The following is a 56841-nucleotide window of genomic DNA, read 5'->3' on the forward strand; positions in this document are numbered from 1 at the left end:
CCTTCTATATAATAGAAAGAATAAATTGACGTACTGGTTGGTTCGTTCAGTTTTCAAAGATCAACATCTGTCTTTACGACAGTACATAAATTCTATCATAAGCCTTTAATGAATGTCAATACTATAAAAGGTTAATGCTATATTCATTCAAAACAATATAGAATTGGCTTCAAAAAAGCGACCTTTACAATATAACTAAGATCCCAATGAAAGTCAATAGAAGAATTTCAAGACTGTTATATAATCCAGCTCTATTTACCTTCAACCTAGTCTCACCTAATAAAGCCTACTGTTAACTTCATTAAGGGTCTCTATATTTCATTAAAAACCGCTACTTCAAAAAGCAACTTTGAATATAATAACTAGAATTTTAATAAATGTCAACGTGTATATTTCTTCAATAACCAAAATCGCTTAATGCTGGTTATTGATTCACATTATAAATCTTTCATATAGTAGATAAGTTCCTCGCATTTCTTTCGTGAAATTCGTGAGGCTAGCCTCACTCCTCGTTTGTCATCCGTGATTAAAAGAATTATCTTTACATTCGTAACGTCTATTATAAGTTCGACGCAAATAGATTAACGAAATAATCTCTAGAGGAAATGAAGAGCAGTACTGCACCTAATACAATTATCACTCTTACCTTTCATTGTTTCCTATTCTTAAAATACAAGTTCGCCTTTCCAATCTAACATACCGCCTTCAAGGTTGTTTAGTTTATGAAAACCTTTTGCACTCAAGTATTCTGAAGCGTTCATACTTCTTTTTCCTGAGCGACAAACCATTACATATTCCTTTGAAGAATCAAGGTGGTCAACTTCTTCTGGTATCTGTCCTAAAGGAATATGCTTAGCAGTTGGTATCATCCCTTGAGCAACTTCTTCATTTTCTCTAACATCTATAACAACAAGATCACGATTTTCATCTAATGCTTTTTCTAATTCACCGACTGTCATTACATTAATTTGATTCATTTATATCCTCCTTGATTCTGTCTCTATTTTAATTCTAGTAAAATTCATCAGCTAGTCAAGAAAATACTTTTACTAATTTCAAAGTTAAGGCTATTCCCCTTATCAAGAGAATAGCCTTTCAAAATTTCAAAAACGTATCTTTTAATTCGCTACTATGTTGACAAGTTTTCCTGGTACTGCAATAACTTTACGAACCGTCTTTCCTTCTAACCACTCTTTAATGTTCGAATGTTCAAGAGCCGCTTTCTCTAAATCTTCTTTTGATACATCCGGACTTACCATCATTTTCGCACGAACTTTCCCCATTACTTGAATAACAATTTCCACTTCATCTTCTACAAGTTTGGACTGATCAAAAACAGGCCAATCCTCGTAACTAATACCATCTTCATGCCCTAACTTTTCCCAAAGTTCTTCTGTTAAATGGGGGGCTATCGGTGATAACAGTTTCACGAATCCTTCTACAAAATCTTTCGGTAATTCATTGACTTTATAGCCTTCATTAATAAATACCATCATTTGTGAGATTCCAGTGTTAAATCGTAGTTCTTCAAAGTTTTCAGTCACTTTTTGCACAGTTTCGTGATAGGTTTTTTCTAATGTGGTATCCGAACTATTTTCTACTATGGCCTCAGAAAGACTACCTTCAACTACGAACAATCTCCATACGCGATCAAGGAATCGTCTAGCACCATCCAAGCCATTCGTTGACCAGGCAATAGATGCATCAAGAGGTCCCATGAACATTTCATACAATCTTAGAGTGTCGGCGCCATGAGTGTGTACAATATCATCAGGATTTACTACGTTCCCTTTTGATTTACTCATTTTCTCGTTACCCTCTCCTAAAATCATTCCTTGGTTAAATAATTTTTGGAATGGCTCTTTTGTAGGTACAACCTCGGCATCATATAGCACTTTGTGCCAGAAACGAGCATATAACAAATGAAGCACAGCATGTTCCGCTCCACCAATATACACATCTATAGGCAACCACTTTTTTAATTTTTCATAGTCGGCAAAAGTATTATCATTATTAGCATCAATGTACCGCAGGAAATACCAGCAGCTACCAGCCCATTGAGGCATTGTGTTGGTTTCACGTCGGCCCTTCATTCCTGTTTCAGGATCAACGACGTTTACCCAATCATCTATGTTCGCTAATGGTGACTCACCCGTTCCTGACGGTTTGATTTCTGTAGTCTTAGGAAGTTCAACTGGCAACTCATTTTCAGGAACAGCTGTAATTGAACCATCTTCCCAATGAATGATAGGAATTGGCTCTCCCCAGTAACGTTGACGACTAAATAACCAGTCACGCAAACGATACGTAGTTTTCTTTTCCCCTTTATTATTTTCTTCGAGCCACTGTATTGATTTTTCAATGGCTTCATCTTTATCTAAACCATCTAACATACCTGAATTAATGTGCTTTCCATCACCAGTATAAGCTTCTTCTTTCACATTGCCACCTTCAACTACAGCAATGATCGGTAAATTATATTTAACGGCAAATTCATAATCTCGTTCATCGTGAGCTGGTACAGCCATAATAGCACCACTGCCATAACTCATTAATACATAGTCAGCGACCCAAATAGGCAGTTTATTGCCATCAATCGGATTTATTGCATAGGCACCTGTGAATACACCCGTTTTATTTTTGGCTAGATCTGTGCGTTCAAGTTCGCTCTTGTTTTGCGCGGTTTGAATATATTCTTCAACCGCTTCTTTGTTTTCAAGCGTCACAATCTGATTAACTAAAGGGTGTTCTGGAGACAGAACCGCATACGTGGCACCATATAACGTATCAGGACGAGTAGTAAATACATCAAAAGAACCTTCATGATTAGCAATGTCAAAAATAACTTCAGCACCCTCAGATTTACCAATCCAATTCCGTTGCATATCTTTAATACTCTCAGGCCAATCAAGTTCTTCTAAATCGTCTAACAACCGATCAGCGTATTCAGTAATCTTAAGCATCCACTGTTTCATCGGACGTCTTTCTACAGGATGTCCCCCTCGTTCACTTTTACCATCAATGACTTCTTCATTGGCCAACACGGTACCTAAGGCAGGGCACCAATTTACTGCCACTTCGTCAATGTAAGCAAGACCTTTTTCATAAAGTTTGAGGAATATCCACTGCGTCCACTTGTAATAGTCTGGATCCGTGGTATTAATTTCGCGATCCCAGTCATAAGAAAAGCCTAGTTCCTGAATTTGTCGCTTAAAAGTACTGATGTTTTGTTTAGTAAATTCTTCTGGATCATTCCCTGTATCAAGCGCATATTGTTCAGCAGGCAAGCCAAATGCATCCCAACCCATTGGGTGTAGCACTTCATATCCCTGCATCCTTTTCATTCGGGTTAGAATATCCGTCGCCGTATATCCTTCAGGATGACCCACGTGCAAACCTGCACCAGAAGGATAAGGAAACATATCAAGTGCGTAAAATTTCTTCTTATCAGAATCTGTATTTGTTTTGAAAATTTTATTGTCTAACCAGTAAGACTGCCATTTTTTTTCAATGGTTTTGTGATCAAATGCCAATATACTCTCCTCCTAAAATCATGAAATAAAAAAAGCCACTCATCCCTAATGTTAGGGACGAGAGACTACTCCCGCGGTACCACCCAAATTAACGTTTTCACGCTCGCTTGTAATCGATATCGGTGATAGGACCGGAAGAAGTTATATCTCGTGTTCACTTCTTCGACATCAAAGGTGAGTTCATAAAAACTCAAGAGTAACTTCCACCAACCGTTACTTCTCTATATCTTGAGACTTTACTACTATTCCTTATCTTCGTCATTACATATCTATTTGTATCTTATTGAAAGCGTAAAGCTTTGTCAAGAAATCTATCCGGAATGTTCGCCACCTCATCAGAAAAGCATCCTATAACCGAATTACTCGAACACTTTTATCGGCAGAAGCAACAACTAACTGCTCCCCATTTGGAGAATAATCTACAGAGTAGTTCCCCTTGGAAGGAAGTTTAATCTCTTCAACGGATAAATCTTGAAGCTGTATTCTTTTTAAGAGAAACGGCATAGCAATAGCCACTTCTTTTTCATTCTGAGAAATTGCTAGAGAATAATAACCTGGATCACCTACTTTATACTTTTCTAATACTTGATGTGTTTTCATGTCCCACAAAATTAAACTTCCATCATATCCAATGGAAACCCCATGAAGGTCTTGATCAAAAAATTCAAACCCCATAGTCGCTTGCTCATGGCCCTCCATTTCCTCTAATATCTCGCCTGAAGGGATCATACAACGTCGCAATCTTGTGCCTACTCCTCCTATAATGGCATGGGAATTAGTTTGAGAAGTTGTTAACACCCCACTGTTTTGCTGGTCACTCTTCACTTTATGGACTAAATCCCCATCCGGCCATTCTCTAACTCTAAGCATAGTTGTTTTATTACTTGTTAATAGATATTGATAATCATAGCTAAAATGCATATGACTGACTCCAGATTTTAAATCTTGCCATGTTGCCTTTGGTTTTGTAGAAGATAATTCATGATGGGTAATAGTTCCGTCACCTGAGGCTGATATAAATTCTTGTCCTTCTTTTAACCATTGAATACTATTTACCGTTTGATTGTGTCCTTCGTAAAGTTGAACACGTTCTAAAGAAACTCGATCCCATAAATAAAGTTCTCCATTAAAACCCGCAGTTAAAATATAATCTCCATGAGGGCTGAATTTCACTTTGTTCACATGGGAAGAATGGCCTTCCAGTCGAATGATTTCCATTTAATTACCTACTTTCTAATTAGCATTTTTTGAAGGAAGTAGTTTCGTGGTAAAATACCTATGCATATACATTTTCTTAAAAGGAGCCACTAAAACATGAAGTTAAAAAGGGTACTGCAATATGCTCACGAATTAATGAGAGAAACATTAAAAGACGGCGACATTGCCATAGATGCAACGTGCGGCAACGGTCACGACACTCTCTTCTTAAGCCAACTTATTGGTAAGACAGGACACGTCTATGCATATGACATTCAAGAACAGGCAATTAAAAACACTAGCGAACGCTTAAACGAAAATAACCTTCACACAAGAGCAACGCTGTTTCAAGAAAGTCATGATATGATCGAAGCCACAATCCCAAGAGAGCATCTAGAAAAATTGCAAGGCGCTATTTTTAACCTAGGGTATTTACCCGGAAGTGATAAGTCTATAGTTACGACGCCAGAACAAACAACAGAATCCGTTCAAACTATATTAAACTTCCTGCAACCATCTGGGCTTGTTGTCTTAGTTGTCTATTACGGACACCCTGGCGGTGAAAAGGAGAAACACGCCCTCCTTCAGTACGTAGAAAGGTTGGACCAAAAATCATTTAATGTACTGCAATATGGGTTTATCAATCAAAAAAACTCTCCACCATTTATTGTAGCTATTGAAAAAAAGAAAGCCCATTAAGATTGATTAGCACGAATGCGATTATATACTTTAGTATTAAGATAAAAGAAAGTGGCTTTTTTCCCACTTGCACGCAACAAAGATTTAACAAAGCTTTTAGCATGATCCAATGCTTTAACTTTGTGATCTGCTAAGTACATACCAACCAACCCTTCGTGAACCATCTGATGAAATGCTCTATTTGGCAAATTCTTTATAGAACGATTTGTTTCATTTACAAAATATACAAATCGTTCCCTCATACGATCCTCGTGCTCGTAATAAGAACAGAAATTAAGGTCGCCTTCTTCCTCGTCCTCTTCCTGATCGATATAATAATCTAATAAAATGTGTAATCCTTGCATATACGGAAAGTAACTTTGATCAATTTGTTCAGCTAATTGATCCGTCATATTACCACTCAACGTGTATGATACTAAGCAATATATCCCTAAAGTAGATCCCGTAGAGGCGGAGAATTCATACCATTCCAATTGAGGGCATTTTGATTGATGATTCTGATGCCAGTGCTTTAAACGCGGAATCCTTTCTTCTTCACGTACATGTTTATGTACTTGTAAATCACTGTACAATTGACCTAATGTCGTCGTATAAGACTGAGAAATTTGATAATTCGATGACTGTCCAAGAACATCCTGACATGTAAGCACTAATGATCGAAGGTATCCTCCATCATCTTTATCTTTTCTGAAATAATAATAATCCTTCACTTGGTTTGTAGGTGTTAAGGCATCTACCATAGCCTCGTGCAGCATCTTAAAATCTTTTGGATCCATCGAAGTACTTCGATCACACAAATTGTCTAAGTAATCGCTAATAGTTTGGTACGCTACAATAAAACGAATCGCTTCCTCCCATTGGTCTTTAGCTAATAACGAGTAGATCCCCCCACCTTCACAATGGAATGTTTTTGCCTGAATACTAGCTAGTGCCTGAGTTCTTAACTCTTGATTAGGAATAGCTTTCGCCTTTTCCCTCCAAAGATTTAATTCAATATGAACACGAGGGAATATTTTTTTGTAAACCCTTATCATTAATGGTAGTGCTCGTGTAGGAATTTTCACTGCCACGTTAACCTCTCCTTTACCATTCAGCCGTTAAGTTGCTGATTTAGAAACTTCATCATATATAGATAAGCTTGTTCCCATTCTAATTCATTTAAAATTTCATGGTAATAGCCTGGCCACTCCTTATAAATTTTCTCAATAGATTCAATTTGGTGAAACCATTCATTCGTTTTGCCCCGATCCACCATCAAATCTTCTCCTGCTTGCATGACCAATAAAGGCACATTTGGAAATTCTTCCACTTCTTTAAAAGCTATTTTTATTGCCTTTTGAAACTCAATGTACCATCTCACCGAAACCTTCTCCAACATTAAAGAGTCCTCTTTGTCTCTCTTAATGACTTCTGGATTAGTTGTAACCATCTCTGGTTTTAAAGGAGAATCAACTTGGAAAGTTGGCCAAAAGACATTTAGAAACATAGAAATAATTTCTAACGGTTTAGTTGCTCCATTCAAAATACCGAGCGCTGGCGATGATAAAATCACACCAGATACATGAGGTTTGAACTTTTGAAGGGTACGGATAACGACCAAACCACCCATACTGTGACCAAGTAAGAACATCGGTTTGTTAGGATCTGCCTGATCCATCCACTTCATTAATTTATGTAAATAATCATCAAACGAGCGAATATGGCCTTTTCTGCCTGCTGTTACTCCTTGTCCAGGAAGGTCTTCACTAATGACGTCATACCCATCATGCCGTAACCTTTCTAATAGATGACTATAACGACCAGAATGTTCAAATGCTCCATGAACGAGGACAATCGTAGCTTTTGCCACTACATCTCCCACCTATCATTTGCTATACTATACTTAATATTATTATAAGGGGGATCTAAATGATTTGCGAATATAACGGAAAAACTCCAAATATACATAACACTGCATTTATCGCGAATGATACGGTAATCACTGGGGATGTTTCGATTGGATCCGATTCTAGTGTTTGGTTCAAAACTGTTATCCGCGGAGACGTAGCTCCTGTATATATTGGAAATGAAGTGAATATCCAAGATTTAAGCATGCTTCATCAAAGCCCAAATATCCCTTTGATTATTGAAGACGGTGTTACTGTCGGGCATCAGGTTACTCTCCACTCAGCAAAAATTAAGAAAAATGCTTTAATAGGAATGGGGTCTATCATTTTAGATGGGGCAGAAATTGGCGAACAAGCCTTTATTGGCGCAGGAAGCTTAGTTCCACCTGGAAAGTCTATCCCTCCTCGTACGCTTGCCTTAGGTCGACCAGCAAAAGTCGTGAGGGAATTAACCGAAGAAGATTATAAAGAACTTGATCGCATTCGTACTAGTTATGTAGAAAAAGGAAAAGCATATAAAATACAACAGTATGATAAATAAAAAAGCCGTTATCCTAAATGGTAAATAGTTCGGTTTTTGGAGTACAAAAACATATTTAGAGGGAAAAATAGCAACAGAGTTATCGAACCAATTAACATACTAAATAACATTACAATTGGTAAAGAAAAACGCTTGGACATTTTAATATCCAAGCGTTTTTCTTTATATTTTCTTCTTCAACTAAAGTCCATACGCCGCTGACCAAGGCGCCTCCGCTTTTAAAAGTGGAGTCTCGCGATTTCCCGGCCCTCCCTTGCCATTGTGAGGCAGACGGAAACCTCAGTAATGGGTTCTTCAAATTGTAGGCTATTCATAGAAGAGATTTTGCAACTGCACACTTGTTCCATATGGTGTAGCGAACACAGAAGACGACTCAGGCAGTAGGGCCGTTCATTAAAAGCAAAGGATAGGTGGCGAGGAAACGGGGAGATTCCCAAGCCCCCCATTCGATGTGTGAGAAACGAACCCCTTTCCCAGAAGGACTATCTTCCACTATCCGTGTTCTATTGCAATGAACCTCTCTTTATCAAGGATTTTAATAGGACCGCCCGCTATCAAGATTTGCATGCAAACTTAGGAATGGCTGCCTTTTCTTGAAGGGGCATCGAGACACTTATATGGTAAAGGGGCGGAGGGAAACGGTGAGACTCCTATGGGATGTGCGGGACAGCTGAGAACCCACAGGACGAAGTCCGAGGAGGCTCAGCGCCCACCCCATGGAAAGCGAACCGTTTCCCGCAGCCCCTACGTTCACACAAACATCTCAAATTCAAGCACAATCTCTGATTTTGTATACCAATTTATATGTTAAATACCGATCATCGTTGATATAACAAGGAATAATAAGAGACCAAATCATATGCGATTTGGTCTCTTCATTCGTATGTTATTTCATGTTTTGTACTCGAAAACTGAACCCGTTACCTAAATGGATAACGACTTTTTTATGAGGATAAATTTTTCTTTAATAACTCAGCTTTATCTGTTTTTTCCCATGGAAACTCAACATCTGTACGTCCAAAATGCCCAAAGGCTGCCGTTTGTCGGTAGATCGGGCGTCGCAAATCTAGCATTTTTATAATTCCAGCAGGTCTGAGATCAAATAACTCTCGAACAACCTCTACTAATTTCTCTTCAGAATATTTACCTGTCCCGCTCGTATCAATGGATATGGATACAGGCTGAGCTACACCTATCGCATAAGCAAGTTGAACTTCGCAAGATTCTGCTAATCCTGCTGCTACAATGTTTTTCGCAACATAACGTGCCGCATATGCTGCTGAACGATCCACTTTTGTCGCATCTTTTCCACTAAATGCACCACCACCATGGCGAGCATAACCACCGTATGTATCAACGATGATCTTTCTTCCTGTTAAACCAGCATCGCCTTGAGGTCCACCAATAACAAATCGACCTGTAGGATTGATAAAATATTTAGTCTTATCATCTATAAGGTGAGTGGGAATCACATGGTGAATGACATGTTCCTTCAAGTCCTTTTTAATCTGTTCTAACGTGATTTCCTCAGCATGTTGAGTGGAGATAACTACCGTGTCAACTCGGACAGGTTTATTGTTCTCATCATATTCTATCGTAACTTGTGTTTTACCGTCAGGACGAAGGTAAGCTAAAGTTCCACTATTTCTTACATCAGAAAGTCGTTTAGCTATTTTATGAGCCAAAGATATTGGTAAAGGCATAAGTTCTTCTGTTTCATTATTAGCAAACCCAAACATTAAGCCTTGATCTCCTGCTCCAATAGCTTCTAATTCTTCGTCACTCATCTGACCTTCTCTGGACTCTAATGAAACATTGACCCCTCCGGCAATATCCGCTGACTGTTCATCAATGGCTGTTAATACTGCACATGTGTCTGCATCAAATCCATATTTCGCTCTTGTATAACCAATATCCTTAATTGTTTGACGAACGATAGCTGGAATATCAACATAAGTATTTGTACTAATTTCACCTGAAACAAGAACAAGTCCCGTTGTTACTGTCGTTTCACACGCAACTCGTGCATTTGGATCGTGCTTTAAAATTTCATCTAATATTGCATCAGAAATCTGATCACAGATTTTGTCTGGATGACCTTCTGTAACTGATTCTGACGTGAATAACCGGCGATTGGCAGGCATTCTTCAAAACTCCCCCTTCTAATAGTACAAAGATTAGACGGAACTCTTTACCAGTATCTTTATTGAAGTCATGATACGCCAAACTTCATATTATGTTCACATATCCATTATCTAAATCTTACTTGAAAGGATTTTTTTCATTAAAAAAAGAAAAAACCCTTCCTACTCAAGAGGAAAGGCGTTGTTTTCCTTTCGCTCTTATCGTCCAAGATTACGACCTTCATGTAACCTTGCTTCAGGTTAGCACCATATCATCTTCATGACGGGTTGCTGGGTTTCAATGGGCCTGTCCCTCCACCGACTCTAGATAAGAGAGTATCCGTTCGGACTAATAGTATCGAAATCCTGTAACCATGTCAATTAGTTTCGCGTCTTCAGGAAATGGAACATGATCCGTTTCTACAACGTTTTTCAAACAAACGATATCGATGATTAGCAATCCAGCGATAAATAGGATCCCCAACTTTATTCGTGCCAGGTATGGACATAATAAGTCCAAGGAAAAATGTGATAGGTGTTCTTAAAAACAAGTACGTCATCGCTTCGTATCCACGTCTAACTACTTGTTTTGAATTAATAACATGAATTTCTTTATGCAGTTCTTCTTTATCTATCGATATTTCCTGATCAAATCGTTGAAGAGATTGCCACTTAATCATCTGAAACCAGTCGAGAAATTTAAAGATATTTTTACTTTGTTGACACAAATAACAATGCTCATCATAAAGAACTTCAATCTTGCTCACTATTTCACATCCTTTCGTTAACATTATAGTACAATTAGTAATAAAATGAAATGAAAGCACTTCCAATTAATAGTATGGACTATTCATAATAATGTGTTATACTTTACTTCAAAGTATAACATTTTCAAATTTTTGAGTAAGGGTGGGTAGACTCCTATGAGCACAATTAATCAAATGTCTAATTTAAATCAACTAAAAAGCCAAGCAAACGTTCAACATCAATTATCAGTTCCACAATTAGTTGAAAAGATTCTTTCTCGGAATGAAGGAACTTTAACAAATAGTGGTGCGATTCAAGCAACAACAGGAGAGTATACTGGACGTTCACCTCAGGATAAATTCATCGTATTGGATGAGCAATCCTCTCAATATGTGAATTGGGGAAAAACAAATCAATCTATTGATGATGATGCGTTTGTGAAGTTATACCATAAAGTATTAGATTACTTGAAGAATCGTGATGAGCTATTTGTGTTTAATGGGTTCGCCGGGGCTGACGAAAGATATCGTCTGCCTATTCAAGTGATCAATGAATTTGCCTGGCACAACTTATTCTCTCAACAGATGTTTATTCAACCAAACCAACAAGAGTTAAATCATCATGAAGCGGAATTCACAGTCGTATCTGCACCTACATTCAAGGCTGCACCGGAAACTGATGGTACGAATTCTGAAACTTTTATTATCATTTCTTTTAAGCACCGAATTGTGTTAATCGGCGGAACTGAATATGCAGGAGAGATTAAAAAATCAATTTTTTCGGTTATGAACTATATTCTTCCAAGACAAAATGTCTTATCTATGCATTGTTCAGCTAATGTTGGCAAAGAGGGAGACGTAGCTCTGTTTTTCGGTCTTTCTGGCACAGGAAAAACAACTTTATCTGCAGATCCTGAACGGAAACTAATTGGGGACGACGAACATTCCTGGTCAAATTATGGTATCTCTAATATTGAAGGTGGTTGTTATGCAAAGTGTATCAATTTATCTTCAGAAAAAGAGCCACAAATTTTTGATGCTATTCGCTTTGGAGCCGTTTTGGAAAATGTCATATTAGATCAGAATTCCCATCAACCCGATTATGATAATACTACACTTACGGAAAACACAAGAGCTGCTTATCCGCTTTCCCATATTAAAAACACAGTGAAACCAAGTATAGCAGGCCATCCCAATGCTATTGTTTTTCTCACAGCAGATGCAACTGGTGTTCTTCCTCCTATTAGCCGCTTGACTAAAGAACAAGCGATGTACCACTTCCTAAGTGGTTACACTAGCAAACTAGCAGGAACTGAACGTGGAATAACTTCACCACAAGCTACATTCTCTGCATGCTTTGGATCTCCATTCCTTCCTTTAGCACCTTCTGTATATGCCGAAATGCTTGGAGAAAAGATTGACCAGTTCAATTCTGATGTATATTTAGTCAATACCGGCTGGACCGGAGGCGCTTATGGAGAAGGAACACGAATGAAATTATCACATACACGTTCGATGATTCATGCAGCTCTAGAAGGCGAACTAAATTCAGTTGAAACCTATATAGATCCTGTTTTCGGATTACAAGTACCCATAAATTGCCCTGGCGTTCCGGATGATGTCCTTATACCAAGAAAGACTTGGAAAGATTCAAAGGCCTATGATCAAAAAGCACACGAATTAGCTCAGAAATTTCATGAAAACTTTAAACAGTTTACAAAAGCTAGCCCAGATATAAGAGAAGCTGGACCAGCTTATGGTAGACAGTAACCTTATTTTCCACGGATGATATAAAAAAGGCCTAATCTAGCAACTTTGAAGTACAAACATTAAAAATGTATATGTAAGTGGGGCATTGAATGGCAGAGTCATTCAATGCCCCACTTTTTGTAACCTGATCTTGTTCCACTTGGTATTTGCTCTTCTAGGCTCTTTCTTAAGATAGCAATATAGTTGATTGTGAGTATACAGTGCCACTACGATTACAAATTCATATAAAAAAGTAGTTCAGTTCAGGCATACAATTTGCATATGCATCCAAAACTGAACTACTTACTATGACTAGTAAGACTTTTTTTGAAAACTTTAAGTTTCGTGAAGATTTAAATAATCCTCTTTTATTCGGTTTAAACATTGAGGCAATACCTCATCTTTCATCATAAAACTATATAAGCTATTACTTTTGATACTTTGGGGTAACTGATCGAGTAGAACAGGTCCCTCTGTTTCAAAATAATGATGTTGATCCAACAATCGTGAGACAGTTGCGAAATACACATTTTTAATAACAGTTCCACCTTTTCCTGCCACATAATATTGTCCAACATAGTTTAACTGGTCCACTTCTGCACCCGTTTCCTCCAGCACTTCCCTAACAGCTGCTCGGTCTGCTGTTTCTCCTCTTTCCACTTTCCCCCCTGGAAACTCTAACCCTCTATTTTTATGTTTGGTAAGTAGCCACTGATTTTCAAATCGGCAAATAACCCATACATGCTTTGGGGTGTTTGAGAAGGGATGGTCCTCAAAGGATAGATTGACTTGATTTCGGTAGTAATCATAAAAAGTTTTCATGTAAGATCATCTGCCTTTAATACTTGTTTATATAACTTTAACGAACGCTTCTGCATTAAATCGTATCATAAGCAAGAAGTAATAAAAACTCTAGTCCTTACAATTCTATGAAACTTTTGGTTTATTTCGTTCATATACATGATAAGTCAACTTGAAAAGGGGAGAAAACGTGTATAAAATATTGTTTCTATTGGTTGAAGCACCTAAAGAACTAACTAACCAAATGAATCAATTAAGTACAACAGACAAGCACCAGCGATCAACTAGAAGATCATAAGGAATATGTTGATGAATTTATTATGTACTCTCCTTTAGTTCTCAAGGAGAAGACGTGCAATCACTTACTAAAAATTAACCAAGAAAGTGTTCCCTGATGAGAACATTCCAAAAAAAATGGTGGAAGGGTTATGAAACCGAAGAAATTACGATTCCTCAAGAGGTAATTAACTCCGCAGAGCCTTTACCAGATATGGGAACCATGCCATAACAGATGAAAAGCCGCTTCATTCAGGAAGCGGCTTTTCATCTGTTAAATCCTCTAAAATTCCCATTCCTCTTATATGTTCTTTCGTTGGGTCATCTCCTAGTTCATAAATCATTCTGAATGCCGATTTCATACCCTCGTCAAATTCGTCATTTGACATATCATGATGATAAGGATCATATGGTACATGGGCTCTGAAGAATGCTCTCGTATCAGAATTGTACATTTCATCAAAAACTTCTCTCAAAACAAGCAGATCTTGTTCGTCAGCGTTTATAATAAAGTCATCATTATTGCCATCATGGTTGATCGAAATCTCCCGTGTTCCTATGTTTACATAGTATTGTTTTTTAGCCATTCGAAAAACCTCCTTTCCACTTATCTTGAGCAAAAAGAAAGGCTTTTATCACGAAAATCACTATTTTATTAAATGAGGACACACTTTACAATAGATGCTCTCATCGTAAAGCTTATAGGATAAGCAACAACACTTCCTCTTTCTCGCCTCAGTTGGCAGTAAAGGTTGGTCTTGAAAATATGAAAATGGGTTAGTCGTCGTTCCAAATACCTCTCCTGGTAACTGATTTACGATTAATTTGAAATCATGTTTCATCACCTTCACAGTGTCAGCATCATACCATTCCTGCAATTGACGCTCATAAAACCAAAAGATATAAATGGCGATATTTTCCCACATAACATCCATTGAAAGTCGCGTTAATTGATTAATATGAAGAAAAAACGGGTGGACATGAAATTTAAATAAAATTTCTAGTTCCTCTCTCATCCACTCTTCACGTGTTTTCCCCTTCGGTTCGCTCACGTCCTTTGAAAGAAGACGAAACTTCGGAAACCACTTCAAATTTTCATCCATCCGAACAAGTTCAGTATTATTAGGTGACATATTAGGGGATTTATTAAAGATCGTTATCAAGGCTAAAGGAACAGTTGCAATGTAATAACCATAGCGCTTTGAAAGCAAAGAAGCAGTGGTTAATAAAGATTCAGATTGCATGAAGATATGCATTCCATCTAAAGTTTGCTGAACACCTTTTTTGGTTTGCAGGTCTTCCCCTCTAATGACTTCTAGGATTTTTCCATCGTTTCGACTGTAATACCTAAAATGTTCAGCTAAAAATTCTTCTTCTTTAATGTGTATCGATCCCATCATCATCACCTCAACGTTTACCAATTGTTTGCTAATCCTTAGTCTAAAGAGAGGAAATAAGATTGTCAATGAATATGATAATCATTTTCATTTAGAGGTGATATTCATATTTCTTTCCCATTAGTTGGTCTAAATACTCTTTATTTAGACTGAAGCCAATTCCGTTGGAAGTAGGAACGGTAATTCCTCCGTGTTGTACCTCAATAAAAGGTTCAATAACATCTTTATCAAAATAACGCGTGGAACTAGAAAGGTCCCCGGGATAAACAAAGTCTGGTAACGAAGAAAGGGCTATGTTGTGAGCTTTTGAAATACCTGTTTCCACCATTCCACCACACCAAACAGGGATGTTATGACTTTTACAATAATCGTGAATTTTTATTGCTTCCGTGAGACCTCCTACACGACTTATTTTAATGTTAATAACTTGGCAACTCTTTAGAGTAATCGCTTGGACAGCATCATCAAAGCTTTGAACAGATTCATCTAGGCAAATTGGCGTATCCATTCTATCTTGCAATTGTTGATGCAAATAAAAATCTCCCGCTCTAAATGGTTGTTCAATCATCAATAATCCTAGAGAATCAAATGATTTTATTCTCTCAATATCATGCACATCATACATACCATTAGCATCAAACATAATAGGAAGGTCTGGATAGACGTCCTTGACTGAAGCAATCATTTCTTCTTCTTTTCCCTTTTCAACTTTTAACTTGAAACGTTTATACCCCTCAGATAAAAGCTTATTTACATCTCTGGTTATCTGATTCGTGAGACTAAGGACTGCTCCCGCTTCTACTTCTTCCCTCACACCTCCGATTAGCTTCGACAGGCTAAGACCTCGTTGCTTGGCATAAACATCCCAGAGTGCTCCCTCAAATCCTGCCTTGGCCATTTGATTTCCCTGAATAAAAGCAACTTGTTCTGGAAAGTCAGAAGGTTCATTTAGCATTTCAAATGAAAGAGATGGGATAATAACATCTTTAATCATATGCCAACCCGTATTGATTGTTTCGGCTGTATAAAATGGCGTAGGAAAGGCTGTAACCTCTCCATATCCCGTGGTGCCCTCTATATCCTCAATTTCGACAATAATTACTGGACGTTCTTTTAGCAAACCCCGATGTGTTCTAAAGGGAACTTTTAATGGTAGGACAACTTCATATAAGGTTACTTTATTAATGTTCACGTCAATCTTCCTCATCCAGTAGTTGAGCCAAGTTTCTTCTAACTAGTTTATTCGCCGCGTTACGAGGTAATTCAGATACAAAGTTTATCGTACGAGGCACTTTATAAGATGCTAGTCTTTTTTGGCAAAAGTTATAAATTTCTTCTTTAGTGATGGAACTCTGATCGCTCACTACAACAAAAGCTGATGGAACTTCACCCCACTCTTCGTGATTAATCCCAGTCACTGCCGCTTCCTCAATATCTTTTATTTCTTGAAGAACACTTTCAATTTCAGCAGGATATACATTTTCCCCCCCTGAAATGATCATATCTTTCACTCGATCGACGACAAATAAAAATCCTTCCTCATCTAAATATCCTAAGTCTCCCGTAGCCAAATAATCTTCAGCATGGGGTTCGTGTTGATAGTAGCCCGAAGAGACCATTGGACCTTTTACGTGGATTTCTCCAATTTCATTAGGAGAGGTTAGCCCATCATTTGCAATAACTCGTAAAGAAGCGGGGCTTAGGGCTTTACCAGCGGAACCTAGTTTTCGAAATGCGTCATTCGGACTTAAGGTTACAATTTGCGAACTAGTTTCCGTCATCCCGTAAGACTGGAATACAGGGATATTTGCTTGTCCTGCTTCCTGAAGAAGTGGCTCTGGCACGGGGCCTCCACCTAGTAACGCCCCTCTAAAGGTGGAAGGATAAAGTTCATCTTGACTTTTCAACAAACGTTGCAGCATAACGGTAACCAAAGATACTAGCGTGACATTGTTATTCATAATATGATCGTTCACTAACGGTGCGTCAAATCGATTTAACAAAACAATGGGCATGCCATACACAACATTTTTCATTAACAATGAGAAGCCACCTACATGAAAAAGGGGTAAACATACGAGCCATTTATCATTTGTCGATAAACCTAAATTTAAAGCGGAGGAAACTGCACTAAACCAGTGGTTTCCATAGGTATGCATCACTGCTTTCGGTTTGCCAGTTGTTCCTGATGTGTACATCATTGTGAATACATCATCTAGTTTCAGAAACTGATTGAGGTCCATCACTTTTTCACTGTCTGGCAAAGTTCCCAATGGAATAATGCTCGGTTGTTTTTTTAAAATGTGAGCTGCTTCAGAAGCTTTGTTAATGTGTTCTTGCTCAGTATATACATGCTTAACATCTGCATCCTCCAGTTGATAAGCAATCTCTCTAGGTGATAAACGTATATTTAAACAAACAGCTACGGCACCTATATAGCTAACGGCATGGATAAAGTAAACAAAGTCAAGGCGATTGCCAGCAAGAATAGCAAGATGATCTCCTTTTTTGACCCCCGAATTTATTAAGCCACTAGCCATTCTCTGACTTTTTTCCTTTATATCATTAAATGTGACAACCCGACCTTCTAGCTCTATTGCAGTAGCATTCGGTTGAAGGTCTGTTTGTTTATCTAACCAGTGAGGGATTTCAATCATTTGTTGGCCTCCTTTAATTGCTACAAATAATTTATATAACAAATAAGTTCATTCACTTTCCTCAAATAAAAAGGGCTTGCCCAGCGGAGGGAAGCCCAATCTAATTTATATGCTCTCTTCCCTTATTAAGGGAAACGCGGAAATTGATCAAAATCTGGCTTGCGCTTTTCTTTGAATGAGTCGCGGCCTTCTTTTGCTTCATCAGTTGTATAATAAAGCAACGTAGCATCTCCACCCATTTGTTGCAGTCCAGCTAATCCATCAGTATCTGCGTTGAAAGAAGCCTTTAGGAAACGTAAAGCAGTTGGGGATTTTTCAAGCATTTCTCTCCCCCATTGAACCATTTCATCTTCCAGTTGATCAAGGGGAACTACCGTGTTGACAAGTCCCATATCAAAAGCCTCTTTAGCGCTGTATTGACGGCAAAGGAACCAAATTTCACGAGCTCTCTTATGGCCAACAATACGGGCAAGTAAACCTGCACCATAGCCTGCATCAAAGCTGCCTACTTTAGGTCCGGTCTGACCGAAGATGGCATTATCTGCCGCAATCGTTAGATCACAAACGATATGTAACACGTGGCCGCCACCAATTGCATAACCAGATACCATAGCTACTACTGGCTTAGGAATGACGCGAATCAAACGTTGCAAATCAAGCACGTTTAAACGTGGGATATGGTCATCTCCTACGTACCCACCATGTCCTCTAACACTTTGGTCTCCCCCGGAACAAAATGCATCGTCTCCAGCTCCAGCTAGCACAATGACTCCTATTTTCGAATCATCACGAGCGTAAGCGAACGCATCAATTAACTCTTGCACTGTTTTTGGACGGAAGGCATTTCGCACCTCCGGACGGTTAATGGTTATTTTAGCAATACCTTCAAATGTTTCATAAAGAATATCCTCATAGTTGCGTTCTGAATTCCAATTATAACTCATATAATACGCCTCCTTATTAAACGACTGTCAACGATTCAATCATCGTCTACTTACAATTTCTATTATACCACGAATTCTTCAACAATTTTAGCAAAAATCCTTGGTTCTTCGACATGAATTGCGTGACCTACCCCTTTTACTTCACTATAGGTTGATTGCGGAAGCTGCTTATCCATCTCTTGATTTAATTGTACAAATTTTTCGTCCTGTTGACCGACAATAAGAAGTACTTCTTTATTTAAATCAGGGAGTTGATTCCACCAAGAAGGTTGTTTGCCTGTCCCCATTCCTTCTAAAGATTGAGATAATCCAACGGCTGTATGACTTAAGCGTTCACGCCTAATCCTTTGTTGAACTTCTTCAGAAAGTTTTCTTTGTGTATGAAACAAAGGAACTTGCTCCCAGTCATTTATAAATGCTTCAACCCCTTGACTTTGAAGTTTATTTATAAAAGCTTGATCCTTTGCTTGCCTTGCCAGTTGTTGCTCTGAACTTACTAAGCCAGGGGATGCACTTTCAAGTATAAGCTTATCAATATAGCCTGGGTAGAGCATTGCAAACGAAAGGGCTGCACGGCCTCCCATAGAGTAACCTACAAGGTCAATTTTAGAAAGGCCTAGTTTGTTTAATAATACCGATAAATCTCTAGAAAATTGTTCCATCGTTGTTATACCTAGTTCTCCCGTTTCCCCATGTCCAGGCATATCAATTGTAATAGTACGAACTGAAGGAGGTAATGAGGAAATGACTTCATCAAACGTGTGTGAACTTCCAGTAAATCCATGGAGAAAAACCAGCGGAATATTACTTTCACCGTTATCTTCTATCCAATACTTACGCGGACCTGCAGCTACTCTCATTTTTCTATCCCCCCATGTAAGATCGTTTCAGCTATTTTATCCCATCTTGTTTTATGAAATGCCACATGGTCATCTCGACTCGTAACAACTTCTACGACCGATAAACCTTCTTCCTTATAACTGTCCTTTAATGCTTTTTTGTAGGAACTCCAATCGATCACTCGTCTATGAGAACCCCCGTACATTTCAATAACTCCTTGAAAGTCTATACCAAGTGGTGTCCCAAATAATTCTTCAAAATGGTCACTCGATTTAGCATGAGGTAAATAGGAAAAAATCCCACCTCCATCATTATTTATAACTATGATCGTAATGTTTAAATTTTGCTGTTTAGCGATTAGCAAACCATTTAAATCATGAAAAAAGGAGACATCACCTAATAAGAGAGTTGTTCTTCGCCCATTGGCCGCCACTCCTAATGCCGACGACACTACCCCATCAATGCCATTTGCTCCTCGATTTGCCAAAATCGTAATTGCCTTGGGTGAAGACATAAAAAAGCTATCAACGTCCCGAATCGGCATACTATTACCTACAAATAAAACCGACTCATCAGGGATCGCTTCTGACAAATATACAACAGCATGACCTTCATTCATTGCTTCATCAGGTTCTGCTAGCATTTGATCTTTAGCTTCGCCATTCATATGGGTCCATGTACTGAGCCAAGAAGTATTAGTACGACCTTCCTCCAATTGAGAAGCTATTTGATCGCAAAAAACAACGGGGTGACACCATATAAATTCTGTAAGTACACCAGAAGGCTCACGATGACTGGAATACTCATCCACTACAAAATGCTTAATGGAGGATCCATGTTTTTTTACCCATTGTAAATATGCCTTTGAGACTGGCATAGCACCAAACCTCAAAATGTAATCAGGTAATAATCGATTCTTCATTTCATCTGATTTTAATAAAGCATCATAGTTCTCAATAACGTTTATCTTATCATGACCACCTGCCCGTAACTGGGATAGTGGATCTGCCAAAATTGGCACACCTATTCTAGAGGCTAAATTCGTCAGTGATTTTGCAAGTAATGGGTCCGTCTGTGGTCCACAAACGATTAATCCATTCTTATTACTAAGTAAAATTTCTTTGAGCTCGCTAACTTGTTCTTCATTTAAGTGAGCCTTTCCTTTTCTAACGTTCGGAATTAGATTCCTTTCCTCTTTTTCTAAATTGAGCAAAGTGAAATCAGGGAGAAGTGGTTCTCTTAATGGGACATTAATATGAACAGGTCCCGGATGATTGGCTATACTTTCATTAACTGCACGAGCAGCTTGTTTCCTAACATAAGGCAGCATTGATTCTTCAGGTAATGCTAAGTCATGAAACCACTTAACATATGAGCCATACATATTCGTCTGCTCTATTGCCTGAGGGGCTCCAACATCCCTTAATTCATGGGGGCGATCAGCCGTTAAAACAAGCAACGGAACTCTGCTATAATAAGCTTCCACTATAGCAGGGAAATAGTTAGCTGCTGCTGTTCCAGAAGTACACACGAGAGCCACAGGCTTTTGTTTTTCCTTTGCAATACCTAGGGCAAAAAAAGCAGCTGAACGTTCATCTAAATTGATCCAGTGTACTACGTCTTCACTTTCCCGAAACGTCATGGCTAAAGGAGTAGACCTTGATCCTGGAGAAATAACTACATCCTCTACTCCTGAAAAAATAAGCTGATCGACAAAATGACTCATATATTTCGTTAAAGTCGTAATATGATCCATTAATATCCTCCTAAAACAGACAGCATAGGTTTAAACTTAACTCCTGTTTCTTGGTATTCTGCTTCAGGATCAGAATCTTCTACAACACCACACCCAGCAAATAAGGAAGCTTCATTCTTTTGAATGAGTGCTGACCGAATAGCTACAGCAAATTCACCATTATTTTTTCCATCGAACCAGCCCACCGGTCCAGCGTACCACCCACGATTGAGCACTTCATGGGAACGTATATAGTCAACCGATTTTTTCTGGGGCATGCCTCCTAGTGCTGGGGTAGGATGCAAACGACCTACGACATCAAGCAGTGTATACCCTTGTTCGAGAGTGGCTGTAACCGGAGTATATAGATGTTGCAAATTACTTAGCGGATACACTACTGGTGACTTAGGAATTTCCACATCCAAACAACACGCTTCAACAGCTTCTCGTATCATTTGCACAACAAAATCATGTTCTTGACGATTTTTGGGATCTTGAAGCAAGGTTTGTCCCAATTTCTGATCCTCTTCATCATTTCTCCCCCGCGGAGCAGTTCCTGCTAGGCAAGTAGAAACTAGTTCTTGATTATCCACTCTAGCTAAACGTTCTGGAGTGGCTCCGACAAAATAGTCACCTCCACTCTCTATAGCAAAAATATAACTATTATCCTGAGTATTAGATAAGTTCTCTATAACTGCTGCTAGTTCAACCTCTCTACTAAATTTAAGACGTATCTCTCGAGCAAGCACAACTTTTTCTAATTCGCCGTTTTTTATATCTTCAGTAGCCTTTTCAACACTTACTTTCCATTTGTCAGGTGAGATTTCTTCAGTGTTGGATCGGTGCGGCAAATTCACCTCTTCTCGAATACCGTTCAAAAGTTGTTGCTGATCGCTCTTTATTTGGTGAATAATTTGTTGGGCGTGGTCTTCTTCTAATACGAGAATATTTGTCGTTAAATATGACTTTTCATCCTTATTCGTTAATAAATACATAGGAATGGTCATTTGATTATCAGGAAAAGCCTCCCAAGGTGATCTATTAACCTGTTGAGTATCAAAACTAAATCCACCCAATGCCACAAGACCCGTTCCTTTTTCATTTATGCTATCGTATACCTTCGCTTTCTCCTGAATATCATTCCACACAGACTCGACTTCATTAAAACGATGCTGATCAGCTGACTGGATTCTCTGTGCAGAACCAACCCCCGCTAAAACAAACGCTTCATCGGCGCTTCTCCAAAACATGCGATGCTTATCAATTTTATTTGCCCTATCTAAAAAAGCAATACTGTCCGTTCGATCTATTTGATTCACTATACATACTAATTGTGGCTCTCCTTGCAGGGTCGCCTGATTTATAGCTTCCTCTACGATTTCATCAATCTGAGGTATTTTTGTATGAAGCATGAAAATTCCTCCCATCCCCAATAGGGACGATGCATTTAATTATTTTTATCTAAATTAAAACAAACTCTCTTCTATTTTATTCTCTTTCTTGTCAGGACTCAAGGATTCCCTATTTTCCCTAACATATAGTTGCAACGATTGACACTTTCAAACCGTTTCACTAAACTTAAGTTGATATTATAATATAAGGGAGATTTGCTCCATGAGCTCAATACCTAAACAAAATATGAAAGCTTCCTTGAATGAAAGGGATGGATTTCAAGTCTGGTGGCGTTTATTACGTCCCCATACACTAACAGCAGCATTTGTACCTGTTTTTATAGGATCTATGCTGGCCGCACTTGAGGGATCCATTCATCTGGGATTATTTACAGCGATGTTAATCGCATCTATTTTAATTCAGGCCGCAACCAATATGTTTAATGAATATTTTGACTATGTCCGCGGTCTCGACAATGAAAATTCTGTTGGAATAGGGGGTGCCATTGTCCGGGATGGGATAAGTCCCAAAGTTGTGAAGTCACTTGCTTATAGTTTCCTTGGAGTTGCCACTTTATTAGGTTTTTATATATGTTCATCTTCAAGTTGGTGGATTGCGGTGATAGGGTTAATATCCATGTTATTTGGCTACCTATACACAGGCGGACCTTCCCCAATTGCCTACACGCCATTCGGTGAACTTACGGCAGGACTATTCATGGGAACGGTTATTATTGGAATCAGTTATTACATTCAAACGTTATCAATCAGCTGGGATGTTATTATCATTTCTATTCCTGCAGCCATTTTTATTGGGGCTATCCTTTTGTCTAACAACATTCGAGACCGAGTAGGTGATGCCGAAAATGGTCGGAAAACATTGGCGATTCTTTTTGGTCATCAAGGCTCTATACGTTTTTTAATGACTGTATTTATTCTTGCCTATAGTCTTACATTAATTATGATCCTGGTCGGAATGCTGCCCCTATGGTCTATCATTACCTTTCTGAGTTTAATGAAAGCTATAAAAGCTGTGCGCGGGTTTGTTGGAGAAAAGCAACCTCTCGAAATGATGCCAGCGATGAAAGCAACTGCCCAAACAAATACAGTGTACGGAATATTATTAGGATTGTCATTGTTGATCCACCTTTATATTCCACTCACACTTTAGGATGGTTCTGACCATCCTTTTTCTATAGGTTTGATCGACTATCATAAAAAAAGGAATGATAATTATGGAAATTTCAATGAAGAATACCTTAATGGAAACGTTAGGAATAGAGGTTGTTATAGCTAATCCTGAAGAAGTAACGCTCCGCATGCCGGTTAATCAGCACACACATCAACCCATGGGATTCCTGCACGGAGGGGCAAGTGTAGCTCTGGCGGAATCTGCCGCAAGCATCGCATCGTTCCTAAATATCGATCCTAAAAGCCAGCAAGTATTTGGTATTGAGATTAACGCAAATCATATTAAAAGCGTACGAAGTGGTTATGTATATGGTACAGCCAAGCCTTTCCACATTGGTAAAACTACAATGGTTTGGGAAATTTCTATAATTGATGAAAAAGAACAGCTGATTTCCATATCTCGTTGCACTGTTGGCGTTGTAGCGCTTAAAAATTCGTAGCTACCTGAAAAATAAATTTTTTTCCTTTAAAGAAGTAAGTAGTTCAGTTTTGGAGTACAACTTTTGAAAAAACACACTCCAGAACGAGCTGCTTTTTCATTGTGAATTCATGACTAAAGTCGTAATGTTTAACGTTTGGATTTTTAATGCCCAAGCGTTCTTTTTTATATTTTCTTGTTAAACTAAAGCCCCAGATTGTGAAAGACTCAACTTCGGGACATTCCGGTGGTTTCCGTTACAAAGGATGGCGTTTGAAGGTCCGGGAAATCCCCGCTTTCCATGGGCATGTGGCGAGCTTCCTCAGGCTACGCCTTCCGGGATCTCACCGATCATGTTCATCCCACAGGAGTCTTGGGATTTCCCGGATCTTCTTGCTTTCGTGAGGAGAACGGAAACATCGGATAAGCTACTTCACGTGAGCAGAATGCCCCATGCGTGAGAATCTTGCAGGTTGAGGCTTTATTCTAAAGCATAGTAAGACGCATTCTCCTATGCCGGGGATTCGTTCATTTCCATGTCGAATGGGGTGGCTTTGAAACGACGAGACTCCCGCGGGAGAAGGAGCTAGGCGAGACCCCACAGGGAGTGTCAACGACCGAGGAGGCTTGCCAGTTCCCCCGCAGGAAAGCGAGTTGTTTCAAAGCCACCCTATCCCTTATACGGTAACGAACCCCCATGATCTCGGAATCAATTTTTAAACAATTCTGCTCTGTTAATTTAAGAACCGTCCTTCACAGACTCCACAATTATTTTAACATAAAATGACAATTATCTACTTAGTCTATATAAAATAACAGACCAAATCATATGCGATTTGATCTGCTAATTCGTATGCTATTTCGTAAGCTCTCCACCGAAACGGAACTACTTAAGCGAATGCATACCTCTTAAGAAGAGATTTTAATTTTTGTAGTCTAGAACTGAACTAGTTAGAACATAAGTCACTCTTCTTTTTTATCATCATTAATCATCTAAAGGATTCATACTCTCGTTTCCTGACATATTTTCAATCATAAAAACAAGTAATTCTATTTCCTCATCGATATCTTGTATACTTGCTGTTTCCACCGGAGAGTGCATGTAACGGAGCGGAAGAGAGACAAGGCTCACAGGTACCCCCTTTCCTGTTAAACGCATACGGTCAGCGTCTGTGCCCGTAGCGCGAGAGGTTAACTCATATTGTACTTTCATGTTTAATTCTTTGGCACTGGACTCCAACAGCTGATTGATTTTTCGATTAATTGGGGCCCCTTTAGCTAAAACAGGACCTCCTTCTAACGTAATATCACCATATTTATTTTTATTAACTCCAGGATAATCAGTAGCAAACGTCACATCACATGCAATTGCCATTGTCGGTTCGATTCCAGCTGCTGCAAAATAAGCTCCTCCCATATTCGTCTCTTCATTTACTGTACTTGCTGCATAAACACCTACATTTAAATTTTTCTTTGACAGTCTACGAAGTACTTCACCGATAATAAATTGTCCGGTACGATTATCAAGACCACGCCCCGTAATATACCGATCCATTAGGATTTCAGGTTCACGCTTATAAACAACTAAGTCTCCAATTTTTATAAATTCATCGATTTCTTCTTTTGATTTTGCGCCACAGTCGATAAATAGTTCATCAAGACCAAAATCACCTTTTATACCACCATGATGTTGAGCATTGACACCGATCACTCCATTCACTTTCTTGTGTTCACCAAGTATAGTTACCTTCATACCTACTGCAGCTTTTGGATTGATTCCCCCCATCTTGTCAAAGTGAAGAAACCCTTGTTCATCGATTCGGTTAATGACTAAGGCAATTTCATCACAATGCCCTGCTAATAACACTTTAAATTCTGCTTCTGGATTTAAAACAGCAATCGCGTTTCCAGAGTGATCTGTTCGAATTTCATCAGCATATGGCTTCATTTCCTGGATCCATTTTTTTTGAATATCCATTTCCATACTAGAAGGAGAAGCTGTAGATAATAGTTCCATCAATAAATTCTGGGCTTGCTTGTTCATATGTAATACCTCCTCAAGTTTCTATATAAAATTATACCACCCCAACTATGAATTAAAAAATCCGCATAAAAACCGCTTAGATAGGGAACAGAAAAGAGTGTACAGATAACAAGGAGGTAATTATAAATGCAGTTAGATTGGTTCGAAAAAGGTGAAAAAATCTCCAAGCTATTATCTTAACGGAGGATTGGTGTGGTGACGCCATGTTAAACATTCCTATTTTCTTAAGAATTTCCGAATCTGCCAATATAGAGACACATTTCTTATTAAGGGATGAGAACTTGGAGTTAATGGATCAATTTCTTAGCAATCACTCTTCTAGGTCTATCCCAAAAATTATTATCATGGATCAAGCAGGAAATGAATTACTAAATTGGGGTCCGCGGGCTCCAAAGATCCAACAATTTATTGATAACTCAAGTACAAACTTACCTCATCAACATGAAGAGCAATTTAAAGAAAAACAAAAAGAAATGTTCCAATTCATTACAAAAGCATTTCGTGACAATGAAGATTTTAGATCATATGTTTATCAAGATCTAAAAGAAACATTAACAAAAATATAATTTCCCATTAAAAGCGCCTCTTTTATGAGACGCTTTTATGTTTGAAGTCCTCAAGTATAAGCCATACTAGATAAAAAAAGAGGAGTTCCGTTATGCAACAATGGGTTCGTCTATATTTTCAATTACCGTTGTTCCTACGTTTATTAGGGACCGTTTTAATTTTTATGCTATTTTTTGGCAGTCTCATTCACATTATTGAACCTGACAATTTCCCTACTTTATTTGATGGAATTTGGTGGGCGTTCGTGACGGGTGCTACAGTAGGCTACGGGGATTATGTCCCCTTAAGTACAGCAGGTAAAGTAACAGGCATTTTATTAATTTTAGCTGGTGGAGGAGTGGTCACGTTTTACATGGCTACGCTCTCAGCAGCTACAATCACCCATGAGCGAAACCTTTCAAGAGGAAAGGTTAATTTTCGAGGGAAGAACCATCTAATTTTAATTGGTTATAATGAGCGAACCCGCCAACTTATTGAAATGATGACGGAACATAATCGCCATGAAGATATTGTGCTCATTGATCGAACGATGAAAAAACTATATAAGCATCATTCGAATGTCCACTTTATCCATGGGGATGCAACTATGGAAGATATTTTAGAAAAAGCGAATCTCAGAGAGGCAAAGACAGCCATAATCACCGCTGATCCATCTAAAACTGAGCATCAAGCCGATCAATCCGTAATTCATCAAATTGTTGCTCTAAAAGGTCATAGACCACAGTTATTCATTATTGCGGAAGTATTAACGGATCAGCAGCGAATCAATGCAGAGCGAGCAGGAGCGAATACAGTGATTCGATCCAATGATTTTATGAGTAGCCTATTATTTCATGAACTTTATCACACCGATCCTGTAGAACCATTTCAATTGTTATTAGAATTGTTAACATCTAGGCAATTCCACGAAGAAGCTATTCCCTCCTCTTTAAAAGAGGAAACAATGGAAGAAGCCGTTAATTACTATTTCAAAAAAGGGTCCATTGTCATTGGTTATCGTAAAGATAGAAACCTTTCATTTTTAATCGAACCTTTAACACCCTTAGAGAACATCCAAACCTTAATCGTCCTTATTCCTTTGCGTACGTAGAGCTTGCTCAGCATCTTCTAATACTTGTTTTCCTGTTGAAATGAATTTCTCAGGAAACTCTCCGTCCTTATCTTTTGGTTCTTGAAACTGGTCGACCATTGCTCTAAAGTTTCCTTCTCTCACATGATCGTCTATACTATCCTGATACACATGGGATAAGAGATAAGGTTGGCGTATGATGACCATTGTTGAATCTGATGGGGAATCAAAGTCACTTGCCGTTACTTCGAAAGGGATTCTTAAATATTGGTAGCCCTCCTGATCGTCAATTTTATAATCTAGATAGCCATGATCATATTCCCAGTTGTCAGCAAGACTAAATCCTAAAGGCGTTAGAGCTTGTTCTAATTCATGGAAAACATAAATATTATCAGTTAATTCAGACTCTAAAGTAATCATCTCATTCACTCCTTTAGAGTATAGTTTACCCAAAAAAAACACCTCCAATTAACCAATGATTGGAGGTGGTGGAATTATTATATTATAAACGTTTTTCCAGTTCTTCTTTCTCTTTTTCGAATCCAGGTTTCCCTAGAAGGGCAAACATGTTTTTCTTATAAGCTTCCACACCTGGTTGATCGAATGGATTAACTCCAAGAAGATAACCACTAACAGCACAAGCTTTTTCAAAGAAGTAAGCTAAGTATCCAAATGTATAAGCATCAAGTTTTGGAAGGTGAACAATTAAGTTTGGAACTTGACCATCCGTATGTGCCAACATCGTGCCCTGGTAGGCTTTTTCATTAACATAGTCAACTGTTTGACCAGCTAAGTAATTCAAGCCATCTAAGTTTTGTTCCTCTTCTTCAATTGTAAAATCAGACTTTGGCGTTTCTACATGAAGTATAGTTTCAAATAGATCACGACGTCCATCTTGTACATATTGACCTAATGAGTGGAGATCCGTCGAGAAGTTTGCTGAAGATGGATAAATTCCTTTTTGGTCCTTACCCTCACTTTCACCAAATAACTGTTTCCACCATTCCGAGAAGTACTGAAGAGATGGCTCATAGTTAATCATCATTTCGATCGTTTTCCCTTTACTATAGAGCGTGTTTCGGACAGCCGCATATTGATAGGCTGGGTTTTCAGATAACTGATCAGAACTTAGCTCTTTCCGTGCTCCCTGAGCCCCTTGCATCATCTCTTCAATATCAATGCCACTTACAGCGATTGGAAGCAAACCAACAGCTGTTAGTACGGAGTAACGTCCACCTACATCATCAGGAACAACAAAGGATTCATACCCTTGTTCATCAGCCAATGTTTTAAGCGCACCTTTGTCTTTATCTGTAGTAGCATAAATCCGCTTTTGCGCTTCCTCTTGACCGTACTTTTCCTCTAAGAACTTACGAAAAGCTCGAAAAGCAATAGCAGGTTCAGTCGTTGTACCACTCTTGGAAATTACGTTAACAGAAACATCTTTTCCTTCTAAAAGGTCGTACAAATCATTTAAATATGGGGCACTAACGCTATTTCCAACAAAGAATACTTGTGGAGTTTTTCTTTGGTCTGATGAAAGCTCATTGTAAAAGCTGTGGTTTAGCATTTCTATCGCAGCCCGTGCTCCCAGGTAAGAACCGCCAATGCCGATAACAAGTAATACATCGGAATCCTCTTTAATCTTTGCTGCTGATTTTTGAATGCGAGCAAACTCTTCACGATCGTAATCTTCAGGTAGATCAAGCCAACCTAGAAATTCATTTCCCGTACCCGTCTTTTCATGAAGTGCTTTGTGAGCTAACGATACAGCATCTTGCATATATTCAAGCTCATGTTCAGCAAAGAAAGGCAATGCTTTTTCATAATCAAAACGTACATGTGTCATCTGAATTCCTCCATAATAAAAAATGATTTTAAACTAATCCACTTTCACTTTATCGAAACCTAGCGAGCAAATCAAGTAAGTAATTAATTGTGACGCATTCAATAAGGATAAAGAGACACAGCAAACTGTGTCTCTTTATCAGAATTATTTAGACATTTCTAAAATTTCTTTGACATCATTCTCTTCTAATGATTTAAAGTTTCCGAACGCGCCTCGTTTCATGGCACGATTAATGATTACATCGAATTTATCATCGTTAATGTCATAATAAGCAAGGGTTTCTGGCGCTCCTAAGGAAGACCAAAATGTACGCAGTTCATTAATTCCTTCTTCTGCTACTTGTCGCTCGGATTTCCCTTCGGAATTTACATGAAACACGTTCGTTGCTAAACGAGCAAAACGAGTAACGTCTACTTCTAAATTATGCTGCATCCAATTCGGGAACAAAATAGAAAGGCCTCCAGCATGCGGAATATCATGTACAGCTGATACAGCGTGCTCAATATTGTGAGTAGCCCAATCGCCACGATATCCCATTTGTAACATTCCATTTAATGCCATAGTTCCTGCATATAATATGGTTTCACGGTGTTCATAAGACTCTAAGTTATCGAGTAACTTTGGAGCAGTATCAATAACAGTCCTCAATACTCCTTCAACCATTTCATCTTGAGATGGAGATTGAGTATTATTATGGAAATATTGTTCAAGTAAATGACTCATCATATCAACAATTCCATAAACGGTTTGATCCCGTGGAACAGACATTGTATTTTGTGGATCTAAGATAGAAAATGTTGGATACGTATAAGGTGCAAAGCCCCATCCGTACTTTTCATTGGTTTCCCAGTTCGTAATAACAGCTCCACCATTCATTTCAGATCCTGTTGCAGCCAATGTAAGGACCGTACCAAAGGGAAGTGCACCATCTGGAGTAGCTTGTCTTGTGACTAGATCCCAAGCATCTCCACTATATTTAGCCCCTGCTGCTATAGTTTTGGTACAGTCAATCACACTGCCTCCACCAACAGCTAAGAGAAAATCAACACCTTCTTTTTTACAAATATCTATGCCTTTTCTTACTGTAGTTAATCTAGGATTCGGCTCAACACCTGCTAGTTCATGTACTAGAACATTTGATTTATTTAGTTGTTCCATGACATTATCATAGACACCATTCTTTTTAATGCTACCTCCACCATAAACGACCAATACTTTTTTTGTTTCTTTCGGAAGTTGCTCTGGTAACATTTCAACCTGATCCTTACCAAATATTAACTTTGTTGGATTATAAAATGTAAATGTATCCATTTCCATTCTCCTCTCTTCATTAAACATCATTACTACATTATCACATTATCCCCTATCTCAAACGGTTTCTCAAAAGAAATGCGTTATGTATAAAATTTCTAACATCGTTCAACCTATAACTATTCAAAAGTATAAGGAGGTTGAAGAAATGAGTTGGATTCAAAGAGTAGCACTAGTGTTAATTATCATCGGGGCCATTAACTGGGGACTGATCGGCCTTTTTCAGTACGACCTTGTAGCTGGACTATTTGGTGGAGGAGAACAAAGTGGAGCTTTTGCACGTGTCATCTACACTCTCGTAGGAATTAGCGGACTTATTGCCATATCCATATACTTTTCACGCACCGCTGAGCACAATGATGCCGCTGCTGAGGTAACAGAATAGTAATTAATAAGAAAACCCGGCTTTTTAAAAGCCGGGTTTTACTCATTTGCATTATTTACGATACTTTTCGCGGTCATCAGACTGTTTGATCCAATCCTCTAATTTATCTTTTAGAGTATTGAAACCTGCAGAAGCATCTTCTTGTTGTTGCTTAGGTGCAACTGCTTGCTTACGCGGACGACGCGGCTCTTGCTTCGGTGCTTCTTGAGTAGCACGGATGGAAAGAGAATATTTATTGCTTTTTTCATCAATGTTTAGAATTTTAACTTGTACTTCGTCACCTTCAGTTAGGTGCTCGTTAATATCCTTTACATAGCCGTGTGTCACTTCAGAAATATGCACTAGACCTTGCACTTGATCATCAAGAGCAACGAATGCACCATATGGCTGAATCCCTGTTACTTTACCTTCTAATACTTGACCTTCTTGAAACTTATCTGACATGCTATACAACTCCTGATATAAATTATTCGTTTCTTTTCACGCAATTATTGATTTTACCACACCTTTTCATTTTAAGCAAAGAAGTTATAAGAGGTCCTTAACTTTATATATGTTCATGATATAATAACTAAAAGGATGAGGAGGTAATTTTTATGTCTATTGGAGATAATTTACAAAAGTATCGAAACCTAAAGGAATTTACTTTAAAGGAACTTGCTGAAAAATCCAGAATAGGTGTTCATGCTCTAGAATCATATGAATCTAACGAAAGAGTACCTGAATTAGATACAGTTTTGAAAATTTCTACCGTACTTGATATCCCAGCTTCAGAACTTATGGAAAGCGAGGATCACAAAAATATAGACGATGAACTACACAATCTTGTCCAGCAAGTAGGCGTCAAAAGATCAAAATTACTATTAAGAAAAGCTCTTGATTTTTCAGAGGAAGACGTTTTAAAAGCTATGAACCTCCTTTACGAACTAAATGAAGAAAAAAGTAAAAAAGAGGTTTAGATGATAAGAAAAAAGGCTATATTAATTAGCGTAAGACTTTCTCGTATTCCCCCTGTGTAAGCAAAGCGACCGTTCGCTTTGCTTTTTTTTGATTTCTTTTTTAAGTTTGCTTTAGTATCATCTCAAACTTCTTTTAGTTATCATAGAGTTACGATACAATCATTGGAGTGATAAATTTGAGTAATTTTTCAAAAATAACCTCACGTAAAGGGACAAGGTCTGTAAAATGGGACTTTGCGGAAGAACTTTACCAAAACAAAGATATTCTCCCTATGTGGGTGGCAGATATGGACTTCCAGGCTCCTGAAGCAGTATTGCAAGCTCTTCAAACAAGAGTCGCGCATGGAATCTTCGGTTATACTCTACCTGACGATCATTTAAAAAAAGTGATTATTGACTGGCTTCTTACCCGTCACAAATGGGAAGTAGACAAAGATTGGATTACTTATAGCCCAGGAGTTATACCAAGCCTACACATGACTGTTCAAGCACTTACAGAAACAGAAGATGCAATCTTAATTCAAACTCCAGTCTACCCGCCTTTTTATAGTGTTATAAAGGACCATAATCGAACAATTGTCACAAATTCATTAGTTTATGAAGAAGAACATTATTCGATTGACTTTGATGATTTCGAAGAAAAGATAAAACAAAACAATGTAAAACTATTTATATTATGCAACCCCCATAACCCGGTTGGTCGAGTTTGGACAAAAAAAGAATTAACGAAAATGAGCGACATATGTGTTCAACATGGTGTTACCGTTATTTCCGATGAAATTCATGCAGACCTTATTTTCAAACCTCATAAACATATTCCAATAGCGTCTCTAAATAACGAGATAAAGGAACAAACGGTTACTTGCTTATCTCCTACGAAGACCTTTAATTTAGCTGGTTTGCAAGCTTCTTACTTAGTTACAGCTAATGAAGAAACTCAAAAGAAAATAAAGAGCCAATTTAGTAAACAAGGACTTAACATGTTAAACACTTTAGGTGTAACGGCCATGGAGTCAGCTTATTCTGAAGGGGAAGAATGGCTAGATGGTTTACTCGAAATATTAGAAAGTAATCGTAATTATGTAGAGGAAAGATTTCATAATGAAACCGAATCGATTCGAGTCATACGAGCTGAAGGAACTTACCTTCTTTGGTTAGATTGTCAATCTTTAAACTTCTCACAAGCTGAACTTAAATCATTTATGCAAAAGCAGGCTCAAGTTGGTCTGAATGACGGCGCCTCTTTCGGTGAAGAAGGGCAAGGCTTTATGAGAATAAATATTGCAGCTCCTTTTGAAATCATCGAAAATGGTGTGACTAGAATTATAAATGCTGTTCAAAATCACAAAACTTCCTAGCATCGCTAGGAAGTTTTTTTACTCTTCATTCTCATCTGACTCAGTAGGGTCAGTTGTTTCATCTTTGTCTGCGTCTATCGTAATTTCAGCACAAGCCACTCGATCACCTGAATCACCTGCTGGCTGACTCATTCCATCATCTGCTCCACTATGAATAACTAGTGAAGTTCCCTCTTGCCTTAGTAAAGATGTTTGACCATCCTTTAAAGTAGCACCAGCGAGCATTAACTTAACATCAACAGTCCCATCGCTTCCCGCTTCTATGTTTGGTAAATCACCTGTATGAGCCCCCTTTTCATTCATGAGTCCGTGATCAGCGTTCTTTGGATTAAAATGATTACCCGCACTTTTAAAATCCGGTCCTTTACATTCTGGCCTTTCGTGAACGTGTATCCCATGTATACCAGCAGCTAGCCCCTCTGCTTTTACTGCTACTTCAACGCCATCAGACTGTTCTGTAAAAACAGCTGACCCTATTCTGTCATCTTCCTGGTTATATAAAGGGGACTCAACTGGTGAACGCTCGTCACTATTACACCCCATTAAAAACATAAGACATATAATCCCCATGCAAATTTTCATTAAGAACGTCCTTTCAGAAAAACAAGATATCCATAGTTTTTCCTTTTTACACATTCTTTATAAGTAAAAAATAAGCAAGACTTGAGAAGTTACCTCAAATCTTGCTTATTCGTCTGCTGTTCATTATGTTTTTCGGTGAAATGTTCCGTTTGCTTTTCTTCTTTACGAGAAGCTTTTATAATAAAGTACATCGTCACAACAGCAGCGATCATGAAAACTGCTAACGTCAGCACAGCTGGTAAATATTCAGACTTATCCTCTGGAAAATATAGAAATTCCATCATAGGATGACCACACCCTTCCTTCACAACCGTATTATAACAAAATTCATCACTTTAAGTAGCTGATTCACTATTTTTTCACATTTTACTATCTTTGTTACAATTGTTAAAAGGAGGAATATATAATGACACAATTTCAAGCTGAAGATCTAGTAAGAGCTCATTATAAAACAGGTATTTATATTGGGGAGTTTATCGAAGAACGTCGAAACGCTTTATTAATTAAAGTACTTGCTGTTGAAAAACATCCGATGCAAGGAGACTTACATAATCCCGGTAAAACTGATGATGTATTTTTCCATCAAAGAAAGGCCCTAAGTTATCAAGAAAAGGCTAATATTCATACACAGGCAGTAGAGCCTTATGAGGAAACCGTGGTCCCGAATTACATCGAATCACTGAAACAGTCCGTTCATCAGTTAAAAGAAAAATTAAATCGTAGAGAAACTGATTTTAATGAGTATGCGCTTCGGCAATTAGAAAATCTAGAAGAACAATATTTCAAAAGTCCAAACTCCTAAGAAATGGAGCTTGGACTTTTAATCTCCAGGAACACGTAAATTCTTCTTTTTCTTAACCGGTTCACCATAAATTTTCTTAGTAATTTTAGGTGCTTGCTCGAATAAAACCATTCCAGCAAAAGCAGCAAGCAAGATATAAAGACCACTAAACGTTTTCAAAACCCCGGTTGCCACGCTTGCTATAACAACAGAGAACTCACCTCGGGCACACAAAGAGAGGCCTGCTCTTAAAGAGGCTCGTTTTGATAATCCATAAAACGGACCACCTACTACTCCTAAAATTAGTTTGGCAATAATCGACCAAACAATGATAGTTACAAGCAATCCTATCATCGGTACTCCATTTCCTACTTCTATCGTCGTCCCAAAGTAGATGAAAAAAGTAGGTAACATTAGATCGCGAACAGGAAACACCGTTTGTTCCACCTTGTCAATTTTACCAATTTCAGCAAGCATCATACCTGCTAGAAAAGCTCCTAACACTTCAGATAACCCTAAAAGCAAAGCTAGTCCACCATAAGACAAAGCAATTCCAATAAGTAACGCTATTTTAAAGTCTTCATCAGAAATTCTATCCAAAAAGACCTCGAATTTCTTAAATACAGTTTTGCCAATAATAACGGCAAGCAATGTAAGTCCAACAATCTTTCCAACTAGAGAGAAAAAAGCCAAGGATGTAAACGTTTCTCCAGAACTAACGCCAAATAAAATAGCAACAACAATAGGCGCTACTAAGTCTTCAAAAATCAAGATGGCTAATATGAACTCTGTCTCAGTGTTAGCCATTCGCCCACGATCATCTAGTAATTTCGCAGTTATTGAAGAACTAGTAGCATAAGCAATCCCTCCAACAAGAAAGCTTGAAAATAAATCCAAATTAAATAAAAGGGAAATTCCTGTAGTCACACCTAAACTCAGCAATACATCCAACAAGCCTGAAGGCCATATTCTTTTTGCTATTCCGCCTAGTCGCTTAACGTTAAATTCAAGCCCTAATAAAAAGAATAATAAGACAATGCCGATCTCACTGGCGAAGTGAAGTAATTCATTATCCGCTAAGGCATCTGCTAAAACAATCCCCAGCAAAATATACAAAATCACACTGGGTATTTTAATTTTTATACTTAAGAACCCTAAATAAAAAATAAATAGCAGAATGAGCCCTGCCCCTAGTAAATCAGGAAAATCTGTGTGCACACTAAATCATTCCCCTCCATTACACAATGCTATCATATTATCAATTTGCTCTTGCTTCCCAATTGACATAATCACATTACCTGGCTGTAGCTTAGTGTCCGCTTCAGGGATCGCAATCGTTTTCCCCCCTTGTACGATACCAATTATAGTAACTCCTGTTTTATTTCGAACTTCTGATTCTTCAATGGTTTTATTCACAATAGGCGAACTTGCTTTCAATTCAATCCAATCGATCATAATCTGGTTTTTAAAGATTTTAAGTTTGTCAGCATCAACCGGCTGATAAGTAGCTCCTAGTAATTGAGCACCTAATTCACGAGTTTCATCAGAGGTTAAATCCATAGCAAAATCAGCTTCTTCATTATCTGCTTCGTCAAAGAAATAAAGCTCTCGTTTTCCTGTATGGTGAACAATTAACACAAGCATACAATTCTCAGCTGTTTTTAAAGAAATTTTCTGACCAATTCCAGGAAGTTGAGAAATCGATATATTCATGAGTAATACATCCTTTCCACAATCTGATTTACAGTTAATAATTAATCGCTTAACATATTTTTAATGAAAATTGTAGTGTGTTTAGAAAGGTCGATATTTTCTACACTATACGTATCAAACGTACGATCATCTTTAAAACACCTGATCACCGGGCGTTGCGGAAGCCCTTTGTTTTGAGCGATTATCGAACCAACCTTCCCATTTGATAAACGAACACTACTTCCGTTAGGATAAATTGCGATTGATCTTAAAAATTGCCATACATACTCTTGACCAAACCACACATTTGTTAAGCCTAAAATTTTTTCACAAGCTTCATAAGGTAGTAAAGGTTTAGAGCCATCTTGAGGGGCAACTAAGTTATCATAGTAATTTGTGATGCCAACAATTTTAGCATAAGAATGGATTTCGTCTTCTTTAATCTCTCTAGGTGCTCCTGATCCATCAATATGCTCATGATGCTGAAAAGCAACGTGAGCGGTTAGTGTACTTAATTCACGATTTTGCCTAAGTAAATCAAACCCTTCCCATGCATGATGTCTTTGACTACCGTTAGAGTGAACAGCAATTTTCCCAATATCATGAAGCAATGCACCAGTCCCTAGATCACGTAATTCCTGCTCCTTATAACCAAGTTTTATCCCTACAAGTATTGACATAATTCCTACATGAACAGAATGGATAAGTGATTGATTATTTATAGTCCGAATATCAGATAAATGTAATAGCACTTCCGGTGAGTCAATTAAATCATCTATGATCAACGTAGCAGATTTCTTTACACGATCGGGATTAAACCCCTTTCCTGACTGAATATAATCGAAGGAAGTCGATAAGTTACTCAATAATTCTTGTTTTGTCTCTTCACTAATAGAATCGTTCGTAACAGATTCCCCTTCTTCATCCTGCAAGTATATCGCCTCTACCCCCATTCCTTTTAATCGAGAAATGAGACCAATGGTTAACGTAATTCCGCTATTGAGTAGAATGCGACCATCATCTGAATAAATATTCTTACCTAAGCGATCATTTTGTTGTACATGTTGGATTAAAGCATAACGCATATATTCTCCCCCGATCCTCCCTACCTATTATGTTTATTCTATCAGTTGGATAATTGTCATTCCACATCTTTATTTGTTTTCCGCCCCTTTGTATGGTAATTTTAAAACGAGTTAAATGTTATAAGGAGGTCTTGCCAATGAGTGTACATATTGGTGCAAAACCCGGAGAAATCGCAGATAAAATTTTATTACCTGGTGACCCGCTTCGAGCGAAATATATAGCAGAAAATTTTCTTGAAGATACTACTTGCTACAATGAAGTTCGCGGTATGTATGGGTACACAGGTACTTATAAAGGAGAACGCATTTCGGTGCAAGGCACAGGGATGGGCGTACCTTCTATTTCTATTTATGTTAATGAATTGATGGAAAGCTATGATGTACAGAAACTCATCCGAGTTGGTACATGCGGTGCCTTGCAGAAGGATGTTAAAGTACGTGATGTAATCCTTGCCTCAACTGCTACTACTGATTCGCAGATGAACCGTATGGTCTTTGATGGAATCGATTATGCGCCTGCCGCTGATTTTCATTTATTGAAGAATGCTTACGATGCAGGAGTTCAAAAAGGGCTTAAGCTACGCGTTGGAAACGTATTTACGAGCGATAGTTTCTATCGTGATCACGCTATGGATTTATTCAATCTGCTCGCTAAATACAATGTCTTGGCTGTTGAAATGGAAACAACTGCACTTTATACATTAGCTGCAAAGTATGATCGTGAAGCTTTATCTGTTCTTACAGTTAGCGATCATATCCTTACAGGTGAAGAAACTTCATCAGAAGAAAGACAAACGACTTTTAATGAAATGATCGAAGTTGCTCTAGAGGCAGCCATCCAGGATTAAAAAAAGCCCATAAAGGGCTTTTTTTTATGAATATATAGCAATAGCTGCTAAAGTTCGCGCCATTACCCCAGATGGACCTTTTGGACCTAGATCGTGAGGAGATTCAGCCATTGAAGTTCCTGCAATATCTAGATGAACCCATGGAGTTTCTTCAGCAAATTCTCCCACAAAAGCTCCTCCCATAATCGGGTGGGCTTTACTCGTAGGGGAATTATTTAAATCAGCCACATCACTATTTCTTACTTGTGCTTGATAATCTTCATTATACGGCAGTTGCCAAATCGGCTCTCCCATTTGTTCAGCAATTTGTTGCACATTGTTAAATAACTTCTGATTATTCGTCATTGCTCCTGTCATCCATGAACCAAGGGCAGTAACTACACCACCTGTGAGTGTTGCAACATCGATAATACGAACTACTTTTTGCTTTTTAGCATAAGTAACACCATCAGCTAAAGCCAGCCGACCTTCTGCATCGGTATTCAATACTTCTATTGTCCGACCACTCATAGAAGTAATCACATCGTCAGGTTTGAACGCTGAACCTGAAATCATGTTATCAGTAGATGGGATAACAGCTAATATATTACACGTTGGTTTAACGCGACCAATGGTTTCCATTGCCCCTAATACAGCAGCTGCTCCTCCCATATCCCCTTTCATCCCTGGCATTCCTGTTTTAGATTTAATAGAGTATCCACCCGTATCAAAGGTGATGCCCTTCCCGACGAAAGCTGTTACATTTCCCCATTCAGGTAACCCTTGATACTTTAATACGATCATGGCTGGTGGTTCGGTTGACCCTTGGTTAACTGCTAATAAAGCCCCCATCCCTAATTGCTCCATCTCTTCTTTCTCTAAAATATCCACCGAAAAGTCATGCATGAGTGCTAACTCTCTAGCAAATTCAGCCATAGAAGTAGATGTAAGTAAATTTGCTGGTGAATGGATTAAGTGCCTTGCCGTATTCACTCCTTTACTCATTGCATATCCCATTGCTAATGAATTAAGTAATTCTTTATGATCAAGATTACCAACCAGAGTTATCTCATGTAGATAATCAAGTTTCTTTTCTTCTGTTGTTTTGAAATGTGCCAATTGATAAGTAGACATTCCCATACTCTCAGCAATAAGAGAAGCGCCTTCACTTGGACTCATTGAAGAAGGAAGAACACTATCAAACGCAATCGATACCTCAGTAATTCGATCTGCTTGCAACCTTTTAAACAACCTCCCAAAGACTTTACGGTAATTGTTGCGATCAAGATTTTTTTCCTCTCCTAACCCTAAGAAATAAATTCTTTTTGTTTCTAAGAGTTTGTTCGGTAAATATTTTGATACTTCCTTATAGTTACTTGATATATCTCCATCCAATATGTAATCCGTCAAGATCCCTTCTACACCTTCATTTAATGTTTGAAATGTGACGTTTTCTTCAATTTGTCCAGAAAATAAACCAACAACTAAAGCTTCTTCTTTTTGTAACAAGTCTTGTCTTATATTAAACATTTTTTAACACCTCCAACTATTAGTATACTAGATTTTAGTACTGATCTAAAAAAGGACAATGAATAATTATCTATGATACAATCATAATACTATAAATTTTGAATTCACTTCATTTAGTGTAGTAGAAGAAAGGATGTCCAAATCGATATGGAAGTACTACATAACTTCCCTTTGTGGGCCGCAATCGCAGCTATATTATTTGCACAAATAGTTAAAATCCCTATCCAATTCCTAGCTTCTAGAAAACTTGATCCTGGTTTAGCTTTTAGCACTGGAGGGATGCCTAGTAGTCACTCTGCAGCCGTTACGGCATTATCTACAGCAGTCGGAATTGATCATGGCTTTAATTCATCTATTTTTGCTGTCGCTGCTGTATTTACGATCATCGTTATGTTTGATTCAACAGGAGTGAGACGTCAAACAGGTGAACAAGCCATTATGTTAAATATACTGCTGAATGATTTTCAACGGTTTGTTGGAGAAGCAAAAGAGTGGGCGACTAAAGAGGAATACCAAAAAAGAGAAGAGTTAAAAGAATTGTTGGGACACAAACCCATTGAAGTATTTTTCGGAGGACTGACAGGAATATTACTTACAACTTTTCTTCATACACTTATCTATTAAATAAACCAAGCCGGCCGTCCGAAGACAGCTGGCTTGGTTTACTTTACTCTCCAAGAATTTCATTTCTAAAAACCTCTAACGCCTCATTATCATTATAGTAAATTAAATCCTTTTCGCGTAAAGTTCCATCGCCTTCTTCAATGACAAATACGTCTATTTCTTTTTTACCCCACTGATTATAAACATCCTCCACGCTTGGATAATATAAGTCAATCTTGTCTCCTTTAATGGCTGAACCTGTATCAGCTACCACACCATACCCGTACCCGGGAATAAAAAGCACTGTTCCTAATGGAAATATTTCTAAATCAGCAGCAATGGTTGAGTATAAATCTCTTTTCACTTCGACCCCTGAATAAGTTATTCCAAAGGCAGGATGGTCTGCATGTTTACCTGTTGACTCATGACCTGCTGTATAACCAGTCGCTGTCACTGTATATCGTGGAAATTCAGAAAGATTTAAAATATCCTCTAACGAATCTTTATTAATGGATGCAGAAGTCGCAGCCGATTCACTAGAGGTGTTCGTTAATGTTAATTCTTCTCCACTCTCTTCGCTCTTCGTTAGTTCCTTTAAAGTAATCCAATCATTTACATCCTTTAAAGAAAGGTTCGAAATACTTAACCACGTACTATAAATCGCCCCAACAAACAAAATAAATAATAAAATCCGTTTAAAAATTTGAGTCATGATGAATTCACCTCTCGATGTTCATCATGTCCAAAACGTTCCATCTCTATTCAAAAAAAGTCCGTAACTAGGGACGTCTTATCCTCTAGTTACGGAACTCCTATTAAAACATTTGGTATCCATTTTTCCTTAACCATTTTATAACTATACCAGCAACGATCGTACCGGCAAAACCGCTCACTAAAACAATAATATCAACGACTTTCAGATGAATTAATTGGTCAAATACGGTAGAAAAGGCATTTGATGTATCTGTGAAATATCGACTAATTTCAAAATTATCAACGATGAGCAAAATAATGACTGGATAAACGATAGCCATAATCCATGATGAACGAAGAATCATATTTAATAAAAAGCCAATTCCAAAGAAAAGCACAAAAAACAACAGCAATGAGACAGCAAACTGTACAATGTTCAACTAAGTTCCCCCTACTTGTAAAAAAGCAAAGACAGTAGAAAAACTGCCTTTGCTTTGTAAATCATTCTTATTTAAAGAAGTTTAACTTTCCTTTTTTCAAGACAAGTCCTAGACCACCTAGTTTAAGAAGGTAGCGATTATCAATGACCTTCTTCATAGCCGTTGCTGACCAACCAAATAACTTCTTATCATCAAAAACGACTCCGATTGCATCATCATGACCTAAAGAAGCAACAGTACCTTGAAGGTTTGGCTTAAACGGTTCTAAATGCTTATCACCGCTCACAAGCTTCGTAAGGTTCTCAGCTGTGTTTTCAGCCATTTGAATCGCAATCTGAGCTGTTGGTGGGTAAGGTCGCTCAGTTTCTTCATTAAATATAAGAGCACAATCACCAACGATGAACACTTCTGGATATTGTTTACTCCTTAAATCAGGCTCTACAGGCATACGGCCACGGTTAGCTTCAAATCCAGACTCTTCAACTAAGGAATTACCGCGAACGCCAGCTGCCCATACTACAGTGTTTGTTGCAATTTCCTCACGCTGTTCATCTTTTTCAAATACTAACTTATTTTCCGTTACTTCTTTAATCATCGCACCAATTTTGAAATCAACACCCTTAGCTTCTAGGGAGTTCATCGCATATTCGACAAGCTCTGGATCAAATCCAGGCAAAGCAGTAGGTGCAGCTTCCACATTTATCAGACGGACTTTTTCACGTGGAATATCGTATTCTTTACACAGTTCAGGTATACGGTTAGCAAGTTCACCAACAAATTCAATACCAGTAAATCCAGCACCACCTACAACAATGTTTAAGCGCTCTTCTTTTGGATTTGCTTCATTATTATATTTAGCAAAATTGTACTCGATATGCTGACGGATCAAACGAGCACTATTAATACTGTTAATCGTGAAAGCATTCTCTTTCAGTCCTGGTATTCCAAATGTAGCAGCCTCAAAACCTAGACCAATAACCAAATAATCGTAACTAAGTTCACCATCTTCTAAAACAACTTTCTTTTCTTCTGGTAAGATACTAGAGACAGTATCTTGTACAAAATTCACTTGACTTGTATTCACAACATCATTAATAGCAATACGTGTACGGTCGTGGTGCAGCGTACCTGCCGCATTCTCGTGTAACCAAGTTGTTTGATAATGATAACTATGCTTGTTTACTAAAGTAATATTTGCATCATTAGGTCCAAGACTTTTTTGCAATTTCACCGCAGTCATAATCCCACCATAACCTGCGCCAAGAATGACAATGTTTGGGTTGTTCATGAAAATCACTTCCATCTCTATAAATTTTACACTAAATATGTTACCTTGTGACTCGTTTCACACAATCATACATAAAAAAAAGCCTATCAATTTATATATATCTGTCACAAAATCGTAATTTATTTTCTAGAGTCAATATTAGACTTTTTTTTTATTATTTTCAACCCTTTCTTGATTTGTCCAAAGGTTGTAAATATTCCGATAATTATAAAGCGCTTACTCGGTAAACTTTCGTGCTTACACTTAGGGATTTGTGATAGAATAGGAAAAGTGTCATTTGATTTTGAACAGGGGGACAACTATATGAGTGATAAAGTTTATGATATAACCATAATCGGAGGCGGACCCACTGGTTTATTTACAGCATTTTATGGTGGCATGCGTCAAGCAAGCGTTAAAATTATAGAAAGTCTACCTCATTTGGGTGGTCAGCTATCAGCTCTCTATCCAGAAAAATATATTTTTGATGTAGCAGGATTTCCTCGTGTTGGAGCTCAAGAATTAGTTGATAATTTAAAAGAGCAAGCATTAGCATTTGATCCAGCTATTTCTCTTGAACAATCTGTTCAGACGATCGAACGTCTTGAAGACGGTTCTTTTAAGCTTGTTACAAATAAAGAAGTACATTATACAAGAACGATTATAGTAACAGCTGGAAATGGAGCCTTTCAGCCACGTCGATTAAAAATAGAGGGAACAGAAAGATTCGAAGATACCAATCTTCATTATTATGTAGATGATATGAACAAATTCGCTGACAAAAAAGTGATGATTTGTGGCGGCGGCGATTCAGCAGTAGATTGGGCATTAATGTTAGAACCCATTGCCAAACAAGTAAACCTTGTTCATCGTCGGGATAAGTTTCGTGCCCACGAGCATAGCGTAGAACAACTGAACAATTCTAAAGTAAATTTGATGACTCCTTATGCACCTGAGAAGATGATTGGAAACGAACGTATTCAACAGGTCGAACTACATGAGGTTAAAGGGGATAAAGTAGATACCATTGATGTAGACGAAGTCATTGTAAATTATGGTTTTATATCTTCTTTAGGTCCAATAAAAGAATGGGAACTTGACATCGAAAAAAACAGCATTATTGTCAATTCTAAAATGGAAACAAATATCAAAGGCATTTATGCAGCAGGTGACATTTGCACTTACCCTGGAAAAGTTAAACTAATTGCTACAGGATTTGGTGAGGGACCTACTGCCGTTAATAATGCAAAATCCTACATTGATCCAGACGCCAGAGTACAACCAAAGCATTCAACAAGTATGTTTTCATAAACCTATTTGTTTCTATAATATGCCCAAGAAAAAACATCTTCTCCAAACTTTGGAGAAGATGTTTTTTTAAAAAGTTACTTTTTTTCTATCAAGTTATTAGAGAGTCACAAACATGTTTAGTAGTTAATAATAAATATAAAGATTCCCCCTTTATCAGATTTAATGATGAAGGGGGAATATAAGTACGGAGATCATCCACTACATAAATTACTCACCAAATTGGTTAGAAATGTGAGTAAGTGAAATACAATTTCTATTGTAGTATAATCACCCTTTAATGTATAGGTGTTTTAAAGGATTAAAGTGTGAAAGTTTTGAAAAAATAATCCTCCATCAAAACTATTGACGAAAGACATTTCCTCCTCCTAATTGAAAAAGCTATTGTTCACTATGTGGATAGCCTTCTAATTGGTACGGATTAAATATTTAACTCACATCCCGAATCCGTTAAGCTAATCTCTATTACGTTTGATAAACCTTTGCAAAAACAAAAACCTTCTTAACGAAAATTCACTCCGCTAAGAAGGTGACTGCTGATATCCCGTTACCCCTTGTGAATTAATTAATTCACAAGGGGTATTAACAAACATGTTTGGACTTTGTATTTATTGAAAATTAACAGTTCGGGTCAGGTGTACCCGCATTCGTCGCCGTTTTGAAAGAAGATCCACAGCCACAGGAAACGATTGCATTCGGGTTATCGATCGTAAAACCTCCGTTATGCACCTCGAACCCCTTACCGTTATGTTAAGCGCTAGGTTATACGGTTTTCAGTAATTCTTCCATTATATACACGGCTGTTATCGTTCAATTGGGTTATTATTACTCAACCTCAGTAGCGATAGATTACGTTATTACAATTCTACCCAAAGTTTCCGCATAATACAAGCCCCATTATACAATCGCTCTCAGTTGAATCGAAGCGTACTATCACCCGTCTAACGTAAACTAATTCGCTTATATGGCGCCTGAGTACATTAACCGCTTTTCGTATAAACTTTCGCTCGAACTCTGTATTCATCGCAAGCCTGTTTGATCCTGCGCTTTCGTGAATCGCTCACCGTAAAAAACACGACTATAGGCGGCTTGGAGAACTGCTGCTCAATTAACGGAAGTAAGTGGGCGTACCTTTCGAGTTTCTTGCGATTCTCTCGCATACTTTGAGTACGGTCAATCTCGATAAATGTCATTATATTTCCGTGGGAAAACGTTGCGTCCGGAGTAATCGAAACTGTCTCGCCGTGCACCTTAAATCGCATCCGTTCCTCAGTCCGCCAGTCGTCCGGCATCCCTAAGCGTAGGTAAGCGTCATTACGTAATAAGGCGTGTTCAATATAGCTAACCTTACGCGCAACCTCTTGCGTGCTTCCGATTAAATCCCGCCCGGCCTTTGCTAACGAGTAAATCTTCGCCTCTTTGCGGAATGACTGAATTAGCTTTGCGGTTTCCAGTTCGGAAAGTATTCGGTTAGCATTACGCACACCCGCTAAGTCGTGTAACTGGCGCAAGTGTTCGCGCGTTGCGAATTGTAGCTTATCCAAACTGGACAAGATCGCTTCGTTTCGTATCTGGCGTTGTTCCGACTTCGTTAACGTTGCCATTGTTTCCTTCCCCTTTCGGTTCCTTTCGTTTGTACTTATCTAATCGGCTCAGCATGTTGTCGTCCTCAATGAGAGGCGTCTGTATCTCTTCTCTCGTACTCGTCTTGTATATAGCGCGACCTGGTATGGTCAATTCTTCACTACCTGTGTCGTCAATAGCGACTAAGCTCGCCGTTTTCGTAGGTAGTCGGAAACTAACGCCACCGTCGGCATTTTGTTTAACCTGACGCGGTAAATTGTCGGCGGTCGGATATTGTGATCCGTAAATTAGCCGATAGCCAAGCGCTCCTGCTACGCGTGTGATTTCGGACATTACGTACTGGCAATACTGCATCGCTTTCTTTTCTTCCTTATCCATAAACGGAGCCGGTGCTAACTGAGCGCCTTCGTCGATAATGATAAATGTGCGTTGTTTAACTCCGCTCTTAACTACGTTAGTTATTCGTTTCTGCCGCATCCACTTCATCATTTTTTCTATTTCCGCGTGGACCTCTTCGAATATTTCCTTTGCCTCGCTCGTATCCGCGCCTACCTTTACGACCTGCCGTAAATGATCGAACCTCCCGAACTCTAATCCGCCTTTCATGTCGATGATATATACGCGTAGGTTATCGGGATTTGTTTCGATTAATGAGGTGAGGACCGACTTTAGCAGAATTGATTTTCCATAACGGGTCATGCCCGCGACTATCATATGCGGCCGCTTTTCGAAGTTATGGTAAACGGGACCCTCTAATGTGAGCCCTAACGGAACTTGCCAACCGCCTCGCTTCGGAAAGCTGTCGTGATTAACTTCGGTAGGTAAGTCCTCGTTATATGCCCGGATGAACAGCTTAGAATGTTCGGTGTAAATTCGGACTGGCTTCGTGAATATTTGCGTGAGTGCTTCCGTCACCTTTTCATTAAGACACAGGCCGAACGGTAAGAGGTATTCATACTCCACATAATGATCACGTTTATATACTTCTATCAGCTTAGGCGGTTTTTCGTTTACGGTAAATTTCGTATTTACGAATACTAATCGAATCATCTCCTTTGTAGTGAGCGACCTTCTAGTCGAGAGATATCCAAGATAAGCTAGTAATCCTGACCAGTAAAAAACATCAGGTGAAAAGTACATAATAGAAACCTCCTAAAAAATAAAATACATAAGTATTGTGACTGACGAATGGCAGGAGAAGGAATGAAGATGAAAGGGAGATAATAAGGGTTGGAATATTCCTTGGTAGTTGCACGGTGGGAAATATAGTTGGAATACTCTATACCTCTTTCCTTTCACTCTTCCAATATATATACCTTAATCTATGCAATAGAGCCTACTAAACTTGCCTGTCCATGTGAAATAAACATCCAAAAATGTGAAGTAATAATTCAAAAGGGTTATGTATTTGTTTGTCGAATATAGATAATAGGTGATTCTATGAAAAGCAGAATAAAAGAATGGATCGTAAGAAAAGATTTATCTAACGAGGAAGTTTCGCGGAAGCTAGAGGTTTCCAGAGAGACTGTCTCAAAATGGGCAAACAATAAAGCATATCCATCGTTAAAAATGGCTTATAAATTGGCCGACCTCCTGAATGTGAAAGTTGATGATTTGTACGATCGAAAAAAGGAATAAAAAAAAGCGGGCCCCGTCATTTTGTTCGTTTCTCTGCAATCTTCGTCAACCTTTTCGGACGACCTATGCTACGTTAAAGGAAATAAACGGAGGTTGATCGAATGGGCGTATTTAAGAAGTTAATGGAAGCAGAACGGAAGTATCAGGCGAAGATAAGCGAATGGGACGATAAAGCTAAGAAGAAAGGCGATGAGGCGAAGGTGAAGCAGGCGGATGCAAAGCCGGAATCTCCCGGCAAGCCCGCCCGAAAACGCTGGCGTGATGAGACGTCTAACGAACGCTGGCTCGGTATTGGAAAGATGTTCGCAGGCGCTACGATTTTTTATTACGCTGCGGTTCCTATGGCGGTATTGTTCGTAATACTCCTTTTCATAGGCGTAGGATTATGGGACTTTATCGTCGGGTTGTTCTAACGGAAAATATACGGAGTTTGGAATAGTAAGGGACGAGCTATATCGTTGTGTAAAAAGATAGCACTCGTCCCAAGACTTAAATTTTCCGTCGCGTATAATAAAGTTTAGATTTGCGCCTTATTCCTCATCATACCACTCGCCTTGAATCATGGTCATCTGGCGCATAAGAAAGCTGCGAATCTCATCGTCTGGAATCGTAGGTATGTAGGACTGTACGTAGGTTGTCGGAGAGTTTTCAGGGGCTTCGTTATCTTTAACGGTAATGAGGCGATCACCGTCCGCCATTTTAACGGCTTTCGTTATTTCGTATTGGCTTAGTCCGTAAAGCTCGAGGGTGCGGCGTGTTTTGTACGGATCATCAAACATATTGCGGTCAACTCCTTTTTATTTCATCGGAGTTATATTCGACACTTTCCGTTAATTTCCTTCTAAATAAAAAAGAGCTCCCTCCTGCTTATTTGCAGGTAGAGATCCCTCTTTATTCTATATCCAATTGATCTAACAATTGAGATTCTAAGAAATCCATTCGTGGTTGTCGTAAATAATCTTGCTTTTCTAACAAAAGACTTTTATGTATTGTGGAAATCTGAGTCAAATCAATAGCAATTCCGTTTCTTCCTTTTGGAACGAAGACAAAGCCCTCTAATGAATCGTCTTTTAAATCTTCATACCACGGCTTCTTTGTCTCATATCCTTTAATTCCGAATACAGGAGCAACTTGGACATATTTAAAACGTTCAGATTGATTCACATTATTATTTGAAAGTATAACCACTTGTCTTGGCTTTACCGTAACGACCACATCTTGCTCTACCGCACTAGGTCTCCCATTCGGTCCAATTATCGAATCAAAATTACCGTGTCTTTCTTCAACTGATAAATTTCCATTTTCATCGGTCATCAAAAATTTTAAAGGCTGCTCTGTATCAGATAGATAATACATCGCAGCCTGAAAGAAGTATCCTTTTTCAATCTCACCCCAGTTTTCAGGGTGAATATATCTAGAATGCGGCACTTATCTTAGTCCTCCCCATAGACCTGCTTATAAGTCAGGTTGCTCAATCCACCGTTTCTTTCAGATAACTTATTGATCATCTCCATTCTTTCCGGATTCGTTGTAGCATAAAGATTAGATCTTTTTGTCTTTGGTCTTCTTCGCCTCTTTTGTGTAGGAGCATATTGAGTAATCGCCATCTTTTTATCCTCCTTTTTGTTATCACACAAATGCAACACCACCTTTTTGAGTAGTATTACATAGTATGCCTAACTTCTTATTCTGACTATACACCCTGATTACCACTTTTATCAAGTATATAATTAGATTTTGTTAGTAAAAGCACACTATTACCAACTATGTTTATTCAATTCCCGAACCTCTAGAACCATAAACGCAGGAGCTCGAAAGCTCCCGCATAACATTTAGTGTTTCGGCCTGTTCATCATTTCGTTTAATTCGTCCATTTCACGCTCAATCTCTTCGTCTGAATAAGTGCGTGAGGCTTTCGGTGTGCTTTCGTCTATAATCTCGGAGCGTTCGACTAATCGACCATGAAGCTTATACCACATCTCTAAAGCTTTAACCGAGGCATTACCGTTATTTGACGCGCCTTCTATTAGCTTCATCAGTTGTGAGTCGACTTTACTGCGATATGCCGCCAGCGATACATCGGAAAGGGCCTCCATATATTTGATAAAAATGAGCTCCTTTTTCCACTCATAGATAGTCTTACGGGATACCCCCACTTCTTCAGCGATATCTTCAACCTTTCTTACCTCGCCCTTAGGTGCGAAGTCGTTCGCAACCAATAGATGAGCTGCTCTAATCTTCCTGTTGTCTAAATGTGCTTCAATGTCCTTAATTGTTTTCATACTTCAATTCCCCCTCTTTTTGACTTTCTTCTAGTAATGGCTCAATCTCTTTATAGTGAGCGATCACTTTATGAATCTCTTCCCGTACATTCTCTTCGCTATCGCGCAGCCAAGCGACTCTTTCGTAAAGTCCTTCATTACGCAAGTCTGTTAGACTGCTCTCGTTTTCGTGGAATAACTTCATCATACGAGCGCTCTTATGCAGACTATGCTTTACATCGTCCATGTCGTAAGGCTCACCGCTATCGAGTACGGCGTTATACTGCCGCATGCTCCGGACAACTCCACGTACTAACCCGGAGTACATCGATAATTTATCGGAATACCGGAGCACCGCGAAATACGGCTCTACATCGTCGAAGTAACTCGTATCGACTGGAATAATCCGCCCTGCCTTAATAGTCGCCCCTATATAATGGGTAACTACTGGCAGTAAAGGACGGACGTGCTCATCGAAAATCACGGTAGCGAGCGCGTCATCGACGAAATCTTCGGCAGGAGCCTCCGCAGGTAAACCGGCTTCAACCCGCCTTTCTTGCCGTTCTCTTTTCGCTTCGTCTAGCCTTGTCCGGTACTCTTTTATACGTTGATGATGCGTCATTTCTGCCATTTACCTTATCTCCTTTCCGGTCGTTGATCGCTAAGTTAATCAATTAATCACCTCTTAACTAAATCGTTTGTCTCGATCTTGTTCTCGTTTCTGAATCGTCGAGACTTCGGGCTCAACTAAACGGCCGACTATGTGACGGTCCATCTTTATGACGGTTTCATGCCCGTTTTGATATCTGTCGGCAAACAGTTGGTATCCTGACGCAACGGCCTCAGCGATTCTGTCTGTATCCGTATTGCTACTTCCGGAGCCACTACGCGAAGCTGCGATTTGCTTTCCGAGTCCCTCTCCATATGAGTTAGCGTGCGTAGATACACTAAAATTGCGGTCTGTTGCCATCTTATCGAGAGGCTTCGAAACGGTTTCCGCTAGTTTCGTTGCAGCCCGCTCTACCGGAGACTTCATACGTTCGAGTCCGACTAATAAACCTGTTCCGATGTTTCCGCCGATATCCGCCATAACGCGGGACGGTGAGTGAATGTTTAATGCGCCTCTAATAGTGCCTGATATCCCGCTCGCAATGCTTCGTGCCTTACTGAATAGAGCGCCTGCCATTCCACTGATACCGTTGAGTAAGCCAGCCATGATATTCGTACCGATAGAGTGCAAATTAATCGCGTTTAAGAACGCCTGAGTCGTATTCCATAAGCGTTGAACCGTAGAGTTTAATCGATTCATACTATTTGTTACGGCCATTAGCTGAGCACGGAACTCGGCTGTTGTTTTTCTTTGCATAGCTGAGGTTTTAGTTGCCGTCGTGCTTTCCGCGTTACCCCATTGTGAAGTTACGTTGGAGTCCATATCGCCCATGAAGCTAGATACGTCTCCACTCATACCCTCAAAATTCGAGAGGACGTCGGAGCTCATCAATCCTGTATCGGTACTTACGATACCGGACATTGAAGAGAGTGATTTACCTGTCGTAGCTTCCATGCGTCGTACGTTATCCCCGACCGCACTATCCATTCCTCCGAAGTTTTGATCTACATTGGATTTCATTCCGGGAAGATTAGACGAGAACAATCCTTGCATATTGGTTAGTCCACTGCTTATATAGCTTTCCATTTGACCCATATTCGTAGATACGTCCGTGCTCATTGCTCCAAAATCCGTGCTTACCTTCTCTTTTTGTTTTTCGCCTTCGATACCTATTTGGCCGGTCATTTCCTGCCATTGCTCTTTTACGAATCCGCCGATTTTACCTAGCGGACCAGTGACCCACTCAGGCATTTTGTTCCATATCTTCTGCGTATAGGCAGCGATTTTATCCCAATTTATCATGATGTAGCTCGCTAACATTCCTACTAACGAAAGGATGACCCCAATAGGTCCAGCGAATCGTAATAAGAAAATACCTGCGCGAGTAATAACAGGAGCTAACCGAACAAATACTCCGCCTAGTTTTCCTATCCAACTAAATACCTTAGAGATAACAGGCCATAGGAATCGGAATGCGTTGGTTAAGACGAGCACAATCCCCGCTCCAATCTTCAATACCCCGACTAATACGGGTAACAATGCGATTAGTTTACTTATCCAGGGATTGTTTTGCATAAGCGCAGTGGTCCATTGAAGGAAATTATTAATTATTGGCAACATAACGCTGCCGATTTCAGCAAAACCTTTAGCCAATTCTAAGCCGAACCTCGTTAGGTTTCCGATTAATTCCAATACGCCCGGAGTATTTTCGCGTACGAAGCTAACGAAGTCTTTGAAGCCTTGACTCTCCGACAGCGCCCCACCCCATTCTTCGAACTTCTGCGTCATATCTTCGAAGCCGGAGATCATATCCTTCGAAAGTGGGGCGAATGCAACTCCCATACCTACTAACCCGCCTACAATGTTACCGAGAATATTGAGTAACTTTGGACCTTGGTCACGAACGAAATTCAAAAAGTCCTCAAACTTCTGCGAGCCCGATAAACTTGCAGTCCATTCGCGGAAGCTCTCAGCCATGCGTAATAGCCCCGATTCAATTTCGGAGGCAAGGGGGTCAAACGCCCGCATTAAATTCCCTATTCCGACTAGGAAGTGACCTAACGTTTCAGAAATCGCGGTAAACGCCCGTGGTGCTGCGGTTTCTAGCCAGCTAAAGATCGCTTTAACGTCCGCCGACCCCATATTTTCCCGCAAGCTGGCGCCTACGTCCTTAAAGGCTTCGGCCATTCCTTTAACCGCAGGCGACGCTAACTTCACCGCTTGTTCTGCCGCCTGGAACATACTCGCCATTCCCTCGTAAATAGGGTCGCTTACGGAGTCTTTTAATTTTCCGAACGTCTCTCGTAATTTGTCCAGCGCACTAAGGGCGCCCCTCGTACTATCCGATAACGAGTACCATTCGTCTGTATTCCGTTCTATACTCTTGTCCATGTCGGCTAAGTCGGAGCCTAGAGTAAAAAGGAACGGAGCCAATAGACCAGCGCCACTAGCCGCCGCACCTAGCGAGCTGGCTAAGCCAAGAGTTCCGCCGGCTACCGTTCCTAGTACCGGAAGCATCGCACCCAGACCTCCCGCCAAGACTCCTAACGCAGTAACTGCCGGAGGGACCATCGTAAGGATAGATCCGGATATAGAGGATCGAAACACCGTACTAAACGACCTTATCTTATCCGCCAAATTATCTATGTCCCGGTTGAAACGATCAGCGCTTACGGACACATGCGTCACGATTCGCCTTGGAATGCTGTCCGCTTTCCGCTCCACCCGTGATAATTCTTGAACGGCTTTTGCCGATTGGACGTTGACGGAAGGCGCAATATTTCGGTCAATGCTGTCAGCCGTTCGTTTGAACGATTCTAATTGGCCTTGCATACGCCTTAAAGGCTTAGTGAAACGGTCTGTAACGCTAACTCTGTACGTAATATTCTTTTTAGCCGCCATACCTCTCACCGCCTGCTTCCAGTGCGAAACGAGCGCGGTTGAGATTCAGAATCGCTAAATTAAGCGCCGGCTCATTGATCGTATCGGCTGCGTGTATTAATCCGGCCAATCCTGCGAGTAGGTAATGACGCGATGTTTCTTCATGGGGCAATAGTTCACCTTCGTCTAGCCGTTCCAATTCCTCTTTTCTGCGTTTTAATTCGATAGCAACCCTTTTCGGATTCTTCGAATAGTTCCTCCATGTTTTTTCTGTCTTGCGTGCTAATTTCATATACTTAGTCAACACAATTGTCATCTCTCCTTTGTTTTGATAAATAAAAAGAGCCGATCATTTAAGATCGACCCTAAGTCCCTGGCGCCGCCCTGTGGACGTCACCTATTTCTACTGGATGATGGCATCGGTTAGGCCCTCGCATCCAGCGTTTATTATTCGGTCTTACCTCGTTCTGCTGCGTCTTTTTGCTCGCTATCTGTAAGGAAATAAACGTGTTTATAATCGTTATCTCTGTAGCTATTTAACGGAGCAACCCCGCCGACTACCTCGCTCTGAGCCGACTGCAACTCGGTTATTTCCCGTTTTATTTCCCGAATCTTCGCGTCGATTTCCTGCTTCTGATAATTGTCGGAACGAGGCGCGTTTCCGCTTACAGACCCGTCTGGAGCCAAACGATAAGATTCAAGTTCTAGCGCTTGTACTTCACGTAGCAAGGCGTCTCTATGCCGCTTAATTGGCGCGGAAAGTTGTTGCAAAGTTTCGTTTGCGTCCGCTTTAACCTCATCGACCTCGCGTTTGATCGAATGATGACCGGCGAGTGCTTCGAGGTACGCTTGTCGCGCCTTCTCGATCTTATCTCGCTGTTTTTCCTCCGCCGTGCGCTTCGTGGACAGCTTCGATTCCGCTTCGTCTTTGAGCGTCCGGATATGCTCGACGACTTCCGTGGACTCATATTCCGGTGTGTTTCGTTTGGATTCGGTGAGTACCGCCAACTCCTTTTGAGTAGCCTCGATTTCACCGTCCACATCATCGAGCTTTTTCGGATCGAAGCCGACGGTCGGATCGTATTCCGCGGTGATCTGCGACTTCTTCGCATCGAGTTCGGTGATTTTCGTACGTAACTCTTCCTCTCGATCGAAGAAGGCTTGGCGCTTCTTAGACTTTTGCGCGAGAAACTGCTTTGCTTGCTGTAAGAATGATTTAGCCATTATTCTTCACCTCTATTCATCTGAATGTAAGAATCGATTGTCATCAAGTAAGCCCTTGTCCTCGAGTCGGGTGTTCCTCTCTCGTTGTACTCATTTTTGACTGCATCATAATGCTCTTTTAAGGATTCTTTGCTCATACCTTGTAGTGTTTGGCTATTGATTCTCATTTGAACTCTCCCCTTTTTCTGATTCTTCTATTGTTTTCATCATTTTTTCCGCCCAACTTTTTCCGCCGTTCAATTTTTTGCTCCTGCGATCATCCCGTGGACTCCGCATCTCTTTCCGATTTTTTCTACGGCCCATCCTTACCACCTCCCATAATACGTTCATTTACCGTAGTTTTACGGCTTAGTGCACCCTCTGCCAGCAACTTCGGCTCTTCATATGCTTGGTGATACGGTTGCCTCTGAAAATTCATATTTCTCGGAAAGGTGACGGCGAATCCTTTTTTCACCTGGAAGTCACTCATCCTAACTATCGCGGGTTCTTCGGGCTCTAACATTTCGAAAATGTGATCACCAGCAGATATGAAAGTCTCTCGATTGCTTAATCGACTACCGAAATATAAAGAGGCTATATATAACGTCTCTTTTTCCTGATACTCGATGATCCCTAACGCCGTTTCTGACTCTTCTCGGATCGCAAAACATTTGAATTTCCTTTTAATAATTGACCCCTCCCGTAAGACGATTTATAAGTGCATATAGCGTTTTTACGTTGAAATTTATAGGGGTAGCCCCGCATTTCTCGGATACTTCTACCGTGTCAGGTGTCGTAGGTATCGAACGCCCCTTATGTCCTAGAAATAGGGGGCTGCTACTTACCTCGGTAAAGCCGGATTTGCTCCTTCATTGCGTACCCTTCGACCGCAATAACCGTTTCGTCTTCGTCCTTGTGTGCAAGTGATACGTTAGGAACACGCTCAAGAATCGATTTAATGTGCGGTGGGTACGTGCTGTGCACCGACCAGGTATCGCTAACCGGGTCATATGCGTAATGGGTTTCTTGTTCATTTCGTGGGTAATAAGCCATTTAAACCTTTCCTTTCAATTGAAAAAGAGCCCCGGTTAGGAGCTCTCGTTCATCGTATATTTCGACGGCTAACTCGTATCTTTCATCGGATTGTAGCCGTTCGATCGTCCGTCGACTCTTCGTGAATATTTCGTTTTTCATTTTCTTCCGCCCCATTCCAAAGCTATTTTTTAATCTCTAATTCTTTTTTGATTGCTGACATTGCTTCTCGAATTTCCTGTCTTACATACGTTTGACCATTACTCTCTAATATTGCTAGTCCGACAAGGTATGTCGCTAACATACTTCCTCGATCTTTCTCCATCCCATCACCTCCCATTTCCCTAAGTAATTTGCTATCCTCCGGCACTCGCCCTCATCGGATGACGCTATTCACGCGTTTCAAACGTTGTCCTGACTTTGTATCGTGTTTTCTCACTTATCGGCTTTGACTCGTTTTCCATCGCTGATATATACGACTGGTGGAACCCGATCCTCCCAGCAAATTCCTCTTGCGTAAGCCCCTCTTTAAATCGAATTTGTCTTAATTGCTCTCCGTTCAACTTCCTCACCTCCTTAAAAATCGCATAAAAAAGACGCCTTGGTGGGCGCTTAATTAAATAGAGCTTTAATCACTTTTAAGGACTCCCCGTCTCCTCCGAAAACCACTCGTGGGTTAGCGATAATTCTACGATTCCGTTTGTCATGGACATTCTGCGGAACCCAGAAAACCGGTTGCCCGTCTATTTTTATATTATCGAGAGCACGTTTCAGTTTGTACGTATCTTTATAACCTAATAACGCCGCTAGTTTTTCGAGGTTCATCGGTCGTATTAATTCCTCATCCGTCTCTTCCGGGTTATAACAAATGATATTAGTATTGAAGTTTAGAAACGGAAGTACGGAATAGATAACGGCTAACTGAGCCAACCTACGTCCTTTAAACATCGTATATAAATCTCGAACGGTCTTCCGGAACATCCTCGTATAATTAAGGTTGGTGATGTCGTATTCATGCTTTTTTAAGCTGCCTCGATAAAATACGGTAGGATTGACGAATATTTCCCCGGATTCTTTCTCATATAAGATACCTTCCGTCTTATAACGTTTGAATAACTCGTTAAATCGCTTTGTGGACATGTCGACCATTTCCTCTAAC

The 56841-nt window shown here is 39.4% G+C and carries 62 protein-coding genes, 2 pseudogenes, 1 riboswitch and 1 other annotated feature (1 of these 66 only partly in view); of the genes and pseudogenes, 16 read left to right on the plus strand and 48 right to left on the minus strand.

Annotated features, from left to right (window positions below):
• Nucleotides 1–665: 665 nt before the first annotated feature.
• The 3 genes from ACFQIC_RS19215 to ACFQIC_RS19225 all read right to left on the minus strand — a co-directional run bounded on the left by ACFQIC_RS19215 (nt 666) and on the right by ACFQIC_RS19225 (nt 4751).
• The gene (locus ACFQIC_RS19215; RefSeq protein ID WP_204708469.1) at nt 666–977 is read right to left on the minus strand and encodes a rhodanese-like domain-containing protein; all 312 of its coding nucleotides are present in this window, start codon (nt 975–977) and stop codon (nt 666–668) included.
• Nucleotides 978–1118: 141 nt separating this feature from the next.
• The gene (gene leuS / locus ACFQIC_RS19220; protein ID WP_204708468.1) at nt 1119–3533 is read right to left on the minus strand and encodes a leucine--tRNA ligase; all 2415 of its coding nucleotides are present in this window, start codon (nt 3531–3533) and stop codon (nt 1119–1121) included.
• 50 nt (nt 3534–3583) lie between these two features.
• Nucleotides 3584–3798, minus strand: a binding site (T-box leader).
• Between the two features lie 83 nt (nt 3799–3881).
• Complete coding sequence (locus tag ACFQIC_RS19225) at nt 3882–4751, minus strand: WD40 repeat domain-containing protein (RefSeq protein ID WP_204708467.1); 870 nt, start codon at nt 4749–4751, stop codon at nt 3882–3884.
• A gap of 96 nt (nt 4752–4847) precedes the next feature.
• Here ACFQIC_RS19225 and mnmM point away from each other — a divergent pair, with 96 nt between their 5' ends.
• Complete coding sequence (mnmM, locus tag ACFQIC_RS19230) at nt 4848–5429, plus strand: tRNA 5-(aminomethyl)-2-thiouridylate-methyltransferase MnmM (RefSeq protein WP_204708466.1); 582 nt, start codon at nt 4848–4850, stop codon at nt 5427–5429.
• Here mnmM and ACFQIC_RS19235 read toward each other — a convergent pair.
• Both ACFQIC_RS19235 and ACFQIC_RS19240 read right to left on the minus strand, forming a co-directional pair.
• Nucleotides 5426–6493, minus strand: coding sequence for a tetraprenyl-beta-curcumene synthase family protein (locus ACFQIC_RS19235; RefSeq protein ID WP_390217794.1), 1068 nt, complete (start codon nt 6491–6493; stop codon nt 5426–5428). The genes mnmM and ACFQIC_RS19235 overlap by 4 nt on opposite strands.
• A gap of 26 nt (nt 6494–6519) precedes the next feature.
• Nucleotides 6520–7278 carry an alpha/beta hydrolase gene (locus tag ACFQIC_RS19240; protein ID WP_390217704.1) on the minus strand — a complete coding sequence of 253 codons (759 nt, stop codon included), beginning with the start codon at nt 7276–7278 and terminating at the stop codon, nt 6520–6522.
• Between the two features lie 59 nt (nt 7279–7337).
• Here ACFQIC_RS19240 and ACFQIC_RS19245 point away from each other — a divergent pair, with 59 nt between their 5' ends.
• Complete coding sequence (locus tag ACFQIC_RS19245; RefSeq protein WP_204708464.1) at nt 7338–7856, plus strand: gamma carbonic anhydrase; 519 nt, start codon at nt 7338–7340, stop codon at nt 7854–7856.
• Between the two features lie 944 nt (nt 7857–8800).
• On the opposite strand, the gene metK is transcribed toward ACFQIC_RS19245, so the two are convergent.
• Nucleotides 8801–10000, minus strand: a complete 1200-nt coding sequence (metK, locus tag ACFQIC_RS19250) for a methionine adenosyltransferase (RefSeq protein WP_204708463.1) — start codon at nt 9998–10000, stop codon at nt 8801–8803.
• Nucleotides 10001–10195: 195 nt separating this feature from the next.
• Nucleotides 10196–10314, minus strand: a riboswitch (SAM riboswitch).
• Nucleotides 10315–10374: 60 nt separating this feature from the next.
• Nucleotides 10375–10746, minus strand: a complete 372-nt coding sequence (locus tag ACFQIC_RS19255; RefSeq protein ID WP_204708462.1) for a thiol-disulfide oxidoreductase DCC family protein — start codon at nt 10744–10746, stop codon at nt 10375–10377.
• Between the two features lie 156 nt (nt 10747–10902).
• Between ACFQIC_RS19255 and pckA the strand changes: the two genes are divergently transcribed.
• Nucleotides 10903–12495, plus strand: a complete 1593-nt coding sequence (gene pckA / locus ACFQIC_RS19260; protein ID WP_204708461.1) for a phosphoenolpyruvate carboxykinase (ATP) — start codon at nt 10903–10905, stop codon at nt 12493–12495.
• A gap of 315 nt (nt 12496–12810) precedes the next feature.
• Here the strand turns inward: pckA and ytkD are convergent, their stop codons facing one another.
• The 9 genes from ytkD to ACFQIC_RS19305 all read right to left on the minus strand — a co-directional run bounded on the left by ytkD (nt 12811) and on the right by ACFQIC_RS19305 (nt 22536).
• Nucleotides 12811–13296 (minus strand): RNA deprotection pyrophosphohydrolase, encoded by a 486-nt coding sequence (gene ytkD, locus ACFQIC_RS19265; protein ID WP_204708460.1) that lies wholly within the window; start codon nt 13294–13296, stop codon nt 12811–12813.
• Between the two features lie 503 nt (nt 13297–13799).
• Nucleotides 13800–14138, minus strand: a complete 339-nt coding sequence (locus tag ACFQIC_RS19270) for a hydrolase (protein ID WP_204708459.1) — start codon at nt 14136–14138, stop codon at nt 13800–13802.
• 60 nt (nt 14139–14198) lie between these two features.
• Nucleotides 14199–14972 carry a hypothetical protein gene (locus ACFQIC_RS19275; RefSeq protein WP_204708458.1) on the minus strand — a complete coding sequence of 258 codons (774 nt, stop codon included), beginning with the start codon at nt 14970–14972 and terminating at the stop codon, nt 14199–14201.
• A 67-nt stretch (nt 14973–15039) separates the two neighbouring features.
• A complete protein-coding gene (gene menC / locus ACFQIC_RS19280; protein WP_390217708.1) occupies nt 15040–16140 on the minus strand; it encodes an o-succinylbenzoate synthase in 1101 nt (366 codons plus the stop codon).
• A gap of 1 nt (nt 16141) precedes the next feature.
• Complete coding sequence (locus ACFQIC_RS19285) at nt 16142–17605, minus strand: o-succinylbenzoate--CoA ligase (RefSeq protein ID WP_204708456.1); 1464 nt, start codon at nt 17603–17605, stop codon at nt 16142–16144.
• A 125-nt stretch (nt 17606–17730) separates the two neighbouring features.
• On the minus strand, nt 17731–18549 hold the full coding sequence (gene menB / locus ACFQIC_RS19290; protein WP_204708455.1) for a 1,4-dihydroxy-2-naphthoyl-CoA synthase: 819 nt from the start codon (nt 18547–18549) through the stop codon (nt 17731–17733).
• Between the two features lie 62 nt (nt 18550–18611).
• Entirely contained in the window at nt 18612–19409 is a 798-nt protein-coding gene (gene menH, locus ACFQIC_RS19295) for a 2-succinyl-6-hydroxy-2,4-cyclohexadiene-1-carboxylate synthase (RefSeq protein ID WP_204708454.1), read from the minus strand.
• Nucleotides 19406–21145 (minus strand): 2-succinyl-5-enolpyruvyl-6-hydroxy-3-cyclohexene-1-carboxylic-acid synthase, encoded by a 1740-nt coding sequence (gene menD / locus ACFQIC_RS19300; protein WP_204708453.1) that lies wholly within the window; start codon nt 21143–21145, stop codon nt 19406–19408. The genes menH and menD overlap by 4 nt, the downstream gene beginning before the upstream one ends.
• A complete protein-coding gene (locus tag ACFQIC_RS19305; protein WP_204708452.1) occupies nt 21145–22536 on the minus strand; it encodes an isochorismate synthase in 1392 nt (463 codons plus the stop codon). The genes menD and ACFQIC_RS19305 overlap by 1 nt, the downstream gene beginning before the upstream one ends.
• Nucleotides 22537–22738: 202 nt before the next feature.
• Between ACFQIC_RS19305 and ACFQIC_RS19310 the strand changes: the two genes are divergently transcribed.
• Entirely contained in the window at nt 22739–23686 is a 948-nt protein-coding gene (locus ACFQIC_RS19310) for a 1,4-dihydroxy-2-naphthoate polyprenyltransferase (protein ID WP_204708451.1), read from the plus strand.
• A 70-nt stretch (nt 23687–23756) separates the two neighbouring features.
• Nucleotides 23757–24146, plus strand: coding sequence for a hotdog fold thioesterase (locus ACFQIC_RS19315; RefSeq protein ID WP_390217796.1), 390 nt, complete (start codon nt 23757–23759; stop codon nt 24144–24146).
• Nucleotides 24147–25109: 963 nt separating this feature from the next.
• Here ACFQIC_RS19315 and ACFQIC_RS19320 read toward each other — a convergent pair.
• Entirely contained in the window at nt 25110–26168 is a 1059-nt protein-coding gene (locus ACFQIC_RS19320; protein ID WP_204708449.1) for a M20/M25/M40 family metallo-hydrolase, read from the minus strand.
• Between the two features lie 167 nt (nt 26169–26335).
• Between ACFQIC_RS19320 and ACFQIC_RS19325 the strand changes: the two are divergent.
• Both ACFQIC_RS19325 and ACFQIC_RS19330 read left to right on the plus strand, forming a co-directional pair.
• Nucleotides 26336–26734 (plus strand): annotated as a pseudogene (locus ACFQIC_RS19325) (thioredoxin family protein); the annotation flags it as partial.
• A gap of 92 nt (nt 26735–26826) precedes the next feature.
• Complete coding sequence (locus ACFQIC_RS19330) at nt 26827–27825, plus strand: potassium channel family protein (protein ID WP_204708447.1); 999 nt, start codon at nt 26827–26829, stop codon at nt 27823–27825.
• On the opposite strand, the gene ACFQIC_RS19335 is transcribed toward ACFQIC_RS19330, so the two are convergent.
• The 3 genes from ACFQIC_RS19335 to ACFQIC_RS19345 all read right to left on the minus strand — a co-directional run bounded on the left by ACFQIC_RS19335 (nt 27796) and on the right by ACFQIC_RS19345 (nt 30964).
• Nucleotides 27796–28257 (minus strand): YugN family protein, encoded by a 462-nt coding sequence (locus tag ACFQIC_RS19335; RefSeq protein ID WP_390217712.1) that lies wholly within the window; start codon nt 28255–28257, stop codon nt 27796–27798. The genes ACFQIC_RS19330 and ACFQIC_RS19335 overlap by 30 nt on opposite strands.
• A gap of 49 nt (nt 28258–28306) precedes the next feature.
• Nucleotides 28307–29653, minus strand: coding sequence for a glucose-6-phosphate isomerase (locus ACFQIC_RS19340; protein ID WP_204708446.1), 1347 nt, complete (start codon nt 29651–29653; stop codon nt 28307–28309).
• A gap of 144 nt (nt 29654–29797) precedes the next feature.
• Entirely contained in the window at nt 29798–30964 is a 1167-nt protein-coding gene (locus tag ACFQIC_RS19345; protein WP_204708445.1) for an iron-containing alcohol dehydrogenase, read from the minus strand.
• Nucleotides 30965–31112: 148 nt separating this feature from the next.
• Here ACFQIC_RS19345 and ACFQIC_RS19350 point away from each other — a divergent pair, with 148 nt between their 5' ends.
• Entirely contained in the window at nt 31113–31349 is a 237-nt protein-coding gene (locus ACFQIC_RS19350) for a DUF378 domain-containing protein (RefSeq protein WP_204708444.1), read from the plus strand.
• A 51-nt stretch (nt 31350–31400) separates the two neighbouring features.
• Here ACFQIC_RS19350 and yugI read toward each other — a convergent pair whose 3' ends face one another.
• The gene (yugI, locus tag ACFQIC_RS19355; protein WP_204708443.1) at nt 31401–31793 is read right to left on the minus strand and encodes a S1 domain-containing post-transcriptional regulator GSP13; all 393 of its coding nucleotides are present in this window, start codon (nt 31791–31793) and stop codon (nt 31401–31403) included.
• A 152-nt stretch (nt 31794–31945) separates the two neighbouring features.
• Here yugI and ACFQIC_RS19360 point away from each other — a divergent pair, with 152 nt between their 5' ends.
• Together ACFQIC_RS19360 and ACFQIC_RS19365 are read left to right on the plus strand one after the other, a co-directional pair.
• Nucleotides 31946–32308: a helix-turn-helix domain-containing protein gene (locus ACFQIC_RS19360; protein ID WP_204708442.1), complete on the plus strand. Its 363-nt coding sequence runs from the start codon at nt 31946–31948 to the stop codon at nt 32306–32308.
• A gap of 176 nt (nt 32309–32484) precedes the next feature.
• Entirely contained in the window at nt 32485–33666 is a 1182-nt protein-coding gene (locus ACFQIC_RS19365) for a MalY/PatB family protein (RefSeq protein WP_204708441.1), read from the plus strand.
• Between the two features lie 18 nt (nt 33667–33684).
• Here ACFQIC_RS19365 and ACFQIC_RS19370 read toward each other — a convergent pair whose 3' ends face one another.
• Both ACFQIC_RS19370 and ACFQIC_RS19375 read right to left on the minus strand, forming a co-directional pair.
• Nucleotides 33685–34236, minus strand: coding sequence for a superoxide dismutase family protein (locus ACFQIC_RS19370; protein WP_390217716.1), 552 nt, complete (start codon nt 34234–34236; stop codon nt 33685–33687).
• A 101-nt stretch (nt 34237–34337) separates the two neighbouring features.
• The gene (locus ACFQIC_RS19375) at nt 34338–34532 is read right to left on the minus strand and encodes a hypothetical protein (RefSeq protein ID WP_204708439.1); all 195 of its coding nucleotides are present in this window, start codon (nt 34530–34532) and stop codon (nt 34338–34340) included.
• Nucleotides 34533–34654: 122 nt separating this feature from the next.
• On the opposite strand from ACFQIC_RS19375, the gene kapB reads away from it, so the two are divergent.
• Complete coding sequence (gene kapB, locus ACFQIC_RS19380) at nt 34655–35050, plus strand: kinase-associated lipoprotein KapB (RefSeq protein ID WP_204708438.1); 396 nt, start codon at nt 34655–34657, stop codon at nt 35048–35050.
• 18 nt (nt 35051–35068) lie between these two features.
• Here the strand turns inward: kapB and ACFQIC_RS19385 are convergent, their stop codons facing one another.
• Genes ACFQIC_RS19385 through ACFQIC_RS19395 form a run of 3 tightly spaced genes read right to left on the minus strand, consistent with a single transcriptional unit; the run spans nt 35069 to nt 37806 of the window.
• Nucleotides 35069–36247 carry a cation:proton antiporter gene (locus tag ACFQIC_RS19385; protein ID WP_204708437.1) on the minus strand — a complete coding sequence of 393 codons (1179 nt, stop codon included), beginning with the start codon at nt 36245–36247 and terminating at the stop codon, nt 35069–35071.
• A 6-nt stretch (nt 36248–36253) separates the two neighbouring features.
• Nucleotides 36254–36742 carry a cation:proton antiporter regulatory subunit gene (locus ACFQIC_RS19390; RefSeq protein ID WP_204708436.1) on the minus strand — a complete coding sequence of 163 codons (489 nt, stop codon included), beginning with the start codon at nt 36740–36742 and terminating at the stop codon, nt 36254–36256.
• Nucleotides 36743–36783: 41 nt separating this feature from the next.
• Nucleotides 36784–37806: an HD-GYP domain-containing protein gene (locus ACFQIC_RS19395; RefSeq protein ID WP_204708435.1), complete on the minus strand. Its 1023-nt coding sequence runs from the start codon at nt 37804–37806 to the stop codon at nt 36784–36786.
• Between the two features lie 137 nt (nt 37807–37943).
• Between ACFQIC_RS19395 and deoD the strand changes: the two genes are divergently transcribed.
• Nucleotides 37944–38654: a purine-nucleoside phosphorylase gene (deoD, locus tag ACFQIC_RS19400; protein ID WP_204708434.1), complete on the plus strand. Its 711-nt coding sequence runs from the start codon at nt 37944–37946 to the stop codon at nt 38652–38654.
• Nucleotides 38655–38678: 24 nt separating this feature from the next.
• Here the strand turns inward: deoD and ACFQIC_RS19405 are convergent, their stop codons facing one another.
• Nucleotides 38679–40163 (minus strand): leucyl aminopeptidase, encoded by a 1485-nt coding sequence (locus ACFQIC_RS19405; protein ID WP_204708433.1) that lies wholly within the window; start codon nt 40161–40163, stop codon nt 38679–38681.
• A 147-nt stretch (nt 40164–40310) separates the two neighbouring features.
• On the opposite strand from ACFQIC_RS19405, the gene ACFQIC_RS19410 reads away from it, so the two are divergent.
• Complete coding sequence (locus tag ACFQIC_RS19410) at nt 40311–40787, plus strand: divergent PAP2 family protein (protein ID WP_204708432.1); 477 nt, start codon at nt 40311–40313, stop codon at nt 40785–40787.
• A 43-nt stretch (nt 40788–40830) separates the two neighbouring features.
• On the opposite strand, the gene ACFQIC_RS19415 is transcribed toward ACFQIC_RS19410, so the two are convergent.
• The 3 genes from ACFQIC_RS19415 to ACFQIC_RS19425 all read right to left on the minus strand — a co-directional run bounded on the left by ACFQIC_RS19415 (nt 40831) and on the right by ACFQIC_RS19425 (nt 43187).
• Nucleotides 40831–41478, minus strand: coding sequence for a 3D domain-containing protein (locus tag ACFQIC_RS19415; protein ID WP_204708431.1), 648 nt, complete (start codon nt 41476–41478; stop codon nt 40831–40833).
• A 103-nt stretch (nt 41479–41581) separates the two neighbouring features.
• The gene (locus ACFQIC_RS19420) at nt 41582–41899 is read right to left on the minus strand and encodes a YuiB family protein (protein ID WP_204708430.1); all 318 of its coding nucleotides are present in this window, start codon (nt 41897–41899) and stop codon (nt 41582–41584) included.
• Nucleotides 41900–41966: 67 nt separating this feature from the next.
• Nucleotides 41967–43187 (minus strand): NAD(P)/FAD-dependent oxidoreductase, encoded by a 1221-nt coding sequence (locus tag ACFQIC_RS19425; RefSeq protein WP_204708429.1) that lies wholly within the window; start codon nt 43185–43187, stop codon nt 41967–41969.
• A 303-nt stretch (nt 43188–43490) separates the two neighbouring features.
• Here ACFQIC_RS19425 and ACFQIC_RS19430 point away from each other — a divergent pair, with 303 nt between their 5' ends.
• The gene (locus tag ACFQIC_RS19430; protein WP_204708428.1) at nt 43491–44477 is read left to right on the plus strand and encodes an NAD(P)/FAD-dependent oxidoreductase; all 987 of its coding nucleotides are present in this window, start codon (nt 43491–43493) and stop codon (nt 44475–44477) included.
• 615 nt (nt 44478–45092) lie between these two features.
• Here the strand turns inward: ACFQIC_RS19430 and ACFQIC_RS19435 are convergent.
• The 3 genes and pseudogenes from ACFQIC_RS19435 to ACFQIC_RS19445 all read right to left on the minus strand — a co-directional run.
• Nucleotides 45093–45194, minus strand: a pseudogene (locus ACFQIC_RS19435) (HesB/IscA family protein); the annotation flags it as partial.
• Nucleotides 45195–45454: 260 nt separating this feature from the next.
• Nucleotides 45455–46078, minus strand: a complete 624-nt coding sequence (locus ACFQIC_RS19440) for a replication-relaxation family protein (RefSeq protein WP_204708427.1) — start codon at nt 46076–46078, stop codon at nt 45455–45457.
• Complete coding sequence (locus ACFQIC_RS19445) at nt 46011–47198, minus strand: FtsK/SpoIIIE domain-containing protein (protein WP_204708426.1); 1188 nt, start codon at nt 47196–47198, stop codon at nt 46011–46013. The genes ACFQIC_RS19440 and ACFQIC_RS19445 overlap by 68 nt, the downstream gene beginning before the upstream one ends.
• A 300-nt stretch (nt 47199–47498) precedes the next feature.
• Between ACFQIC_RS19445 and ACFQIC_RS19450 the strand changes: the two genes are divergently transcribed.
• Together ACFQIC_RS19450 and ACFQIC_RS19455 are read left to right on the plus strand one after the other, a co-directional pair.
• Complete coding sequence (locus ACFQIC_RS19450) at nt 47499–47696, plus strand: helix-turn-helix transcriptional regulator (protein WP_204708425.1); 198 nt, start codon at nt 47499–47501, stop codon at nt 47694–47696.
• Between the two features lie 101 nt (nt 47697–47797).
• Nucleotides 47798–48109 carry a hypothetical protein gene (locus ACFQIC_RS19455; protein ID WP_204708424.1) on the plus strand — a complete coding sequence of 104 codons (312 nt, stop codon included), beginning with the start codon at nt 47798–47800 and terminating at the stop codon, nt 48107–48109.
• A 117-nt stretch (nt 48110–48226) separates the two neighbouring features.
• Here the strand turns inward: ACFQIC_RS19455 and ACFQIC_RS19460 are convergent, their stop codons facing one another.
• The 15 genes from ACFQIC_RS19460 to ACFQIC_RS19530 form a co-directional block, all read right to left on the minus strand.
• A complete protein-coding gene (locus ACFQIC_RS19460) occupies nt 48227–48475 on the minus strand; it encodes a hypothetical protein (protein WP_204708423.1) in 249 nt (82 codons plus the stop codon).
• Nucleotides 48476–48587: 112 nt separating this feature from the next.
• Nucleotides 48588–49124 (minus strand): hypothetical protein, encoded by a 537-nt coding sequence (locus ACFQIC_RS19465; RefSeq protein ID WP_204708422.1) that lies wholly within the window; start codon nt 49122–49124, stop codon nt 48588–48590.
• 5 nt (nt 49125–49129) lie between these two features.
• The gene (locus ACFQIC_RS19470; RefSeq protein ID WP_204708421.1) at nt 49130–49303 is read right to left on the minus strand and encodes a hypothetical protein; all 174 of its coding nucleotides are present in this window, start codon (nt 49301–49303) and stop codon (nt 49130–49132) included.
• A gap of 225 nt (nt 49304–49528) precedes the next feature.
• The gene (locus ACFQIC_RS19475) at nt 49529–49978 is read right to left on the minus strand and encodes a phBC6A51 family helix-turn-helix protein (RefSeq protein ID WP_204708420.1); all 450 of its coding nucleotides are present in this window, start codon (nt 49976–49978) and stop codon (nt 49529–49531) included.
• Nucleotides 49965–50588, minus strand: coding sequence for a hypothetical protein (locus tag ACFQIC_RS19480; RefSeq protein WP_204708419.1), 624 nt, complete (start codon nt 50586–50588; stop codon nt 49965–49967). The genes ACFQIC_RS19475 and ACFQIC_RS19480 overlap by 14 nt, the downstream gene beginning before the upstream one ends.
• Before the next feature lie 54 nt (nt 50589–50642).
• A complete protein-coding gene (locus ACFQIC_RS19485; RefSeq protein ID WP_204708418.1) occupies nt 50643–53174 on the minus strand; it encodes a phage tail protein in 2532 nt (843 codons plus the stop codon).
• 283 nt (nt 53175–53457) lie between these two features.
• Nucleotides 53458–53739 (minus strand): hypothetical protein, encoded by a 282-nt coding sequence (locus ACFQIC_RS19490; protein WP_390217724.1) that lies wholly within the window; start codon nt 53737–53739, stop codon nt 53458–53460.
• A 155-nt stretch (nt 53740–53894) separates the two neighbouring features.
• A complete protein-coding gene (locus ACFQIC_RS19495; RefSeq protein ID WP_204708416.1) occupies nt 53895–54671 on the minus strand; it encodes a hypothetical protein in 777 nt (258 codons plus the stop codon).
• A complete protein-coding gene (locus ACFQIC_RS19500; RefSeq protein WP_204708415.1) occupies nt 54671–54838 on the minus strand; it encodes a hypothetical protein in 168 nt (55 codons plus the stop codon). Before ACFQIC_RS19500 ends, ACFQIC_RS19495 begins: the two co-directional genes overlap by 1 nt.
• Nucleotides 54825–54974, minus strand: a complete 150-nt coding sequence (locus ACFQIC_RS19505) for a hypothetical protein (protein ID WP_204708414.1) — start codon at nt 54972–54974, stop codon at nt 54825–54827. Before ACFQIC_RS19505 ends, ACFQIC_RS19500 begins: the two co-directional genes overlap by 14 nt.
• Nucleotides 54964–55089 carry a hypothetical protein gene (locus ACFQIC_RS19510; protein ID WP_390217726.1) on the minus strand — a complete coding sequence of 42 codons (126 nt, stop codon included), beginning with the start codon at nt 55087–55089 and terminating at the stop codon, nt 54964–54966. Before ACFQIC_RS19510 ends, ACFQIC_RS19505 begins: the two co-directional genes overlap by 11 nt.
• Nucleotides 55090–55703: 614 nt before the next feature.
• Nucleotides 55704–55844 carry a hypothetical protein gene (locus ACFQIC_RS19515; RefSeq protein ID WP_204708413.1) on the minus strand — a complete coding sequence of 47 codons (141 nt, stop codon included), beginning with the start codon at nt 55842–55844 and terminating at the stop codon, nt 55704–55706.
• 22 nt (nt 55845–55866) lie between these two features.
• A complete protein-coding gene (locus ACFQIC_RS19520) occupies nt 55867–56007 on the minus strand; it encodes a hypothetical protein (RefSeq protein WP_204708412.1) in 141 nt (46 codons plus the stop codon).
• A gap of 64 nt (nt 56008–56071) precedes the next feature.
• Nucleotides 56072–56245, minus strand: a complete 174-nt coding sequence (locus ACFQIC_RS19525; RefSeq protein ID WP_204708411.1) for a helix-turn-helix domain-containing protein — start codon at nt 56243–56245, stop codon at nt 56072–56074.
• A gap of 49 nt (nt 56246–56294) precedes the next feature.
• Nucleotides 56295–56841 carry the 3' portion of a hypothetical protein gene (locus ACFQIC_RS19530; RefSeq protein ID WP_204708410.1) on the minus strand. 392 nt of this gene lie beyond the right edge of the window, so 547 of the gene's 939 nt are visible here — the last part of the coding sequence; its start codon lies off the right edge, out of view; its stop codon occupies nt 56295–56297.

The organism is Halobacillus seohaensis, from assembly GCF_042663045.1.
Taxonomy (GTDB): domain Bacteria; phylum Bacillota; class Bacilli; order Bacillales; family Halobacillaceae; genus Halobacillus_A; species Halobacillus_A seohaensis.

Excerpts from the sequence above, each read along its gene's own strand:
- ACFQIC_RS19480 (WP_204708419.1), bottom strand. The coding sequence starts at position 50,588 with ATGGCAGAAATGACGCATCATCAACGTATAAAAGAGTACCGGACAAGG.
- ACFQIC_RS19350 (WP_204708444.1), top strand. The coding sequence starts at position 31,113 with ATGAGTTGGATTCAAAGAGTAGCACTAGTGTTAATTATCATCGGGGCC.
- ACFQIC_RS19500 (WP_204708415.1), bottom strand. The coding sequence starts at position 54,838 with ATGAGAATCAATAGCCAAACACTACAAGGTATGAGCAAAGAATCCTTA.
- ACFQIC_RS19430 (WP_204708428.1), top strand. The coding sequence starts at position 43,491 with ATGAGTGATAAAGTTTATGATATAACCATAATCGGAGGCGGACCCACT.
- ACFQIC_RS19515 (WP_204708413.1), bottom strand. The coding sequence starts at position 55,844 with ATGAAAAACGAAATATTCACGAAGAGTCGACGGACGATCGAACGGCTA.
- ACFQIC_RS19450 (WP_204708425.1), top strand. The coding sequence starts at position 47,499 with ATGAAAAGCAGAATAAAAGAATGGATCGTAAGAAAAGATTTATCTAAC.
- ACFQIC_RS19505 (WP_204708414.1), bottom strand. The coding sequence starts at position 54,974 with ATGGGCCGTAGAAAAAATCGGAAAGAGATGCGGAGTCCACGGGATGAT.
- ACFQIC_RS19330 (WP_204708447.1), top strand. The coding sequence starts at position 26,827 with ATGCAACAATGGGTTCGTCTATATTTTCAATTACCGTTGTTCCTACGT.
- ACFQIC_RS19225 (WP_204708467.1), bottom strand. The coding sequence starts at position 4,751 with ATGGAAATCATTCGACTGGAAGGCCATTCTTCCCATGTGAACAAAGTG.
- kapB (WP_204708438.1), top strand. The coding sequence starts at position 34,655 with ATGACACAATTTCAAGCTGAAGATCTAGTAAGAGCTCATTATAAAACA.
- ACFQIC_RS19445 (WP_204708426.1), bottom strand. The coding sequence starts at position 47,198 with ATGTACTTTTCACCTGATGTTTTTTACTGGTCAGGATTACTAGCTTAT.
- ACFQIC_RS19475 (WP_204708420.1), bottom strand. The coding sequence starts at position 49,978 with ATGAAAACAATTAAGGACATTGAAGCACATTTAGACAACAGGAAGATT.
- ACFQIC_RS19405 (WP_204708433.1), bottom strand. The coding sequence starts at position 40,163 with ATGTTTAATATAAGACAAGACTTGTTACAAAAAGAAGAAGCTTTAGTT.
- menB (WP_204708455.1), bottom strand. The coding sequence starts at position 18,549 with ATGAGTTATAATTGGAATTCAGAACGCAACTATGAGGATATTCTTTAT.
- ACFQIC_RS19425 (WP_204708429.1), bottom strand. The coding sequence starts at position 43,187 with ATGAACAACCCAAACATTGTCATTCTTGGCGCAGGTTATGGTGGGATT.
- ACFQIC_RS19520 (WP_204708412.1), bottom strand. The coding sequence starts at position 56,007 with ATGGAGAAAGATCGAGGAAGTATGTTAGCGACATACCTTGTCGGACTA.
- ACFQIC_RS19370 (WP_390217716.1), bottom strand. The coding sequence starts at position 34,236 with ATGGGGATTATATGTCTTATGTTTTTAATGGGGTGTAATAGTGACGAG.
- ACFQIC_RS19470 (WP_204708421.1), bottom strand. The coding sequence starts at position 49,303 with ATGGCGATTACTCAATATGCTCCTACACAAAAGAGGCGAAGAAGACCA.
- ACFQIC_RS19455 (WP_204708424.1), top strand. The coding sequence starts at position 47,798 with ATGGGCGTATTTAAGAAGTTAATGGAAGCAGAACGGAAGTATCAGGCG.
- menH (WP_204708454.1), bottom strand. The coding sequence starts at position 19,409 with ATGAGAGTAGCTGCAGGTCCGCGTAAGTATTGGATAGAAGATAACGGT.
- ACFQIC_RS19270 (WP_204708459.1), bottom strand. The coding sequence starts at position 14,138 with ATGGCTAAAAAACAATACTATGTAAACATAGGAACACGGGAGATTTCG.
- yugI (WP_204708443.1), bottom strand. The coding sequence starts at position 31,793 with ATGTCAGATAAGTTTCAAGAAGGTCAAGTATTAGAAGGTAAAGTAACA.
- ACFQIC_RS19285 (WP_204708456.1), bottom strand. The coding sequence starts at position 17,605 with ATGATTGAAATCCCTCACTGGTTAGATAAACAAACAGACCTTCAACCG.
- ytkD (WP_204708460.1), bottom strand. The coding sequence starts at position 13,296 with ATGAAAACTTTTTATGATTACTACCGAAATCAAGTCAATCTATCCTTT.
- ACFQIC_RS19320 (WP_204708449.1), bottom strand. The coding sequence starts at position 26,168 with ATGAACAAGCAAGCCCAGAATTTATTGATGGAACTATTATCTACAGCT.
- metK (WP_204708463.1), bottom strand. The coding sequence starts at position 10,000 with ATGCCTGCCAATCGCCGGTTATTCACGTCAGAATCAGTTACAGAAGGT.
- ACFQIC_RS19345 (WP_204708445.1), bottom strand. The coding sequence starts at position 30,964 with ATGGATACATTTACATTTTATAATCCAACAAAGTTAATATTTGGTAAG.
- ACFQIC_RS19310 (WP_204708451.1), top strand. The coding sequence starts at position 22,739 with ATGAGCTCAATACCTAAACAAAATATGAAAGCTTCCTTGAATGAAAGG.
- menD (WP_204708453.1), bottom strand. The coding sequence starts at position 21,145 with ATGGATCATATTACGACTTTAACGAAATATATGAGTCATTTTGTCGAT.
- ACFQIC_RS19415 (WP_204708431.1), bottom strand. The coding sequence starts at position 41,478 with ATGACTCAAATTTTTAAACGGATTTTATTATTTATTTTGTTTGTTGGG.
- pckA (WP_204708461.1), top strand. The coding sequence starts at position 10,903 with ATGAGCACAATTAATCAAATGTCTAATTTAAATCAACTAAAAAGCCAA.
- ACFQIC_RS19510 (WP_390217726.1), bottom strand. The coding sequence starts at position 55,089 with ATGAATTTTCAGAGGCAACCGTATCACCAAGCATATGAAGAGCCGAAG.
- ACFQIC_RS19395 (WP_204708435.1), bottom strand. The coding sequence starts at position 37,806 with ATGCGTTATGCTTTAATCCAACATGTACAACAAAATGATCGCTTAGGT.
- ACFQIC_RS19375 (WP_204708439.1), bottom strand. The coding sequence starts at position 34,532 with ATGATGGAATTTCTATATTTTCCAGAGGATAAGTCTGAATATTTACCA.
- ACFQIC_RS19460 (WP_204708423.1), bottom strand. The coding sequence starts at position 48,475 with ATGTTTGATGATCCGTACAAAACACGCCGCACCCTCGAGCTTTACGGA.
- ACFQIC_RS19215 (WP_204708469.1), bottom strand. The coding sequence starts at position 977 with ATGAATCAAATTAATGTAATGACAGTCGGTGAATTAGAAAAAGCATTA.
- ACFQIC_RS19360 (WP_204708442.1), top strand. The coding sequence starts at position 31,946 with ATGTCTATTGGAGATAATTTACAAAAGTATCGAAACCTAAAGGAATTT.
- ACFQIC_RS19495 (WP_204708416.1), bottom strand. The coding sequence starts at position 54,671 with ATGGCTAAATCATTCTTACAGCAAGCAAAGCAGTTTCTCGCGCAAAAG.
- ACFQIC_RS19440 (WP_204708427.1), bottom strand. The coding sequence starts at position 46,078 with ATGGCAACGTTAACGAAGTCGGAACAACGCCAGATACGAAACGAAGCG.
- ACFQIC_RS19340 (WP_204708446.1), bottom strand. The coding sequence starts at position 29,653 with ATGACACATGTACGTTTTGATTATGAAAAAGCATTGCCTTTCTTTGCT.
- ACFQIC_RS19490 (WP_390217724.1), bottom strand. The coding sequence starts at position 53,739 with ATGAAATTAGCACGCAAGACAGAAAAAACATGGAGGAACTATTCGAAG.
- mnmM (WP_204708466.1), top strand. The coding sequence starts at position 4,848 with ATGAAGTTAAAAAGGGTACTGCAATATGCTCACGAATTAATGAGAGAA.
- deoD (WP_204708434.1), top strand. The coding sequence starts at position 37,944 with ATGAGTGTACATATTGGTGCAAAACCCGGAGAAATCGCAGATAAAATT.
- ACFQIC_RS19410 (WP_204708432.1), top strand. The coding sequence starts at position 40,311 with ATGGAAGTACTACATAACTTCCCTTTGTGGGCCGCAATCGCAGCTATA.
- ACFQIC_RS19245 (WP_204708464.1), top strand. The coding sequence starts at position 7,338 with ATGATTTGCGAATATAACGGAAAAACTCCAAATATACATAACACTGCA.
- ACFQIC_RS19305 (WP_204708452.1), bottom strand. The coding sequence starts at position 22,536 with ATGCTTCATACAAAAATACCTCAGATTGATGAAATCGTAGAGGAAGCT.
- ACFQIC_RS19390 (WP_204708436.1), bottom strand. The coding sequence starts at position 36,742 with ATGAATATATCGATTTCTCAACTTCCTGGAATTGGTCAGAAAATTTCT.